This window comes from Natrarchaeobaculum sulfurireducens, assembly GCF_003430825.1.
GTDB classification, from domain to species: domain Archaea; phylum Halobacteriota; class Halobacteria; order Halobacteriales; family Natrialbaceae; genus Natrarchaeobaculum; species Natrarchaeobaculum sulfurireducens.
In genome coordinates this window covers 3,102,436-3,156,302 of sequence record NZ_CP024047.1, presented here as the reverse complement: position 1 = coordinate 3,156,302, position 53,867 = coordinate 3,102,436, and the positions used below count along the sequence as shown (strand labels likewise).

Annotated in this window: 61 protein-coding genes (2 of these 61 only partly in view); 34 read left to right on the top strand and 27 right to left on the bottom strand. The window is 64.0% G+C overall.

Annotated features, from left to right (window positions below; all coding sequences use genetic code 11):
* On the bottom strand, window positions 1-1,814 hold the 5' portion of the coding sequence (locus tag AArc1_RS16675; protein WP_117365429.1) for a DEAD/DEAH box helicase. It extends 253 nt beyond the left edge of the window; the window shows 1,814 of its 2,067 coding nt (coding positions 1-1,814); it begins with the start codon at window positions 1,812-1,814; its stop codon lies off the left edge, out of view.
* 257 nt (window positions 1,815-2,071) lie between these two features.
* Here AArc1_RS16675 and AArc1_RS16670 point away from each other — a divergent pair, with 257 nt between their 5' ends.
* Together AArc1_RS16670 and AArc1_RS16665 are read left to right on the top strand one after the other, a co-directional pair.
* Window positions 2,072-2,461 carry a CrcB family protein gene (locus tag AArc1_RS16670; RefSeq protein ID WP_117365428.1) on the top strand — a complete coding sequence of 130 codons (390 nt, stop codon included), beginning with the start codon at window positions 2,072-2,074 and terminating at the stop codon, window positions 2,459-2,461.
* 50 nt (window positions 2,462-2,511) lie between these two features.
* The gene (locus AArc1_RS16665; RefSeq protein ID WP_117365944.1) at window positions 2,512-2,934 is read left to right on the top strand and encodes a fluoride efflux transporter FluC; all 423 of its coding nucleotides are present in this window, start codon (window positions 2,512-2,514) and stop codon (window positions 2,932-2,934) included.
* A gap of 245 nt (window positions 2,935-3,179) precedes the next feature.
* On the opposite strand, the gene mgtE is transcribed toward AArc1_RS16665, so the two are convergent.
* On the bottom strand, window positions 3,180-4,226 hold the full coding sequence (gene mgtE, locus AArc1_RS16660; RefSeq protein ID WP_117365427.1) for a magnesium transporter: 1,047 nt from the start codon (window positions 4,224-4,226) through the stop codon (window positions 3,180-3,182).
* Complete coding sequence (locus AArc1_RS19170; protein WP_186336618.1) at window positions 4,213-4,380, bottom strand: hypothetical protein; 168 nt, start codon at window positions 4,378-4,380, stop codon at window positions 4,213-4,215. Before AArc1_RS19170 ends, mgtE begins: the two co-directional genes overlap by 14 nt.
* Window positions 4,381-4,656: 276 nt before the next feature.
* Between AArc1_RS19170 and AArc1_RS16655 the strand changes: the two genes are divergently transcribed.
* The 4 genes from AArc1_RS16655 to AArc1_RS19165 all read left to right on the top strand — a co-directional run bounded on the left by AArc1_RS16655 (window position 4,657) and on the right by AArc1_RS19165 (window position 6,535).
* On the top strand, window positions 4,657-5,226 hold the full coding sequence (locus AArc1_RS16655; RefSeq protein ID WP_117365426.1) for a magnesium transporter: 570 nt from the start codon (window positions 4,657-4,659) through the stop codon (window positions 5,224-5,226).
* A complete protein-coding gene (locus AArc1_RS16650; protein ID WP_117365425.1) occupies window positions 5,226-5,807 on the top strand; it encodes a magnesium transporter in 582 nt (193 codons plus the stop codon). The genes AArc1_RS16655 and AArc1_RS16650 overlap by 1 nt, the downstream gene beginning before the upstream one ends.
* Window positions 5,808-6,008: 201 nt before the next feature.
* Window positions 6,009-6,389, top strand: coding sequence for a HalOD1 output domain-containing protein (locus tag AArc1_RS18840; RefSeq protein WP_161958303.1), 381 nt, complete (start codon window positions 6,009-6,011; stop codon window positions 6,387-6,389).
* The gene (locus tag AArc1_RS19165) at window positions 6,386-6,535 is read left to right on the top strand and encodes a hypothetical protein (protein ID WP_186336617.1); all 150 of its coding nucleotides are present in this window, start codon (window positions 6,386-6,388) and stop codon (window positions 6,533-6,535) included. Before AArc1_RS18840 ends, AArc1_RS19165 begins: the two co-directional genes overlap by 4 nt.
* 134 nt (window positions 6,536-6,669) lie before the next feature.
* Here AArc1_RS19165 and AArc1_RS16640 read toward each other — a convergent pair whose 3' ends face one another.
* Window positions 6,670-7,878, bottom strand: coding sequence for a potassium channel family protein (locus tag AArc1_RS16640; RefSeq protein WP_117365424.1), 1,209 nt, complete (start codon window positions 7,876-7,878; stop codon window positions 6,670-6,672).
* A 338-nt stretch (window positions 7,879-8,216) separates the two neighbouring features.
* Here AArc1_RS16640 and serS point away from each other — a divergent pair, with 338 nt between their 5' ends.
* From serS to AArc1_RS16625, 3 genes are all read left to right on the top strand, one after another.
* Window positions 8,217-9,596 carry a serine--tRNA ligase gene (serS, locus tag AArc1_RS16635; protein WP_117365423.1) on the top strand — a complete coding sequence of 460 codons (1,380 nt, stop codon included), beginning with the start codon at window positions 8,217-8,219 and terminating at the stop codon, window positions 9,594-9,596.
* A gap of 210 nt (window positions 9,597-9,806) precedes the next feature.
* Window positions 9,807-10,787, top strand: a complete 981-nt coding sequence (locus tag AArc1_RS16630) for a S49 family peptidase (RefSeq protein ID WP_117365422.1) — start codon at window positions 9,807-9,809, stop codon at window positions 10,785-10,787.
* Window positions 10,784-11,866: a hypothetical protein gene (locus AArc1_RS16625; protein WP_186336616.1), complete on the top strand. Its 1,083-nt coding sequence runs from the start codon at window positions 10,784-10,786 to the stop codon at window positions 11,864-11,866. The genes AArc1_RS16630 and AArc1_RS16625 overlap by 4 nt, the downstream gene beginning before the upstream one ends.
* A 36-nt stretch (window positions 11,867-11,902) precedes the next feature.
* Here the strand turns inward: AArc1_RS16625 and AArc1_RS16620 are convergent, their stop codons facing one another.
* Together AArc1_RS16620 and cofG are read right to left on the bottom strand one after the other, a co-directional pair.
* Window positions 11,903-13,300, bottom strand: coding sequence for a PGF-pre-PGF domain-containing protein (locus AArc1_RS16620; RefSeq protein WP_117365421.1), 1,398 nt, complete (start codon window positions 13,298-13,300; stop codon window positions 11,903-11,905).
* Window positions 13,301-13,496: 196 nt separating this feature from the next.
* Window positions 13,497-14,666 (bottom strand): 7,8-didemethyl-8-hydroxy-5-deazariboflavin synthase subunit CofG, encoded by a 1,170-nt coding sequence (gene cofG, locus AArc1_RS16615; protein WP_117365420.1) that lies wholly within the window; start codon window positions 14,664-14,666, stop codon window positions 13,497-13,499.
* Between the two features lie 411 nt (window positions 14,667-15,077).
* On the opposite strand from cofG, the gene AArc1_RS16610 reads away from it, so the two are divergent.
* Window positions 15,078-16,118 carry a hypothetical protein gene (locus AArc1_RS16610; protein ID WP_117365419.1) on the top strand — a complete coding sequence of 347 codons (1,041 nt, stop codon included), beginning with the start codon at window positions 15,078-15,080 and terminating at the stop codon, window positions 16,116-16,118.
* A gap of 89 nt (window positions 16,119-16,207) precedes the next feature.
* Window positions 16,208-16,552, top strand: a complete 345-nt coding sequence (locus tag AArc1_RS16605) for a cupin domain-containing protein (RefSeq protein ID WP_117365418.1) — start codon at window positions 16,208-16,210, stop codon at window positions 16,550-16,552.
* A 36-nt stretch (window positions 16,553-16,588) separates the two neighbouring features.
* On the opposite strand, the gene AArc1_RS16600 is transcribed toward AArc1_RS16605, so the two are convergent.
* Window positions 16,589-17,608 carry a hypothetical protein gene (locus tag AArc1_RS16600; protein WP_117365417.1) on the bottom strand — a complete coding sequence of 340 codons (1,020 nt, stop codon included), beginning with the start codon at window positions 17,606-17,608 and terminating at the stop codon, window positions 16,589-16,591.
* A 93-nt stretch (window positions 17,609-17,701) separates the two neighbouring features.
* Window positions 17,702-18,772, bottom strand: a complete 1,071-nt coding sequence (locus tag AArc1_RS16595) for a hypothetical protein (protein ID WP_117365416.1) — start codon at window positions 18,770-18,772, stop codon at window positions 17,702-17,704.
* A gap of 180 nt (window positions 18,773-18,952) precedes the next feature.
* Here AArc1_RS16595 and AArc1_RS16590 point away from each other — a divergent pair, with 180 nt between their 5' ends.
* Window positions 18,953-19,480: an FxLYD domain-containing protein gene (locus tag AArc1_RS16590; protein ID WP_117365415.1), complete on the top strand. Its 528-nt coding sequence runs from the start codon at window positions 18,953-18,955 to the stop codon at window positions 19,478-19,480.
* A gap of 113 nt (window positions 19,481-19,593) precedes the next feature.
* Here AArc1_RS16590 and AArc1_RS16585 read toward each other — a convergent pair whose 3' ends face one another.
* The 3 genes from AArc1_RS16585 to AArc1_RS19565 all read right to left on the bottom strand — a co-directional run bounded on the left by AArc1_RS16585 (window position 19,594) and on the right by AArc1_RS19565 (window position 21,166).
* Window positions 19,594-19,941, bottom strand: a complete 348-nt coding sequence (locus AArc1_RS16585) for a hypothetical protein (protein WP_117365414.1) — start codon at window positions 19,939-19,941, stop codon at window positions 19,594-19,596.
* A gap of 230 nt (window positions 19,942-20,171) precedes the next feature.
* A complete protein-coding gene (locus tag AArc1_RS16580) occupies window positions 20,172-21,005 on the bottom strand; it encodes a PspA/IM30 family protein (RefSeq protein WP_117365413.1) in 834 nt (277 codons plus the stop codon).
* 38 nt (window positions 21,006-21,043) lie between these two features.
* Window positions 21,044-21,166, bottom strand: coding sequence for a hypothetical protein (locus AArc1_RS19565; RefSeq protein WP_267130076.1), 123 nt, complete (start codon window positions 21,164-21,166; stop codon window positions 21,044-21,046).
* Between AArc1_RS19565 and AArc1_RS16575 the strand changes: the two genes are divergently transcribed.
* Window positions 21,165-21,800 carry an alpha/beta hydrolase gene (locus AArc1_RS16575; protein ID WP_117365412.1) on the top strand — a complete coding sequence of 212 codons (636 nt, stop codon included), beginning with the start codon at window positions 21,165-21,167 and terminating at the stop codon, window positions 21,798-21,800. The two genes, AArc1_RS19565 and AArc1_RS16575, sit on opposite strands and share 2 nt — an antisense overlap.
* A 152-nt stretch (window positions 21,801-21,952) precedes the next feature.
* Complete coding sequence (locus AArc1_RS16570; RefSeq protein ID WP_117365411.1) at window positions 21,953-23,566, top strand: long-chain-fatty-acid--CoA ligase; 1,614 nt, start codon at window positions 21,953-21,955, stop codon at window positions 23,564-23,566.
* A gap of 88 nt (window positions 23,567-23,654) precedes the next feature.
* Here AArc1_RS16570 and AArc1_RS16565 read toward each other — a convergent pair whose 3' ends face one another.
* Entirely contained in the window at window positions 23,655-25,550 is a 1,896-nt protein-coding gene (locus AArc1_RS16565) for an ATP-binding protein (RefSeq protein WP_117365410.1), read from the bottom strand.
* 216 nt (window positions 25,551-25,766) lie between these two features.
* Window positions 25,767-26,381: a DUF7344 domain-containing protein gene (locus AArc1_RS16560; protein ID WP_323368558.1), complete on the bottom strand. Its 615-nt coding sequence runs from the start codon at window positions 26,379-26,381 to the stop codon at window positions 25,767-25,769.
* Window positions 26,382-26,608: 227 nt separating this feature from the next.
* On the opposite strand from AArc1_RS16560, the gene AArc1_RS16555 reads away from it, so the two are divergent.
* Window positions 26,609-26,953, top strand: a complete 345-nt coding sequence (locus tag AArc1_RS16555; protein ID WP_117365409.1) for a DUF7113 family protein — start codon at window positions 26,609-26,611, stop codon at window positions 26,951-26,953.
* Window positions 26,954-27,023: 70 nt separating this feature from the next.
* Here AArc1_RS16555 and AArc1_RS16550 read toward each other — a convergent pair whose 3' ends face one another.
* Entirely contained in the window at window positions 27,024-28,307 is a 1,284-nt protein-coding gene (locus tag AArc1_RS16550) for a DNA double-strand break repair nuclease NurA (RefSeq protein WP_117365942.1), read from the bottom strand.
* Between the two features lie 126 nt (window positions 28,308-28,433).
* Between AArc1_RS16550 and AArc1_RS16545 the strand changes: the two genes are divergently transcribed.
* The 6 genes from AArc1_RS16545 to AArc1_RS16520 all read left to right on the top strand — a co-directional run bounded on the left by AArc1_RS16545 (window position 28,434) and on the right by AArc1_RS16520 (window position 34,212).
* Window positions 28,434-28,685 (top strand): hypothetical protein, encoded by a 252-nt coding sequence (locus AArc1_RS16545; protein WP_117365941.1) that lies wholly within the window; start codon window positions 28,434-28,436, stop codon window positions 28,683-28,685.
* Window positions 28,686-28,988: 303 nt separating this feature from the next.
* Window positions 28,989-30,572, top strand: coding sequence for a 2,3-bisphosphoglycerate-independent phosphoglycerate mutase (gene gpmI / locus AArc1_RS16535; protein ID WP_117365407.1), 1,584 nt, complete (start codon window positions 28,989-28,991; stop codon window positions 30,570-30,572).
* Between the two features lie 81 nt (window positions 30,573-30,653).
* Window positions 30,654-30,821 (top strand): hypothetical protein, encoded by a 168-nt coding sequence (locus tag AArc1_RS18790; RefSeq protein WP_154670621.1) that lies wholly within the window; start codon window positions 30,654-30,656, stop codon window positions 30,819-30,821.
* A gap of 123 nt (window positions 30,822-30,944) precedes the next feature.
* Window positions 30,945-32,231 carry an O-acetylhomoserine aminocarboxypropyltransferase/cysteine synthase family protein gene (locus AArc1_RS16530; protein WP_117365406.1) on the top strand — a complete coding sequence of 429 codons (1,287 nt, stop codon included), beginning with the start codon at window positions 30,945-30,947 and terminating at the stop codon, window positions 32,229-32,231.
* A 707-nt stretch (window positions 32,232-32,938) separates the two neighbouring features.
* Window positions 32,939-33,763 carry a hypothetical protein gene (locus tag AArc1_RS16525; RefSeq protein ID WP_228442351.1) on the top strand — a complete coding sequence of 275 codons (825 nt, stop codon included), beginning with the start codon at window positions 32,939-32,941 and terminating at the stop codon, window positions 33,761-33,763.
* Between the two features lie 59 nt (window positions 33,764-33,822).
* Window positions 33,823-34,212, top strand: a complete 390-nt coding sequence (locus AArc1_RS16520) for a DUF7522 family protein (RefSeq protein WP_117365404.1) — start codon at window positions 33,823-33,825, stop codon at window positions 34,210-34,212.
* On the opposite strand, the gene AArc1_RS16515 is transcribed toward AArc1_RS16520, so the two are convergent.
* Entirely contained in the window at window positions 34,209-34,445 is a 237-nt protein-coding gene (locus AArc1_RS16515) for a hypothetical protein (RefSeq protein WP_117365403.1), read from the bottom strand. The two genes, AArc1_RS16520 and AArc1_RS16515, sit on opposite strands and share 4 nt — an antisense overlap.
* Window positions 34,446-34,603: 158 nt before the next feature.
* Between AArc1_RS16515 and AArc1_RS16510 the strand changes: the two genes are divergently transcribed.
* Window positions 34,604-35,134: a DUF5813 family protein gene (locus AArc1_RS16510; RefSeq protein WP_117365402.1), complete on the top strand. Its 531-nt coding sequence runs from the start codon at window positions 34,604-34,606 to the stop codon at window positions 35,132-35,134.
* Window positions 35,135-35,189: 55 nt separating this feature from the next.
* Here the strand turns inward: AArc1_RS16510 and AArc1_RS16505 are convergent, their stop codons facing one another.
* Window positions 35,190-35,420 (bottom strand): Lrp/AsnC ligand binding domain-containing protein, encoded by a 231-nt coding sequence (locus AArc1_RS16505; RefSeq protein WP_117365401.1) that lies wholly within the window; start codon window positions 35,418-35,420, stop codon window positions 35,190-35,192.
* 121 nt (window positions 35,421-35,541) lie between these two features.
* On the opposite strand from AArc1_RS16505, the gene AArc1_RS16500 reads away from it, so the two are divergent.
* A complete protein-coding gene (locus tag AArc1_RS16500) occupies window positions 35,542-36,243 on the top strand; it encodes a potassium channel family protein (protein ID WP_117365400.1) in 702 nt (233 codons plus the stop codon).
* On the top strand, window positions 36,243-36,473 hold the full coding sequence (locus AArc1_RS16495; RefSeq protein WP_117365399.1) for an Lrp/AsnC family transcriptional regulator: 231 nt from the start codon (window positions 36,243-36,245) through the stop codon (window positions 36,471-36,473). Before AArc1_RS16500 ends, AArc1_RS16495 begins: the two co-directional genes overlap by 1 nt.
* Before the next feature lie 61 nt (window positions 36,474-36,534).
* Here AArc1_RS16495 and tmk read toward each other — a convergent pair whose 3' ends face one another.
* A complete protein-coding gene (gene tmk / locus AArc1_RS16490; protein WP_117365398.1) occupies window positions 36,535-37,134 on the bottom strand; it encodes a dTMP kinase in 600 nt (199 codons plus the stop codon).
* 106 nt (window positions 37,135-37,240) lie between these two features.
* On the opposite strand from tmk, the gene AArc1_RS16485 reads away from it, so the two are divergent.
* The 4 genes from AArc1_RS16485 (at window position 37,241) to AArc1_RS16470 (ending at window position 41,258) form a co-directional block, all read left to right on the top strand.
* Window positions 37,241-38,161 carry a complex I NDUFA9 subunit family protein gene (locus AArc1_RS16485; protein ID WP_117365397.1) on the top strand — a complete coding sequence of 307 codons (921 nt, stop codon included), beginning with the start codon at window positions 37,241-37,243 and terminating at the stop codon, window positions 38,159-38,161.
* 244 nt (window positions 38,162-38,405) lie between these two features.
* Window positions 38,406-39,584: a tubulin/FtsZ family protein gene (locus AArc1_RS16480; RefSeq protein ID WP_117365396.1), complete on the top strand. Its 1,179-nt coding sequence runs from the start codon at window positions 38,406-38,408 to the stop codon at window positions 39,582-39,584.
* A 201-nt stretch (window positions 39,585-39,785) separates the two neighbouring features.
* Entirely contained in the window at window positions 39,786-40,445 is a 660-nt protein-coding gene (cofC, locus tag AArc1_RS16475) for a 2-phospho-L-lactate guanylyltransferase (RefSeq protein ID WP_117365395.1), read from the top strand.
* 84 nt (window positions 40,446-40,529) lie between these two features.
* The gene (locus tag AArc1_RS16470) at window positions 40,530-41,258 is read left to right on the top strand and encodes an SDR family NAD(P)-dependent oxidoreductase (RefSeq protein WP_117365394.1); all 729 of its coding nucleotides are present in this window, start codon (window positions 40,530-40,532) and stop codon (window positions 41,256-41,258) included.
* Window positions 41,259-41,271: 13 nt separating this feature from the next.
* Here AArc1_RS16470 and AArc1_RS16465 read toward each other — a convergent pair whose 3' ends face one another.
* The 5 genes from AArc1_RS16465 to AArc1_RS16445 all read right to left on the bottom strand — a co-directional run bounded on the left by AArc1_RS16465 (window position 41,272) and on the right by AArc1_RS16445 (window position 46,026).
* A complete protein-coding gene (locus AArc1_RS16465; RefSeq protein WP_117365393.1) occupies window positions 41,272-42,426 on the bottom strand; it encodes a pyridoxal phosphate-dependent aminotransferase in 1,155 nt (384 codons plus the stop codon).
* An 84-nt stretch (window positions 42,427-42,510) separates the two neighbouring features.
* Window positions 42,511-43,548, bottom strand: coding sequence for a dipeptide epimerase (locus tag AArc1_RS16460; protein WP_117365940.1), 1,038 nt, complete (start codon window positions 43,546-43,548; stop codon window positions 42,511-42,513).
* 14 nt (window positions 43,549-43,562) lie between these two features.
* Window positions 43,563-44,582 carry a DUF1611 domain-containing protein gene (locus tag AArc1_RS16455; protein WP_117365392.1) on the bottom strand — a complete coding sequence of 340 codons (1,020 nt, stop codon included), beginning with the start codon at window positions 44,580-44,582 and terminating at the stop codon, window positions 43,563-43,565.
* Between the two features lie 71 nt (window positions 44,583-44,653).
* The gene (locus tag AArc1_RS16450; RefSeq protein ID WP_117365391.1) at window positions 44,654-45,583 is read right to left on the bottom strand and encodes a Vms1/Ankzf1 family peptidyl-tRNA hydrolase; all 930 of its coding nucleotides are present in this window, start codon (window positions 45,581-45,583) and stop codon (window positions 44,654-44,656) included.
* 29 nt (window positions 45,584-45,612) lie between these two features.
* Window positions 45,613-46,026, bottom strand: a complete 414-nt coding sequence (locus AArc1_RS16445; protein WP_117365390.1) for a DUF5802 family protein — start codon at window positions 46,024-46,026, stop codon at window positions 45,613-45,615.
* Window positions 46,027-46,297: 271 nt separating this feature from the next.
* Here AArc1_RS16445 and AArc1_RS16440 point away from each other — a divergent pair, with 271 nt between their 5' ends.
* Window positions 46,298-47,140: a hypothetical protein gene (locus AArc1_RS16440; protein WP_133412293.1), complete on the top strand. Its 843-nt coding sequence runs from the start codon at window positions 46,298-46,300 to the stop codon at window positions 47,138-47,140.
* A gap of 119 nt (window positions 47,141-47,259) precedes the next feature.
* A complete protein-coding gene (locus tag AArc1_RS16435) occupies window positions 47,260-47,916 on the top strand; it encodes an ArsR/SmtB family transcription factor (RefSeq protein ID WP_117365388.1) in 657 nt (218 codons plus the stop codon).
* Between the two features lie 132 nt (window positions 47,917-48,048).
* On the opposite strand, the gene AArc1_RS16430 is transcribed toward AArc1_RS16435, so the two are convergent.
* Window positions 48,049-48,249, bottom strand: a complete 201-nt coding sequence (locus tag AArc1_RS16430; RefSeq protein ID WP_117365387.1) for a DUF7835 family putative zinc beta-ribbon protein — start codon at window positions 48,247-48,249, stop codon at window positions 48,049-48,051.
* Between the two features lie 271 nt (window positions 48,250-48,520).
* On the opposite strand from AArc1_RS16430, the gene AArc1_RS16425 reads away from it, so the two are divergent.
* Window positions 48,521-49,060 (top strand): HIT family protein, encoded by a 540-nt coding sequence (locus AArc1_RS16425; RefSeq protein ID WP_117365386.1) that lies wholly within the window; start codon window positions 48,521-48,523, stop codon window positions 49,058-49,060.
* 72 nt (window positions 49,061-49,132) lie between these two features.
* Window positions 49,133-49,537, top strand: a complete 405-nt coding sequence (locus tag AArc1_RS16420) for a cupin domain-containing protein (RefSeq protein WP_117365385.1) — start codon at window positions 49,133-49,135, stop codon at window positions 49,535-49,537.
* A 27-nt stretch (window positions 49,538-49,564) separates the two neighbouring features.
* On the opposite strand, the gene AArc1_RS16415 is transcribed toward AArc1_RS16420, so the two are convergent.
* A complete protein-coding gene (locus AArc1_RS16415; protein ID WP_117365384.1) occupies window positions 49,565-49,801 on the bottom strand; it encodes a glutaredoxin family protein in 237 nt (78 codons plus the stop codon).
* A gap of 104 nt (window positions 49,802-49,905) precedes the next feature.
* Between AArc1_RS16415 and AArc1_RS16410 the strand changes: the two genes are divergently transcribed.
* The gene (locus AArc1_RS16410; protein ID WP_117365383.1) at window positions 49,906-50,385 is read left to right on the top strand and encodes a redoxin domain-containing protein; all 480 of its coding nucleotides are present in this window, start codon (window positions 49,906-49,908) and stop codon (window positions 50,383-50,385) included.
* Between the two features lie 49 nt (window positions 50,386-50,434).
* Here the strand turns inward: AArc1_RS16410 and AArc1_RS16405 are convergent, their stop codons facing one another.
* The 3 genes from AArc1_RS16405 to AArc1_RS16395 form a co-directional block, all read right to left on the bottom strand.
* Window positions 50,435-51,688 (bottom strand): tRNA (N(6)-L-threonylcarbamoyladenosine(37)-C(2))-methylthiotransferase, encoded by a 1,254-nt coding sequence (locus AArc1_RS16405; protein WP_117365382.1) that lies wholly within the window; start codon window positions 51,686-51,688, stop codon window positions 50,435-50,437.
* Between the two features lie 81 nt (window positions 51,689-51,769).
* Window positions 51,770-52,186: a universal stress protein gene (locus AArc1_RS16400; RefSeq protein ID WP_117365381.1), complete on the bottom strand. Its 417-nt coding sequence runs from the start codon at window positions 52,184-52,186 to the stop codon at window positions 51,770-51,772.
* 97 nt (window positions 52,187-52,283) lie between these two features.
* Window positions 52,284-53,300, bottom strand: a complete 1,017-nt coding sequence (locus AArc1_RS16395) for an AI-2E family transporter (RefSeq protein ID WP_117365939.1) — start codon at window positions 53,298-53,300, stop codon at window positions 52,284-52,286.
* Window positions 53,301-53,427: 127 nt separating this feature from the next.
* Between AArc1_RS16395 and AArc1_RS16390 the strand changes: the two genes are divergently transcribed.
* Window positions 53,428-53,867: the 5' portion of a DUF547 domain-containing protein gene (locus tag AArc1_RS16390; protein WP_117365380.1), read on the top strand. It continues 298 nt past the right edge of the window; the window shows 440 of its 738 coding nt (coding positions 1-440); the start codon lies at window positions 53,428-53,430; its stop codon lies off the right edge, out of view.

The window sequence follows — 53,867 nt, the reverse complement described above, 5'->3', positions numbered from 1 at the left end:
TTCGCGAGGGTCTCTTCGATCGCCGCGGACTCGTCGTAGTGGGTCATCACCGCCTCCATCTCGCCTTTGAGGAGTTTGAACGCGACCTCGTCTTCGCTCATCTCCATCGAGTTGTGGTAGGCGCAGTCGGGCTCGACGAGGACGTACACGGTCCCCTCGTCGTGGTAGTCCGGTCGGCCCGCGCGACCGAGCATCTGGTGGAACTCCTGAACCGAGAGCCATTCGATGCCCATCGCCAGCGTATCGAAAATCACCTGCGAGGCCGGGAAGTCGACCCCCGCAGCCAGTGCGGCGGTCGTAACGACGGCCGCGAGGTCCTGCTCGCCGAACTGCCGTTCGACCGTCTTCCGGCGCTTGTAATCGAGCCCGGCGTGGTACGGCGCGGAGGCGTACTCGAGTTTGCGACTGATCTCGTGACATCGCCGTCGGGAGTTGGTGAAGATGATCGTCTGCCCGCGATATCCCTTCGAGGACTCGGTGTCGAATTCGCGTTTGACGAGTTTGTTCTCGATGCGGACCTTCTCCTGGCCGTCCGCAAACGTGACGTGGCGTTCGATCGGCACCGGTCGTTCCTCGAACTCGATGAGCGTCGCCTCGAGGGCGCCCGAGAGCTGTTCGGGGTTGCCGACGGTCGCCGAGAGGTAGACCCACTGGGCACCATCGTAGCCGTCCCGCCTCTCCGCACGTCGCTCGCACGTGTATTTGAGCCGTGAAATCAGTCCATCGAGGCGGTGGCCCCGGTCGTCCTCTTTGAGGGTATGGACCTCGTCGATGACGACGGTGCCGATATCACCCATCTCCTTGCCCGTCCGCAGCGCGTGGTCGATTCCCTCGTAGGTGCCGACGATGACGTCGGCGTTCGGGTCGAACCGGTTGCCGTCGTCGTTGATTCGGCTCGCGCCGACGCGGATCGAAACGTCGACGAGGTGGCCGTATTCATCCTGGAAGTCCTCGTACTTCTGGTTGGCCAGCGCCACGAGCGGGACGAGAAAGAGCATCTTCCCCTTGCCGTTCAGCACGCGGTCGATCCCAGCCATCTCGCCGACGAGGGTCTTCCCGGTCGCCGTCGCCGACACCACCAGCTGGTCGTCGCCCTCGAAGAGGCCGTTCTCCGCTGCGAGACTCTGGACCGGCAACAGGGTCTCGAACCGATCCTCGAGCAACCCCTGGAGTCCCGGATGCAGGCTCAACGAGTCCACCCGCACCGGGTCGACCTCGTCGGTCGTCGCCGAGATGGTATCGAACTTCGTGAGATCGGGATCGAGGCGGCCTTTCAGTAGGTTGACGATCCGCTGTAGATCCTGCACCTCGAGCATCAGGTCCTCGAGTCGGTCTTTGGCGTCGCCGGTGACCCGGCCGCCGCCGGAGTAAGATAGTTGACGCTCGAGTTCCTGTTGGGCACAGTCCCGGCAGATCCAGTCCTGGTCGTCTTTGACGGCAGTCTCGGTCGTAATCGGTGAGTAACGGCCCGCAGAGGCACAGTACCGACAGGTCCGGACGGCCTTTGCTTTCTCCTCGAGCTGGTAGCCCGCGAGCATCTCCATCAGCTCGTCGCGGGCCTCGCGAGAGGTCTGTTCGGAGATTCGGATGCGCTTCGTACGCCGGGCGAGTTCGACGAACTCGTCGGGCTGGCGAGGCTCTTCGCTCGAGCCCTGTTTGAGCCGGAACTTCGCCGGACGGGGACCGGCCGACGTCTCGGAGAGTCCGAGTTTTGCACGGAAGAGCCGCGTTCCGTCGCGTTCGACGACGACGAGGTAATCGTCGCCGGTCTCGTGACAGAAGAGCGTCTCTACGTCCTGGACCTGCTTCGACACGCTACGGAATAGACCGGTCGCGTACTTGAGCGATTCGGACTCGCTACGACAGTTGTTCCTGCGAAACGCAGCTGGCTGTGGGCCGATGCTCCGAGAGCGTTCGGCTCCCGTCTCGAGTGGACATGTCGACTTTCGCAACGCTCATGTCCGTTCTGTGAGAACCCCTGCCGTAACCGGGCGATGGGGCCCGCCTGATCCAACTGCCGATCCCTGCGATATCGTGGGCGGCTGACGGTCCCTGTCCTGACTCGACAGCCATGGCAGACCGACATCCGCTCGTCCGACTCGAGACGCTTGCACTGATCGCCATCGGTGGATTTGCCGGTGCGAACCTCCGGTTCTTTGCACTCGGAACCGTCCCCGACGATCTGGCGATCGCGCTCGTCAACATTGTCGGCAGCACGCTCCTCGGCGTCTTCGTCTACGAGGCCCAGTACACCGGAATCGTCGATCGTCAGTCGCGACTCGTCTTTACGACGGGGTTTCTCTCGTCGCTGACGACCTACAGCGGGTTCGCGATGGGGATCGCCGAGGCGGAGACCGTCTGGCTCGCGCTGGCTATCGTCGGCGTCAACTACGTGCTCGGATTTACGGGCGTACTCGTCGGCCGTGGAGTCGCCAGACGGATCGGGGGTGAGCGAGCGTGATCGCCACGACACTCGCCCTCGCTGCCGGTCTACTCGGGTCGATCCACGGTATGCTCTCGGTTGACGCCGTCGCTGTCGCCGTCGTCGCCGCTACCGCGGCCGTCGCCTCGTTCGATCCCGAACCGGCACACCTCGTCGGTACCGGCGCGGCGATCGGTGCCGTCTGTCGGCACCTGGTCTACCTCCAGCTTTCGTCGGATCGGTATCCGATCCCGACGCTCGTCGTCAACGTGGTTGGAAGCGTCGTTTTCGGATTGTTCGTCTTCGCCGGTGCGACGGAGTCGACGATTCAGTTGGTCGGGATCGGTGCCTGTGGGGCGTTCACCACGTTCTCGTCGTTTTCGGTCGAGACGGTCCAGCTCTGGGAGCGCGGTGATCGAGACCTTGCGGTGGTGGTCGCCGCGGCGAACCTCGTGCTCTCGCTGTTGGGAATCGGGCTCGCCTGGCTACTCGTCGCTGTGGGTCCGTTTTGACGGCTGATCCTTTCTCACTGGGTCGAGCGACCGTCACCGGGACCGCCCTTCGACGGACGTCCGTTTCCACAACGGTTTGGGGATCTCGAGGACGTGTTCGCGTTCGCGCTCGCCCGAGTGCTCGCGTTCGCTGAGATACCTCCGATAGGCGTGTCTACTGCGTGGTGGGCGAGCCGTCGGTCGAACGAGCAGAGACGTCGGCAAACGGGATCGATAGCGCGCGAAAAATAGGCGTCAGCGTGGGGCTACAGCAGTTCGGCGAGCAACACCGCGGCCAGGCCGAAGTAGATCAGCAGCGCCGTCACGTCTTTGACGGTCGTGATCAGCGGGTCCGAGGCTGCTGCGGGGTCGAACCCGAGTTTGTTCATCAGCCACGGGATGACGTAGCCGACGACGGATGCGACCACACAGACCGACACGAGGGCGATGAACACCACGACGGAGATCGTTCCGGCGTTCGGATCGCCAGCCCACGTCCGCCAGCCGTAGGCAGCCAGCGCGCCGATGCCACCGATGATGAGGCCGATGAGCAGGCCGATGACTCCCTCCCGGGCGAAGTGTCTCATCGCGTTTCGGTCGTCAATCTGTCCGAGCGCCAGTCCGCGAACGAAGATCGTCGACGCCTGCGTCCCGACGTTGCCGCCCATGTCCATGATCACCGGAACGAAGAAGGCCAGTGCAACCACTGCCTCGAGCGTATCCTCGAACTGTTCGATGACACCGCCAGCGAGGAGTCCGCCCGCGAGCGCGACGACCAGCCACGGCAGTCGCAGTCGGAGGATCCTCGGGATCGAGGACTCGAGGATCGCCGAACTTCGGGACCGTTCGACGTCGGCGAAGGAGAAGCCGGCGCTTTTGAGGATGTCTTCGGTTGCCTCCTCCTCGACGACTTCGATCATGTTGTCGGTTCGGAGGACGCCAACGAGCACGCCGTCGTCGTCGACGACCGGCATCGCGGGGAAGTCTCGCTCGGCGATCTCGTCGGCGGCCCACTCGGGGTCTGCGTCGGCGTTGATCGTCACCACGTCGGTGGCCATGTGAGCTTCGACGACGTCGTCTTCGGGCGCGTTCAGCAGCTCACGAAGTGACATGACACCGACGAGTCGGCCGGCGTTGTCGGTGACGTACAGGTAGTAGACCGTCGTTTCGTCAGAAACTGGCTCGAAGTCGCGGAACTCCTCGATGGCGGGCCCGACGAACGTCTCCTGAGTGACGGCGACGTACTCTTCGTCGGTGATCTCGTCGACGCGGTCCGCGTGGAAGTCGACGTCGCGGCCGCTAGTAGCCCCCATACACCTCACCCCGGCTGTGCGAGCGCATGACGCCCGCGAACTCACCTTCGAGCAAGTCGAGAATCAGTTCCTCGAGCGAGCGGCCGCGCTCGCGTTCACCGTCGTTGATCGCAGAATCGGTGCCGTATCCGCTGCTGTGATTAGTGTCCAGCATGCGCGAGGACGTTTTTAGTGGCCTCTAAAAAACGTTCTCATCTAGTACATATAATGTGTTCGGCTATCATGGGACCGACCGACATTGCCCCTGTCGGACAGTTATAGCGGTTTTATCCTGCGGTGTGACTACTCCACAAACGAATACGTTTGCCGCCCGTCCTCGTCGATCAACGCCCGGCCGCCGGCCTGATCACTCACTCGTATCCACTCGATCCACCGCATTCCGAACCGTTCTCTCCGGCAGTATTAACAGGCGACGTAGTGAGACCCAGATATGAGCTTTCGGCGTGATTTTTGGTCGATCTATCGCGAAGCACTCCCGATCCTGTTTGTCGCCCTCGGCGGGGGCCTCTTCGCCGGTATCGTCCTCGAAGGAATTCTCGAGAGCGTCGAGCGGTTCCCCGGCTTGCTCGTGATGGTTCCCGTTTTCCTCGCGACCCGTGGGAACGTCTACGGCGCACTCGGCGGTCGGATCTCGAGCGGGCTCCACCAGGGGCTGATCGAACCACGCTTCGAGCGGAACGAGCGGCTGGTCAACGCCGTGCTCGCCTCGTTCGTCAACGGCATCGGAATTTCGATCGTTATCGGTGTCGTCACCTGGCTCGCGTTGCTCCTCATCGGCTGGAACGTCGCCGCCGTCTACGAACTCGTCGGGATCATGCTCGTTGCCGGCGTGCTGACCTCGGTCGTCATGATCGTCGGCCTGCTCGCGCTGATCTTCGCCGGCTACCGCTATGGCTACGACCCCGACAACCTCGTCGGTCCGATCGTTACGACCCTCGGTGATATCTTCGGGATGCTCTTTATGCTGTTCGCGATCGGCTTCGTGGAGGTGCTCGTCTGATGGTCGTCCCGCAGGACTCACTCGGTACCTGGAACTGGAAGTCGATCGTCGGCAACATGTTCCCGCTGCTGGTCGTTCTCTCGATCATCGTCCTCTGGGCAGGGATCACCCTCGAGAGCGCAGAAGCGATGTTAGAGGAGTTCGCCATCCTGGCGGTGATGGTGCCGACGATGGTCGACATGGGTGGTAACCTCGGTGCGATCTTGAGTTCGCGGCTGTCGACGCGTTTTCATCTGGGGACGACGGAACTCGACCCGACCGACCGGGTGCTGTGGGCGAACGTCGGTGCAATCCTCGCGCTCGCGGTGACGATCTTCACCGCACTCGGCGTGGGGGCGTACCTGATCGGCGCGTTGTTGTTCGGCGGTGCAATCGGCCTCGGAACGCTCCTGTTCATCTCGCTTGTCAGCGGTATGTCCGTCGCCGTCATCGCCATTGTTTTCAGTTTCGCGGCGACGTACGGCTCGTATCGACTGGGAATCGATCCCGACGACACGACGATCCCGATCGTCACCAACGTCGTCGACGTCTTCGGAATGGTCATCTTCATCGGCGTCTCGGCGGTCGTCCTCGGGTTCTGAACGGGTGTCTCGTAATCACCCAGCGGTATCCGTGGCCACGCACCCCTCTCGCCTCCCGGTTCGCGTCTGGAAGCTGTACGACCCTTCGATACCTCTTCTGAACCTCGCCTTACGTTTCGTCTGTCGACTGTCTGACGCGTGTCGGCCTGTCTGTCGAGCGTCTGACTGAATTTCAAGTGCAATGGTGTGGCCGTCCGTTCTATGGACGACGAGCCACTCGAACTCACGATCGCCCGAGAGATCGCTGCCCGCGAGGAGACCGATCCGATTCACCTTGAGCCGCCGCTGTACGAGGTTGTCGACGTCGAAGCCCTCGAGACGCTACTCGGTGCTCGAGAACTCGGATCCGCGGGATTCGAGGGTCGGATCTCCTTCGACTACCGGGAGTACATCGTAACGGTCGAGCACACGGGCGAGGTATCGGTGACGGCGGCCGCCGAGGCCCCGTCGGAACGACCGGGGACTGGACGGTCGTCGACGGCCGAACGGTCTCCTATCGTAACTCGCGCCCACACCGGGGACTCGAGTCGACCTCGAGCGCAGCGAATTGACCGTCCCACAACCGCCCACGATAGCCCATGACGCGTCCCCTTCTCCCGTTCGCAGTCGCGAGCATCGTTCTCGTTGCTAGCGTGCTCGTCTACTTCGAACTCGTGTTAGTCCTCCTCGAGGCGACCGCCGCGACCGATCACGGCTCGATCGATCCGATCTGGCGGTTGGGCGGCTGATCGGACCTCAGTCGAAGCGACGGATATGTTGTTCGCTCAGGGGATCAACACGGGCCAAACCGGGTGTCGATACGTGATACGGTGTATAGTGGCACTCAGCGGCGCTCATTGCACTCGACACAAGACGGTGACAGTCAGTCGGCAGCGAGCGACTCGAACGCCTCCGCGGCCGTTCGAGTCCCCTTCGAGATGAGGACGTCGCCAGTCTGTAGTTCGACGTCGGTGTCACCGACGAGAATCCAGCCCTCGCCGGGTCGTCGGATGGCGATCACCGACATGGTCGACTCGACGTCGGGAACCCCGGAGGTGACTCGGACCCCGTCGAGGTCGCTGTCGGCCTCGATCTCTAGCCGGCTGATTATCTCGTCGCTCTCTTCGACGGCCATCCGGACGACGGGATGGACCTCGAGGTCACGCAGTACGCCTTCGCTGATGTCGATGGCGGCGTCGCTGATGACTTCCGTGGCACTCCCCAGCCGGATCAGGCCACGGAGGGTGACCGGCTCTTCGGCGTCTGCGGCCGCTCGGAGCGTCCAGGCTTCGAAGCGCGACTCCATCGCATCGACTTCGATCTCGAGGTTGCGGACCTCCTCGGCGAGTCCCTCGCTCCCGAAGAGAACGCTGCTGTAGGCCAGGTCGACTGCGAGTTCCGAGAGGTTCTTCATGTGAACGATCGTGTCGACGGCGCGCTCTAGGTCTGCGATCCCTTCAACCTCGATGTCCGGCGACTCGTAGCCCTCGCCGGTCAGCGACTCGTAGACCTCGTCGATGGCAGTCTCCGGCCCGCGAAGCAGTGCCACGTCGTCGGTCTCGATAGTCGTCGACGGACCGGGATTGAGCAGCCACTCGTCGCCCCGGCGAAGCGCGATCACGCGTACACCTGTCCCGGACTCGAGGTCGATATCGGCGAGTGTCCGATTGGCGTACGGAGAGTCGCGCCCGACGACGCCGCGGACGAGCGTCTCGGCGGCTTCGGGAAGCGCGGCTCGCATCGCATCCGGCAGCCCCATCTCCTCTAAGACGATCTTCGCGATGTCGCCGGCGGCGTCGCTGATGTCTCCAGCGGCGGCGACGATCCCGAGTACGGGTGCGAGCTGTTCTGCATCTCCGGGATTGCGGACGGCCATCATCAGACTCATCCGCGCTTTGAGCTCGAGGACGTCCATCCGTTCTTCCAGGCGCAACACTTCACGCGCGAGCGCCTCGTTGCTGTGCAACACCGCCGAGTACGAGAGGTCGATCAACAGCTCTGCGGTGTCTTTCATCTCGACGAGCACGTCTTTGACACTCACCGGCTCGTACTCAACTGCTCCCGACGACGCCTCTCCCTCGAGCGGGTCCATGGTGAACCACGCGGTGCCCGGTGAAAAAAGCGTTTCCCGCCCGACATCGGACGACCCGACTGCGGCGACAGCCGGCGAAGACGATCCGCAGAGTGTGTGTTCGGCCAGTCGAATCGGTGACTGAGAGTCCCCCGGAACCAGCTCTCACCGCCGTGACGTTCGCCGATTCACTCACAGAGCGCCAGCCGACGATCACCGCGTGTCGACGTGTCTGATCGTGGCTTCGTCGCTCGAGCGACCGACGGTCGTCGATCGATCCGGCGGTATCGCGAGTCGAGAGCGCGCTTTGACGGTGCCTTCCGATACGGTTTTGGACGGCCGCAAAGAAGCCACGGTCAATGATCGACCGGAGCTACTTACAGGAGGATCCCGACGAGGTGCGCGACGCTGTCGAGAACCGAGGCGCGGACGTCGACGTCGACGAACTCGTCGAACTCGACGAGCGCTGGCGGGAGCTGAAAGCCCGCGGCGACGAACTGCGCCACGAGCGAAACCAGATCACCCAGAAGATCGGCAAGCTAGTTTCCGAGGGGAAAGTCGACGAGCGCGAGCAGGCCATCGAGGAGTCCAAAGAGCTCAAAGCACAGATCGAGGACATCGAGGCCGAAGCGACCGAGCTCAAGACGGAACTCGACCAGCGAATCCTCGAGATTCCGAACATTCCCGACGAGAGCGTGCCGCTGGGGATCGACGAACGCCACAACGTCGAGGACCGACGCTGGGGATTCGACGACCTCCCCGTCGACGCCGACGAAGTCACGCCCCACTACGAACTCGGCGAGGACTTAGACATCATCGACGAGGCTCGCGCCGCGAAGACGACGGGATCGGGGTTTTACTTCCTCAAAGGCGACGGCGCACGGCTCGAGCACGCGCTGATCCAGTTCATGATGGACGTCCACCGCGAGCAGGGCTACGTCGATCTCTTCCCGCCGATCCCGATCAAGAGCACGTCGATGCGCGGGACGGGACAGCTTCCGAAGTTCGCCGACGACGCCTACCGACTCGGCGGAGCCAACACCGACGCCTACGACGACGAGGACCTCTGGCTCTGTCCGACCGCGGAGGTGCCCGTCACCAACATGTACGCCGACGAGATCCTGCTCGCTGACGACCTGCCGCTGAAACACCAGGCCTACACCCCCAACTTCCGCCGTGAGGCCGGAGAACACGGCACCGAAACCCGCGGCATCGTCCGCGTCCATCAGTTCAACAAGGTCGAACTGGTCAACTTCGTCGACCCCGAGACCAGCTACGACCGTCTCGAGGAACTCGTCGACGAGGCCGAGGAGGTCCTCAGACGCCTCGAGCTTCCCTACCGAATCCTCGAACTCTGTACGGGCGACCTCACGTTCGCGAGCGCGAAGACCTACGACATCGAAGTCTGGGCACCCGCCGATGACATGGACGACGGTCCCGAGGAGGGCGGCCGCTGGCTCGAGGTCTCTTCGGCGTCGAATTTCGAGGACTTTCAGGCCCGACGGGCTGGCCTGCGCTACCGCCCCGAACGCCACGAGTCCGCGGAATACCTCCACACCCTGAACGCCTCCGGACTCGCGCTCCCACGGGTGATGGTTGCCATCCTCGAGTGCTACCAGAACGACGACGGCACCGTGACGATTCCCGAGGCGCTCCGGCCGTACATGGACGGCCAGGAAGTCATCGAGGGGCACGAGAAAGTCGGCGAGAGCGCTCTCGGTGCGGGCGAACGAGAGTAAGCGCCGTCACGCAGTTTCTCATCCGGAAAACGCCCGGTCGGCTCTTTTAGGTCGGTGTTCGTATCGCTCGAACGAGGAACACCGCCACCGTCCCCGCGGATCGATCGTCGCGGCTCTTTCCTCGAGTAGCTCCTTCTGTCTGCCAATTATTGTCAACCACTATAGAATAATATTTATATCAACAATTCTGACTATATTGTGGAACTGAATATGAGCGATACATTAGCCCTCGTCCGAGATCTACTCGGGGCGGTCGCACGGTCGTACGTGACGATCGCCGTGGTTGCCCTCCTCGTCGGAGCCGCACTGGCTCCGATGGCGTGGGGGGCAGCGAGCGGACCCGACGGCACGGTTGCCGTCATCGAGATGGACAGTTCGATCACCGAACCGACCGCCCAAGCGGTCACCGACGACCTACGCGAGGCTCGAGAGAACGAGTCGATCGATGCGGTCGTCCTGAAAGTCGACAGCCCCGGCGGCGGTGTTACGGCAAGTGAGAGTCTCTACCTCGCGGTTGATCGTACCGCCGAGGAGATGCCCGTCGTTACGAGCGTCCAGTCGATGGGTGCCTCAGGCGGCTACTATATGAGCGCACCGAGCGATGAAATCTACGTCAACCCTGCGTCGACGGTCGGAAGCATCGGTGTGCGAGCGACGCACGTCGACCAGCCGCCGGTCGACTCCGAGATCACGACCGGGCCGGACAAATCGGGACAGACCGAAGCCCACGTTACGGCTCAAGTCGAGGAGATGAAACAGGCGTTTCTCGGCTCGGTGGTCGAACACCGCGGTGACGAGTTGACGCTCTCCGAGGACGAACTCGCGTACGCAAACGTCTACACCGGCACGCAAGCCGTCGAGAACGGCCTCGCCGACGAAATCGGTGATTCTGACGTTGCAGTCGGTGCAGCCGCCGAAAAGGCCGGACTCAGCGATTATGACGTCGTCGAGCTGGGCGACGACCAGCCGATGGATATGCCCATCCTCTTCGAGGACGGTGGCGAGGGCGAACCGACCGCCGAGCCACACGCCCATCCGCAGACGTTCGGTGATTACGGCGACGTCGAGACGACCGCCTTCCTCGCCGTCTGGGGATCGGTCGAAGGTGAAACGATTGCGGATACGGCCACCGACGACTCCGTCGAGCCAGATCCCACCGATGAAGCCGATGACGGAGGTGACCGATCATGAACGCCGACGAGATCCAGTCGAGACTCCTCCTGTTCGTCGCGGTCGTCGGCGTCGTCGTCGTCGGCGTCGCTGGCGCTGGCGTCATCACTGACCAGGGCACGACCGAACGACCGACCGTCGACCACGCCCACCTTCAGCCGGACGGCATCGAGACGTCCGAACTCGAGCGTGGCGGCGAGATCGACTTCGACTCGCCAGCCGGCCCACAGACCGTCGCGATCGACGCCGCACACGCCAACGACGTCTCGAAAGCAGACCTCCAGCCGGTCGTCTCGGCGCTGACTGCCGAGGGCCACTCGGTCGAGTACGTCGAGTACGATCAGAACATGCCTCCCGAAGAACGTGCAGAACACCTCGCTGACGCCCTCGAGAACGTCGACGCGTTCGTCGTCGTCGAACCACAAGCCCGATACACCACGGGTGAAACCGAGGTCGTCTCCGACTTCGCGGCCAGTGACGGTCGACTCCTGTTCGCCGCTGGACCCGACACCGGTGGCGATATGCTGGGTGGACTGCTCGGTCTGCCAGCCGCGGATACCGGCGGCGACGGCGAGTTCGCCTCGGTGAGCTCCCAGTTCGGTATCGCCTACGACACCGGCTACCTCTACGACATGGAGTCCGAACACAACTACCGCACGCTCGAGGTAACTCCCGAGGCGGGTGGCCAGCTCACCGACGGTGTCGACCGCGTCGTCTTCGACGGCCCGACGCAGGTGAGCACCTCCGGTCAGACGCTGCTTGCGACGAGCGAGACGACCGAACACTCAGAGAGCCGTGAAGCCGGTTCCCACTCCGTTGCCGTCGAGGGCGACAACGCCGTCGCGGTCGGCGACGCTGGGTTCATGACCAGCGAGCGGTACAACGTCGCGGACAACGAGGTCTTCATCGGAAACGTCCTCGAGTTCCTCGTAAGCGGGACCGGGACACCAGGTGGCCTAGACGCACCTGCCGACAGCGATAGTTCCTCCGGAGCCGCCGGGGAGCCCCCGGCGCTGCCGGAAGACACTGCGGACCTTCCCGACGACCCCGAGGAAATCCCGGAAGACGACACGCCTGATTCTGCGAACTCGAGCGAGTAACGAACGGCACGCCCGGATAGGCTCCGGAACCGTTTTTCAGTGCCGCCAGCCGACATGTACCAACAGGACCACACCGAGGGCGAGCACGACGACGACTCCGAGTGCGAACAGCGGGAGTGACGCCTCGAAGGTCCCTGTCTCGCTCTCCGAATCGGTACCTGACTCGCCGTCTCGGTCAGCGTCGGTTTCGTTCGACCGGTCTTCCCCGTCGCCTCCGCTTTCGCCGTCCGTCCGGTCGTTTCCGCTCGAGCCGTCGTCCTGTGGTATAGTTACGATCAGTCCCTCGAGCGACGTCACCGTCGCCTCGAACTGGTACCGACCGTCCGACGCCGAACGGATTTCGGTGTCGGCGTCGCTCCACTCGTCACCGTCGGCTTCGTGGAGGCCGACCTCTTCGGCGTCGACCCCCTCGTCCTCGAGCCAGTCGGCGTCGAGGCTGAACGTGACGGTTGCCGCGCCATCGGTTCGATCACCTGCGAACGCGAGTTCCGAGAGCACCTCACGGTGGTCCGGCGTCGGTGGACGGTCGGTGTCCCGCTCGAGGACGAACGGGCCGTCGGCGGGGTCGACGTCAGCCACCGTGACCGAGTCGAATCGGACGGGCTCGCTCGAGGTCGTCGACGACTGTACCGCGTCGGTGACGTCGACGGTGGCGACGATGCCGTCGTCGGCTCGATTGTAGGTCGTAGATGGTGTCTCGCAGGTCCCGGTTCGGATCGTCACCGGCTCCGAGAGTGAGAGCGACGTTCGGTCGGGGTCGGTGAGGTCGCCGGAGAGGACCTGCCAGTCGTCGATCCGGCCGTCACCGTGCCAGTCGGGATCGTGGAGGGTCTCGTCGCCGTAGAACGGCGAGTCCTCGTTGAACGCCGGGTAGATCGTTAGCGCGAACTCGTCGTCGAGGCCGCCGTTGATCGCCCCGCCGTCGGTGCGGCCGTCCGCCCAGATCCAGTCAGCACCGAGCCAGCCGTCGCCAGCGCGCCACTCGGCCATGTTCGTCGGCGCATCGTACTCGTCGTCTCTGACGACCCAGTCTGCCTCCGGCGGTGTGCCGACGACATCGAACGTGACGACGCCGCCCGCGCTGGTACCCTCGAGTCGGTCGTGGACGACGACGAGACTCGTCCCGTCGGCCCCTTCGTGAAGCATCAGAATGCTCGTGTCGTCTTCTTGCAGGTGCTGTGTACCGTACGAGCTGTAGAGGTTGTCGTCGGTGTCGGGATGGGTCTCGTGGTTGCGGTAGTCATAAAACGAGTGGACGGTTCCGTCGCTCTCGAGCGGCTCGATCTCCTGGCAGACGTCGCCCTGCTCGAGGACGTACCTGTCGGTGTCCGCAACCGACTGTGACGCTGGCGTCGCTGTGCCGCCGGGGACGACGCCAGCGATGCTCGCGATGACGAGAACTACCGCGACCGCTAGCACGCGGTTCGCCGTCACGACACAGCACCTCGCCATCGAAGCGACGATCCCAGCGCGTCCGCGATGGGGTGGGTACTCCCCTGGAGGGCAATTCGGAGCGGCTCGCTGTTCACGGCCCACTGTCAGCTGACTAACTCGATAGTAAATGAGCGCGTTACGAGTGGTAGGGCCTGCGGAACCCCTCGAGGCCGTTGCCCCTTCGTCGAGACCGCCGTTATCGCGTGTTCGACTCGAGCACCTGTCGGTACCGCTGGCCGGCCTCGTCGTCGGCGGTGAGCGCCTCGCGGATCGTCCGCGAGAGCCACTCGCGTTCGGTGTCGCCGTCGGCTGTGGACGTCGTTCCGGCGGCCGGTACGCCGTCGAATCCGTCGGTTCGAAGATCGGCAGGAAGGAATCGTTCGTAGACCGGGAGTCGCTCGCCGAGTGGCAGGTCGACCGCGTCGGCGATCGCCTCGAGTTCGCGCAGTGCGGGCCAGGCGTAGTCGGGGTTGACGTGGTCGTCGGTGACGGGCGAGACGCCGCCCAGATCGTCGACCCCGCAATCGATCAGGTCGCGGGCGGAGACGAGATTGGGTGGCACCTGTACCGACACGTCTTCGGGCAATGCGGCGCGAGCCATCGCCGTCACCCGACGCATCGTCTCGAGGTCGGGCGAGCCGCCTGCCCAGCGGTCGTTCTCGCGGACCGGCTGGACGATCACTTCCTGGACGTGGTCGTACCGGTCGTGCAACTCGGCGATCGCCAGCAGACTTTCGGCGCGGTCGCGCCAGCGTTCGCCGATGCCGACGAGAATGCCCGTGGTAAAAGCGACGTCGAGTTCGCCCGCGTTCTGGATCGTGCGCAGGCGCTGGCCGGGCTCTTTCCGTCGCGGGCCCGCATGGGCGTCCACCTCGGCTGTCGTCTCGAGCATCGTTCCCATGCTGGCGTTGAGGTCTGCGACTTCGGCCATCTCCTCGAGCGTCTGATCGCCCGGATTCGAGTGCGGGAGCAGTCCCTCCTCTATGGCGACCGCACAGGCGTCGCGCAGGTAGGTGTGGATCGAGTCGTGGCCCCACTCGTCGAGTTGGGCGTGGATGTCGGTGTAGCGGTCGTCGGGATCGTCGCCGAACGTGAACAGCGCCTCCGTACAGCCCGCTTCGGCTCCGCGCCGGCAGATCTCGCGGACTTCCTCGAGGCTCAACAGCGAGGCCTGTCCCGGCGGATCGAAGTAGGTGCAGTAGGTGCAGGTGTACCGGCAAGCCGTCGTCAGCGGCACGAACACGTTCCGGGCGAACGTGAGCCGGTTCGGGGGCGAGACGTCCTCGGGACGGACCGAGAGGAGGTCCTCGACGGATTCGTCCGCAATCTCGAGGTCCACGCCGTACGTCGTCGCCCCCGGAAACATTACCTCGGTCTGACGTCGCGTCGCACATAAGCCCTTCACTTACTGCCGATCTCTCCTGTGGGAACCCAGGCCGAGACGCCGTTACCACCGTATAAACCCCTTTCATTCCCACTGGTGTCGGCTGGTGGGACTACTCACCGCCGGGTGGGACTGAAAGGGGCTGGCGCGCTCGATGACGGACGGTGACGTAAGCACGCGAGCGGAGCGAGCGCGCGCAGCGAACCGCCCGACTCGAGCGGGTCAGGGGCTTTCGTGGTGTTCTCCTCGACTCTGGATTCGTCCTGTGAACCGGACACGGCTCGACTCTATCTCTGCACTAAAACCGAACGCGACTCGAACGATCACGAGCGCGGACTGTCGGAGTGATCGCCAACAGTCGTTAAAGGCCTCCTCGGTGTGGATTGGTCCGAAATGCCAGGGGAAGACGACACGTCATCACTCTCCAGACGGCGGGTACTTCAGGCGGCCGGAACGACGATCACGATTTCGGCGGTCGCCACGGGATCGGCAGCTGCACAGCCCGACGACCTCGAGCGCGCCTCGTTTCTGGACGGGCGGTGTCCAGAGGCGACGATCGAACCGAGCATGGGACCGTGCGAGGGGGCGAGCATGGGTGCCTGTGCGGACGACCACCCAGCGACGGTCGAACTGCGAGCGGCCGTCGAAGAGACGCTCGAGGAGCGCTACCCTGACGCCGGCGCGCTGGCGGACGCGGGGTTCAAACCCTACTTCGACACGCTCGACCATGACGACGACGGCTGGTCACACTGGCTCAGTCCCGAGTACATCGGCGACGACGTGATGCTCGACCCCGAACGGCCGGAGTCGGTGCTCGTGGACAACGAGTCGTGGCGCTCGATCGGTGTGATGTTCATCGCCACGCTCGAGGGTGAGGCCGTCGAAGCGCCGACGGTGTTCGAGGCCGGCGACGACGGCTTCCCGGGACCGGTATACGAGGCAGAGCCGCTGGACCTCGAGGCGGGTGGCGAGCATCACGCGCCCCACGACGATCACCGACACGAAGAGGCGGACGACCACCACGACGATCACGACCACCACGAGGCGGACGACCACGGCTCGGACCACGACGACCACGCTCACCACCCCGATGGGGACCCCGACCACTGTGCGCCCTGGCACGCCCACACCGGGCTCCCCGGCCGGTTTTCCTGGTGGTTCTACCGGCAGGCATACGAGCAAGATTTCGCCGACGGCGATCTGCGCCTTCCCTGTCGAACGCCGTGTATGATGCACGTCTGGACCGTCGACCATCCCGAGGGAGTCTACGCCCACGACGGACCGCCAGCCGAATACCGAGACGTAGCGCCCGCAGACGACCCTGACCTCGAGACCGACGCGGAACCCGGCGAAGACGACCTCGGGTGGGACGTCCTCCCCGACGACCTCGTTCCCGACCAGCGACCCGACGACTTCTCGCCGTTCGACTGGTGAACAGGGGAGGTGGTCGGTCCCGAGACCGGATCGCTCGCTCGCCTGCCGGTTCCCACATCGATTTTGAGCCGGCGGTCGACGACTCGTGTATGGGCTACGACACCGCACACAAGACCGACCCCGACTCCGTCGTCCCCGAAGAGTGGGGCGGCATGTGGTTTTTGAAAGACGAACTCGAGACCAACGAACTCGGATTCACGATCCTCGAACTCGAGCCCGACGGGAAGGGGAAAGAACACGACGAGACGGCAACCGGCCAGGAGGAACTTTATTACGTCGTTTCGGGAGAAATCGAGGTCGACCTCACCGACCGCGAGGAAACCGTTACGCTGGCCGAAGACGACGTGCTTCGGCTCGATCCCGACGAACCCCGCCAGATCCACAACCGTGGTGACGAGCGGGCGAAACTCGTGCTCGTCGGGGCGCCGCTGTAAGGGAATCGTCTAGCGATCCGGGCGACTCGAGGCCGTTCAGCCGAGGTCCTCGTCGCGTTCCGACTCGCGGAGGATGAACGGCCCCATCGCGAGCGTTCGCTTCGCGATCGTCGCGATTCGCAGGATGTAGACGATGAAGACGACGAACGGCGAGATGCCGACGACGAAACCCGCGCTCGTGAGCCAGACGAGGTTGTCGACGCCGAGTGTCGTTCCGGGCACTGCCGCGCCGTCGATGTACATGATCAACAGCGCCATCACGGTGAGTGCGGGCACCGAGATGTACAGCAGCGCCCGCGAGAGGTTGATCAGTTCCCACTGGAAGTACAACGTTTTGAAGTGTTCTCGCGCCGGGCCGAACAGCTGCAGCGTCTCGATCATGTGGTCGATCTTCTCGGCCGCTTCCTCGGAGAGCGAATCACCGTGGTCGGCCCGGATCTTGCGGGCGTCGTAGATCTTCCGCGAGTAGTTGAAATTCAGTGCGGCCCAGATGACGTCGAACGTCCCGAACTGGGCGTCTTCGAGCCTGTCTTTGACGGACCGTGCGTTCGCGGTCGTATCCTCGACGTAGTCGGCAATCTTCTCACGGAGTTCCTCGTCGCGTTCGTCGTCCAGCTCCGACTCGAGTTCGTTCGCTCGCGCCTGGACGCCGTCGACGAGTTCGTAGAGGAAGGCAGCGGGTTCGGGCGGACTCGTGTCCTCGTCGATCGTGCTTTCGACGTCCCGTCGGAACTCCATCGACTGTTGCATTCGCGAGCGTTGCTGGCCGACCGCGCCGAGTTCCTGTGAGAGGACGAGCTGGTTGATCGTGACGACGATCGAGGTCCCCGTGATGATCGCCCCGATAAACGCCGAAAAGAGGAACTCGAGGCCGTCCTGGTTCTCGACGATCTCCCGCAACGGCGTCAGCCCGAGCCCGCTTGCGGCCACGAGGATCACGAAGACGAGCCCCAGAAGTACACCCGTCAGTGCCCAGCGGTTCACCACGAGCAAGAGCCACAGGCGCACGCCACCGAGTCGCTCGTTCGAATCGTCGCTCGAGTCCGAATCGCTCATCGACTGGGAGGTTCGACTACGGCGGCGGGTAAAATACCACGCCCGGGAATCGAGGGGTGAGGCGGGGCGCTTCGATGGGCGAACATTCGCGGGTCAGTCCGACGGCGTTCCAGCGCTCCCTTCGTCGCCGTAGGTGACGTCGAACGGCCCTTCGTCGGGGGATTTCTGGGGGAGCATCGGGCCGACTGAGGCCGTCCGCCGGGTTACCGTTGCGGTCCGGAGGATGAACGACGTCAGCAGCGCCAGCGGTGAGACAACGACTGCGACGAGGGCACTGACGACCCACGGCAGCGTGTCGATGCTGATCGCTGGTCCGGCGAGGTCCGCATAGATGAACCCGATGAGCATCGCCGCGAGGATCGCCGGCACGCCACAGTAGATCGTTAGCTGGGAAAAGCGCGTGAGTTCGCGCTGGAGGTACGTCGTCTTGAAGTGCTCGCGGGCGATGCCGAAGAGTTCGAGGGCGTCGATCAACTCCTCGAGTGACTCCTCGCCCTCACGAGAGAGCCGCTCACCGTACCGGCCCTGGATGTGTCTGGCGGCGTATAGCTGCCAGGCGTCGTTGTAGCCGACCGCTGCCGAAACGGCGCGAAACGTCCCGAACTTCGTGTGCTCGAGCGTCTCGTCGATCCGTCTCGAACGCTTCTGGACGCTGTTTGCGTACCGGGTCACGGGCGTCGCGAACTCGTCGTCGTGACCGTCGACTGCGGCCTCGAGGGTCTCGGCCCGATCGTAGATCCCTTGGACGAGCAACTCGAGGAGTCGCGTCGGCGACGCTGGACTCGCCGGAACCTCGGCGAGGTCGGCGGCGTCTTGGCGAAACGAGGCCACGGCCTCGAGCTGGGATTCGGACTCGCCAGCGGCGGCGAACTCCCGTGAGAGAATAAGCTGGTTGATCGAGACGACCAGCGTGACGAGCGAGAACGTCCCGGCGACCATGCCGCCTGCCAGCCGGGTGATCGAGTCGTCGTTGACGAACGAGACGATCCCGAGTTCGTTCAAACCGAGCAGTCCGACGAACACGCCCAGAGAGATGAGCGCAGCGACGAACAGCCGATCCGCCTCGACGAGGAGCCACTCGCGAAACCGGGTCCACGAACGTGTCCGTTTCCCGATGTCCGCACCGAACGACTCGAGCGTCTCGTCGCTCTCGGAGGACCCCATAACAACGGCTTCGACGGTCCCGAGGATAAGCCCCTGCGTTGCATATCCTGCCCTCGACGACCGGCACCGTCTGCAGTCGGCTCGGCGGCCCGACTCGTGACTCGTCTCTCGGCGTCTTCGGCTGATCGGCCACGCAGTGCAAGGTCCGGACTGAAATGCGCCCGTCCCCTCGCGTCGTCCATGAGCCGTACCCGAAGAAGCGCCGACGCGACCGCGGGTCGCGACGACCGGTGGAATCGACGTCGCGTACTCGCGGGAGTCGGTGTCGGCGCTTCGGTCGCGCTCGCCGGCTGCAACGGTGTTCTCGGACAGAATGCGCCGAGCTACGAGGAGGGGACTGTCGACGTCGACGGCGAACCCCGATCGGCCGACGAGATGGCCGCCGCCGAAGCGCTTGCCGACCAGGAGATCGACGACGGCATGACGCCGCTCAACTCGCTCTCGCTCGAGGACCACGAGTTCGTCTTCGAGGACGACTTTCGCGGCGCGACAGTACAGGGCACCATCGCAAACGACGGCGACGATCGAATCCAGTCCGCCGAAGTCCGCACCCGCATCTACGACCCCGACGGTGACCAGCTCGGCCGGTATCTCGATTTCACCGGCGACCTCGAGTCCGGCTCGACGTGGGCGTTCGAGGTCGTCCTGCTCGAATCTCCGGACGAGATCGGCGGCTACGACGTGGCGGCACTCGGGACGCCGTCTTAGGTCCTCGAAACACCGCTCTAGCGTCGTTCTCGATCACGTGTGACGCCCGCGACTGACGTCGGCTATCGCTCAGTTGCCGGTCTCTCGTGCCGTCACCGACGATCTAGGTGGCGTTACTCGAGGACGGACTCGACGAGCGCGTCGTCGACCGCCTCGAGGATCGTCTCGGGTTGTTCGGCGAGCGCGTAGGCGGGCCGTCCCTTCCCAGTCGGCGACGTTCGGCTGGTTTCGATCTCCTCGACGATGTCCTCGGCCTCGAGGCGGTAGAGCGTACGCATCACGTCCGCTTCGGTGAGCGAGCCGACGACTTCCGTGTCGGCATCTTCGACGCAGTTCATACACGTCCGACGGAGTTCGTGGGTTTGCACCGGCGTTTCGTCTTCCCGATCCACTACCGTGACACCGAGTAAGACCACCTGCTCGGCGAGCGACAGTGAGTTGACTGTCGTTTCGATTGCCATACATTCAGTTGCCCACGACCACGGTAATTGGTGTTCCGGTGCACACAGGTTCGCTGGGACCGCCACTCGAGTCGTCCCACTCGCTCTCGGTTCGGCGCTCCAGTGACGGACAAAAGAACGTGGGCGGACGGTTCCGTTCCTCTCGGTGACTTTCGACGGCGTCGGTCTTTCGGCAGTGGCTCACCACTCTCTCGGCTCAGCCTCGGGGCCAGCCTCCGGACCGGTCTCGGTTACGAACTCTCTTCGTCTTTGAGTTCGGCGAGTTCCGCGTCGATCTCGCCCTCGTCGACGTCCGCCTCGAGCGCTTCGAGGTCGGCCTCGTCGACGTCGCCTTCGACCTCCGGCTCGGATTCGGCCTCGGTGTCAGCCGTTCCGACGTCGGATTTGAGCGTCTCGAGTTCGGCCTCGACGCCGCTGCCGGCCGACAGCTGCTCGAGTTCGCGGTCGATGTTGTCTTTGTCGGAGAGGACGTCGTCGAACGCCCCGGACTCGTGGAGTTCGTCGAGAGCGGCCGCGCGCGCTTCCATGTCTTCGGTTTTCTCCTCGGCGCGTTCGATGGCCCGGCCGACGTCCTCGAACTCCTCGCCAGTCGCTGTCATCGCCTCTGAGACCGTCGAACTCGCCTCTGCGGCCTCGTAGCGGGCTTTCATCGTCTCCTTTTTCGTCCGGAACTCCTCGATGCGCGTCTGGAGTTCGTTTTTCTGCTCGATCAGCTGGTCTTGTTGACCCTGCAGATCGGAGATCTGCCGCTCGAGATCCTCGATCTGGTTCATTTTCGTCTTCTTCTTTTCTAAAGCGCGTCGCGCCAGGTCCTCGCGGTCCTGTTTGACCGCCGTCCGGGCCTGATCGTTGTGTTTCTCGACGTTGTCCTCGAGCCGGCGTTTTTGCATCTCGAGGCGTTTTTTCTGTGTCGTGAGGTCGGCGATGCCGCGTTTGACCTCCTGGAGTTGGTCGCGCATCTGCTCGTACGAGTAATCGAGCGTCTGCGTCGGGTCCTCGGCTCGGTTGAGCAGCGAGTTGATCTTCGACCGAATGACGTAGGAGGTCCGAGAGAGGATGCCCATACTCGTACGTATCGCTCGCGACCCTTAAAAACATCACATCAGCGACAGACCATGACGACGGCGTCCAGTTCGGATGGGAACGGCCATCGGCGCTCGACGCTTTCCGACGCTGCCTGCCGAACGCGGGCCTTGATTACCGACGCGACGTAACGGGCAGCCATGACCGACGTCCTGATTCCCGGCGGCCGCGACGTCCGCGGGACGCTCGAGGTGCCCGACGATCCCGATGCCGTCGTCGTCGCCTGTCCACCTCACCCACAACACGGGGGATCGCGAACCGACCAGCGACTCGTCGCAGTGTCGACGGCCCTCCAGGATGCGGGAATCGCCTGTCTCCGATTCGACTACGGCCCGTGGGACGAGGGCCACGGTGAACGCGAGGACGTCCGCAACGCCGTTCGCTGGGCACGCGAGGCCGACCGATGGGACGGAGACCCCCCGGTCGGCGTCTTCGGCTACAGCTTCGGTGCAAGCCAGGCGTTGCTCGCCGCTGCCGGCCTCGAGAACGGGGCGATCGACGCCGTCTCCGTTCTCGCACCCACGGTGCGTCTGGGGGACGAACTGGACGCACTCGAGGCCTACGGGCGGCTCTCCGTTCCCGTACAGGTGTGCTACGGCGAGCGTGACACGACGGTCGAGTGGGAGCCGCTCGTCGAGCGCGCTCGGGACCGCAGCGACGACGTCACGTCGCTCCCCGCCGACCACTTTTTCCTGGGCACGCGACCCGAAATCGCGAGCGTTGTCCGTGAGTTCTTCGAGCGAACGCTCCTTGAGCCTGCTGGCCTCGAGGGCTGATACAGCGGTGGTCGTCGGTTCGTTCGATCCAGTGGTAATGGGGGCCGACGGCTTCTCGGTTGCGAAACGTATCAATCGAACGTATAGTACGGCCGTCGAATCTAGGAAAAATCCAGAAAGAATATTATAAACAATGTTCGAGAACGACACACATGGAAGTCCCACTGCTGGTTACTGATTTCCTCGATCGGGCACGCAAGTACTACGGCGATCAGGAAGCGATCGTCGCGACGACCGGGGAGCGATTTACCTACGACGAGTTCGGCGACCGCGCCGACCGGTTCTCTGCTGTTCTTCAGGCGCGCGGTATCGAGAAGGGTGACCGCGTGGCCGTGCTCGACCCGAACACGCACTACCACCTCGAGGCGGCTTACGGGATCATGCAACTGGGGGCGATCCACGCGCCGCTGAACTACCGGTTGACGCCCGATGACTACGACTACCTGCTCAACGACGCGGGCGTGAAGGCGATCTTCGCCGACTACGAGTACGCCGAGAAGATCGAAGCGGTGCGCGACGACGTGCCGACGGAACTGTTCATCACGAACGACCCGGATGCCGTGGAGGGCGAGTGGGAGGACGTCGACGCGCTGCTCGAGGAGACCGACCCCGAGTACGACCGGCCGGAGATGAGCGAGGACGACATCATCACGATCAACTACACCTCGGGAACCACGGGTGACCCGAAAGGCGTCTGTCGAACTCACCGAACCGAGTCGCTGCACGCCCAGCTCGTGACGATCCACCACGAGATCACGGACGACGACGTCTACCTCTGGACGCTGCCGATGTTCCACGTCAACGGCTGGGGGCACATCTACGCGGTCACCGGTATCGGCGCGAAACACGTCTGTACGCGCGGCGTCGACGCCGGACAGATCTTCGAGGACATCGCCGAGGAGGACGTCTCGTTCCTCTGTTGTGCACCGACGGTGCTCAGCATGCTCGGTGACTACGCCGACGCGAACGACGTCGCCACCGAAGGCGAGAATCCGATGCGCGTCACCGCCGCGGGCGCGGCCGCCCCCGAGAGCGTCATCGAGATGGTCGAAGAGGAGTTCGGCTGGCACTTCCGCCAGCTCTACGGCGCGACCGAGACGGGCCCGCTGATCAGTACCTCCGCGACCCGCCGACTCATCGACGAGGACAGCGAGGAACGGTTCGCCCTCAAGAAACGCCAGGGGATCGCGCCGCTTGCCACCGAAGTCGACGTCGTCGACGAGGACGGCGACGTCGTCCCGTGGGACGACGAGACCATCGGCGAAATCGTCGTCAAGGGCAACCAGGTCATGGACGGCTACTGGGAGAAACCCGAGGCGACCGAGGAGGCGTTCAACGATCGACGTGAGGGGTGGTTCCACACCGGCGACCTCGCCGTCGTCAACGAACACGGCATGATCTCGATCCAGGACCGCGATAAGGACATCATCATCTCCGGCGGCGAGAACATCTCGAGCATCGAACTCGAGGACACGTTGTTCGACCACGAGGCCGTCGCCGACGTGGCCGTTATTCCCTCGCCCAGCGAGAAGTGGGGCGAGACGCCGAAGGCGTTCGTCGTGCCGTCGAACGAGGACCCCGAGAACCCGCCGATCTCCGCGGACGAACTCACCGAGTTCACGAAAGCGCGACTCGCCGGCTACAAAGTCATCCACCGGATCGAGTTCGTCGACGAACTACCAAAAACGGCAACCGGGAAGATCCAGAAGTTCGAACTCCGCGAACAGGAGTGGGAAGACGAAGACGCGATGGTCGGCGAAGGGTAACGCCTGCCGCTGGCTGACGCGGAACCGCTCGCCAGACATCGATTTTCCGTCCTCGAGTCGGTCTCGGACGTCTTGGCGTCGACCTGCGTCAGTCTCTGCCGTGTCGCGTCAGACAGTTCGGGAGGCCGATCAACTCGACGGGTTCGGAGTTATCGGGCGAGTAGACGACCATCTGGCCTTTCTCCATGTAGGGGACTTTCGACTCGAGGTTCGAGGGGATGTTGACGCTCTTGATGGCGTCTTCGTCGCCTAAGTTCAGGACGATGGTCGTGTTGATCTGCTTGAACACGGCATCGTCGATGTCCTGGGGATCCTGTGTGATCAGGAAGAGCCCGAGGCGTTCCTTTCGGCCCTGCTTTGCGGCCTCGGTGAACTTTTTGATGACCTTCCCCGCCTGGACGCTGTCGGCGTCGGTGAGGAAGTTGTGGGCCTCGTCCATCCCCAGGATGAGCGGCGTCTCCTTGATCCGGTCGTAGGTCGGGTCGTTCGAGAGCTTCTCGTCGATCAACAGACTCGAGAGCGCGAGTACGATTGCCTCGGTTGCCCGCGAGTCGGTGATGTGGTAGGTCGGGACGACCGAGAGGCCGCCAGGACGGACGAACTCGCTGATCAGGTCGGTGATCGGACGGGCGTCCTGGTCGAAGACGTGACTGAAGCCGAACACGCGCCGACGGACGGCGTCGAACGTCGCCTCGTGGACGCGGCCGGACTCGTCGAGTTCCTCCCGCAGTGCCGGATCGTCGAGAAACGTCGTGAACTCGTCGTAGGTTCCATTGGGACCGTAATCGCGCCGGAATCGCGGTAACAGGACGCTCACCAGCGCCCCGTACTGGTTGTCGTTCAGCCCGCTGCCGGCGACCAGCCAGGGGTTGTCGTGAACCATCGAAAACGGAATCGTGAACTCGACCTGTTCGGCGCGGTGGTGACTCGCCGCGTAGCTCGCCGAGCCGACTTTCGGGACGAACGCCGTCGTCTCTTCGACGCCGCCGTAGGCGACGCCCTCGCGCTCTAAGCGGCGAGCGAACGCGTCGTCCAGGTCGGGGTTGTCGTCGTGCATCTGGGCGTACTCGTCCTGGGGGTCGAACTGGACGACGGCGGGCTGGACCGATCGGCCGTCTTCCATCGGATACGTCCGCTCGTCGGCGAGGTACTGTCGCAGGACGTTCTTCGCGCCGTGGGTCTTCCCCGATCCCGTTCCGCCGGCGACGAGGGTGTGTCGGAAGACGAGTGGATCGCCGGCCTCGTAGTCGTCTTTCAGTCGATAGTCGATCGTCGGCGGCGAGGCGGCCGTCCTGACTTTCTCGCCGCCGACGGAGAGGTGTCCGAGAAAGACGCCTTCGTCGGGGATCTTCAGCCCGGTTTTGATCTCCTCCGTGTCGTCGGCCTGTTTGATCACCGTCTGGGGCGTTGGCACCCGGTCGGTCATCCGTCGTTTCAGCTCACCGTCGTCGTCGTAGAGGATGGCAACCGGCTCGAGACTGGCGACGAACTTGTAGTCGGCCTCCTCGATGCCGTCGGTGCGCATCGCCCGCCGGGCGTGGATCTCGGTCGCGTCGTCGGCGTGGTACTGCTGGGCGTACTCCAGTCCCGTAATCCGACAGAACAGCGTCTCGCCGCTCGTAGACCTACTGGCCTGCGTCTGGCTGGCGGCCGTCGCCGTCCTGTCGGGGTACGGTGCGAGGAGGTAGCCGCCGATGCGAACTGACGAGCGGTTTTCGCGGGTGACGTACGCCTTGAGCGTCGTGTCCTCTTCGTCCTCGGCGACGCGCAGTCCCTGGGAGACACAGAGCGCGCCGATGCCGACGTCCTCGCCGCGGGGCTCGACAGCCGTCTCCTCGAACGCACTCTCGCCAGCCCCGGCGGCCGATTCGCGTACATCACCTGCGGCCAGCGACTGCCCGTCGTCGCCGGCCGTCGTATCGTCCCCGGACGCAGACGCGTCAGCGCCACCGTCGTACTCGCTGAAATCGCCCAGATCGGTCATATACACTGCATCAGAGCGGGCGCTAAAACGCGTTTCCCTCCTGTGGAGTGTCACTCGCTTGGAGCGGTGTTCCCTCGAGACGGGTTCGAGCCGTGCGCCTGGGTCGTTCGAGTCGACGGCTACCGCTGTCTCGCTCGAGTCGACACCGTAGAGAATCAGCGAAAGTGTGGGGAGTCAGCGAAGGCCTGGCGAGTCAGTGTTCCATTGGACGGCCGGTTATCTGGCGGAATCGTCGGCGACCGCAACCTGCCTGGAGTCACGATCGTAGGTGAGGAGGTCGACGCCCTCGAGGGCGGGCAGGTGGGAGTGGTGGAGGACGATCTTGGCGCGCTCGGGGTCGGCGGGAGCGGCGGATTCGCAGGCAGCGAGCGTGGACGCGAGTTCTTCGAGCGAGCGGGGCTGGTCGTCGTCGACGAGTTCGAGCAGTCGGAGTCGGACCGGATCGACGACCTCGCTGACCAGTTCTTCGACATCGTGGTCGGCCTCGAGCAACGTCGAAAAGATCGCGGGGGTTGCCGGTGGTTCGACGACCAGTTCGGCACCCGTCTCGAGGTCCCAGTCGACGAGGCCGGCGGCATCGAGTTTCGGCAGGTGGGCGTGTACCAGGTCGATCCGGACCTCGTGACGTCGTTGGCCGTTCGACGGGTCGGCTCCCGCTCTCTCGAGCAGTTCGGTCGTCAGGTCCGCGAGCGACTGTCGGCCGTTGTCGTCGAGGAACTCGAGGAGATAGAGCCGTTGGGGGTGGCGAAACACCTCGTATCGTTCTCTGGGAACGTCGCTTAGTGGGGCTGACTCGCCAGTGGTGTCGAGGGGAGCGTCCAGGCTCATCATCAAAACCCACCGGAGCGACCCGGATAAGCACGTTCCCAAAACAGTTTGGGTCATCTGGCGACACGTCTCATCGGGCACTATCGCCGGCCAGGTAGTGCGGACTGGTCGCTCGCAAGTCACGATCACGGCCGTCCGTCGCGCAGCTCCGAGGGTGAATTGAACGACCCGTTTCGCGGCTCCTGGCAGTCCCCGCCGGGTTTTTGCGGCTCCGCGCCGTAGCTCAGTTTATGCTCATGGTACGCGGCCGTGCGGGGGGGACCGAACTCACTGGCACGCTGTACGAACGCGGTGAACGGGCCCCGTCCTTTCGTGGCGCGCCCGACGAAGACGCCGCGTACGTCTGGGTCTGTGATGAATTCTACGAGGTCGACAGCGGCGGGACCACACAGCGCGTCGACGACCGCGAGGTTAATCTCGCGTTCGAGTCCCCGATGCCCCGCGGATTCGACACTCGTGACCAGGCGGTCGAACAGGCCAAAGAACACATCAGGACCCAGTTCGCCAGAATCGGCGTCGATCCCGCGGCCGTCGACCTCGAGGTCGAACGCGAGGACGTTGCCGCCGAGTGGTAACGCGCCGTCGGTGGACAAGCGTCAGCGATATGTTCGAGCGACGGCGCGGCGGCGATGAGCGACGAGCGGCTCAGAACTCGTCGCCGTCCCAGCGGTGATCGTCGTAGGTCCGTTTCTGGGTCGTCTCGAATCCTTCCTCGAGTCGCTTGCTGAGCGATCGCTTCTCCGGGTTGCTGATCCGGGCGAGTTCGTCGGCTTTCTCGACGATCGTCGGCGGCCCGTGAGAGACGGCGACGTCCTGTAACACCTGTAACGCGAGTCGTTCGCGCGTCTCGGGGTCACGAGTGAACGCGTACGGGGCTTCCACGCGATAGATCAGGTCGTCTCTGGGGTCGTAGATGACGAAGAACGTCACCTCATAGCTCTCGGGTGGGAGCTTTCGGTCGACGCCGAGTGCGTCGCCGTCGACCGAAAGCGGCTCGTCGACGCCCCCGCGCGATCGGAACCAGTTCGTATACGATAGCGCCGACCGATCGCGTTCCCAGCGGTCGCCCTCGACGTCGTCGACGTACTCGCCGCGCTCGAGCAATCGGGTAAAGAGCGCCGCGTCGTCGCTCCAGGGAACGGCCACGTCGACGTCCCGGTTGCCCTTCAGCGTCCGGGTGATAAGTCGCGTCGTCGGGTTCTTCACGAAGCCGACCAGCGGAACGTCCCGGTCGACGAAGTCCTCGACGAGTCGGACGTAGTTCTCGAGCACCGTCGTCGGCCGCGGGTCCTCGAGCAAGAAGTCAGCGAGGTCGGGATGCTGGTCGGCCCAGCGCAGCAGGCCACGGGGATAGAGCGGTCCGTCGAGGACGAGCAGATCCGTCACTCCGTCGGCGTGTGCGAGGGCGTGTTTACTCTCGGCGAGATACAGTGCCAGTGCGTGGACGACGCCCTCGGCGAACCGCGGCAGCGGCGGGATCTTTACGGCTCGCCGACGGCTGAACCCGCCATCGAACTTCCCCCAGGACTCCTCGACGGTCATCGTTTCGTCGTTCGAGTGGACGGTCATGACGACGGTGCGCGAGCGATGAAGGTCGAGGTCGCTCGGCGTTGCGCTCATCGCCGCCTGGGCGACGTCGATCACGAGCCCGTTTTTGAACGTCGTCGGATTGATCGTCCCCGCGTCGAGGCCGTGAACGGTCGGAAACGCCGGCTCCTGAAGGGCAACGTCCTCGCAGTCGACCAGCCGGCGCACCTGCTCGTCCACCGGCTCGAGGATCGCCCGGTCGCGTCGTCGGTCCCAGAGCGGGTCCAGAAACTCCTCCCAGACCGTCTCGGCGAACGCCCGACGGTCGCGCTCGTCGGCCCCATGGTCGATCCGCCCTGCAAGTCCCGCAATGCCGTCGAAATGGACCGGGTCCAGGGTCATGCCAGTTCGCTCCCGTCGCACCGGCAAAAATCCAGTGATCGTGACTGTTCCGAGCCTTCACTCGAGGCCGTGTAAGTTACCATCAGAAAGATTATGTTTGCGGGCGAGGTGCGTCCGGATACCTCGATGGCATCCAGACGGACGACCGCCGACGGCGAGGCGGCGATCAACTGGCGACAGACCGGCACCGCCGTGACACTTTATGACGAGAAAAACCCCGACGCCTGGGTTCGAATGGAGTTCGAGGCGGGCGTCCCGCCGGAACATCGACTCTACATGATCTGTTCCGACTGCGGGGCCGTCTTTGCCCAGCGATCCGTTCCCGGAACCGGATCGGTCTGTGGCGACTGCGGCACGGCGTTCGACCACGATCGGTGACCGTCGGACCCGTTCGTGAAGTGTCCAGCCAGTCCAGTCACGATTTTGAGCGACCGACGTTCGAACGGTACACGAGGTAGATGAGGCCGAGGATAATCACCGGATAGCCAAGCGCAGCGACGTACCAGCCGAGGTCCATATCGAACGCTGGTCGTTCTCGGACCCTGATCGTTTCGCTCGTTCTCACTCTCTGGGCAGGCACCTCACGCTCGAGGCCCTGCGACGGCAGCCGCTGACCACTGAGCTGTCGGCCGATCACCCGACAACGACAGCTAGTTAGGCGAGGCTGGGTATCCATCCTCCATGGACGGTGCGTTGATTATTCTCGACGGTTGGGGCCTCGGCAACGGCGGTAGAGACGCCGTCGCGGCCGCCGATACACCCGCGTTCGATCGACTCGCCGACGCTGGCGCGTACGGCACGCTCGAGGTCGCGGGCCGCCGTGTCGGCCTTCCCGAGGGACAGATGGGAAACAGCGAGGTCGGTCACCTGAACATCGGGGCCGGCAGGGTCGTCTACCAGGAGTACACCCGGATCTCGGATTCGATCGACGACGGCTCGTTCCGCGAGAACGACGCGATCACCACTGCTTTCGACAACGCAATCGAAAACGACGGCCGGATTCACTTCGTCGGCCTCGTCAGCGACGGCGGCGTCCACTCCGATCACGAACACCTCCACGCGCTGATCGAACTCGCCGGCGACCGCGACGTCTCCGCTGTCACTCACGCCGTCACCGACGGCCGTGACACCTCGCCGACCGGCGGCCAGGCGTACCTCGAGGCGCTCGAGGACGTGGTTGCCGAGCACGGCACGGGCCACGTCGCGACCGTTACGGGCCGCTACTACGCGATGGACCGCGACCAGAACTGGGATCGGACGAAACGCGCCTACGACGCCATCGTCAATCGCGAAGCCGACCACGAGACCGCGTCGGCACTCGAGGCCGTCGAAGCGTCCTACGACCGCGACGTGACCGACGAGTTCGTCGAGCCGACGATCGTCTCGGACCAGCCGGCACTCGCCGACGGCGATTCGGTCGTCTGGTTCAACTTCCGGTCGGACCGCGCACGACAGCTCACGCGGATGCTCGCCGATATCCGTCCCGACGCGTGGGCCGACGAGTTCGAGACCACGCCGCCGGACGCCGAGGTCGTGATGTTGACCCAGTACGACAAGACGTTCGACCTCCCGATCGCGTACCCGCCGACCCAACCCGAGAACGTCCTCGGCGAGGTGCTCGCGGCTCACGGCAAAACGCAACTGCGGATCGCCGAATCGGAGAAGTACGCCCACGTCACCTACTTCTTAAACGGCGGCCGCGAGGTCGAGTTCGACGGCGAGATCCGCGAAATCGTCGAGAGCCCCGACGTCCCGACCTACGACCGGCAACCCGAGATGAGCGCAGCCGAGGTGACCGATACCGCGATCGACGTCCTCGAGGGCGAGGCGCGACCGGAGGGGGAGCCTCGAAACGATGAGCGGGGAGGAACGACTCGCGAACAGGCCCAGACCCCCGATACGCTCGTCCTCAACTACGCCAATCCCGACATGGTCGGACACACAGGCGATTACGAGGCTACAATCGCAGCCGTCGAGGCCGTCGACGAACAGCTCGGGCGGCTGGTGACGGCTCTCGAGTCCCATGCCGCACACGTCCTGATCACCGCCGATCACGGTAACGCAGACGACATGGGCACCGAAGACGATCCCCACACGGCGCACACGTACAACGAGGTGCCCCTGGTCTATCTCGCCCCTGACGGCACAGCGGGGAGACGGACGGTCCGCGAAGGCGGCACGCTCGCCGACGTCGCCCCGACACTGCTCGAGCTGATCGACGTCGACCAGCCTCCCGAGATGACCGGCGAGTCGCTGCTCGAGTGACTCCGGACTCGTCCCGACCAGCCGCAGGAACTGCGCGCTCGAGGGGGTAGAATTATGTCCGTAGCGGCGGAACGTCCGCTAATGAGCACTAACGAGGCCGTTCAGGGTGGCGAGCGCAAAGAAGAGATCAAACGAGCGATGTACATCATGATCGTCTGGACGACGCTTGTGGTTCTCGCTGGAATCTTGCTCGTCTTCCTCAGCGATGCGTTCGCGGCAGTCTTCTCGATGGCCGGTCCAGTCTTCTGAGCACGGCGGGCGCTCGCTTTCCCGTCGGCTGTCCGATTCGGAGAGGTTCGGATCGTCGTCGACGTCGGCGTCTTTTGCGACAACTCGCGGTTTTAGGTTGCCTGGCTGCGAGTGTCGGCACGTATGAGCGACGACCCCGACGAGCGAGCGTTCGCGACAGAGAGCGTCCACGCTGGCCAGCAATCTGACCCGACGACTGGAGCCAGAGCACCGCCGATCTATCAGACGACTTCCTACGAGTTCGAGGATACGGACCACGCCGCTTCCCTCTTTGGCTTACAGGAGTTCGGCAACATCTACTCGCGGATTATGAACCCGACGAACGCGATGTTAGAAGAGCGCATCGCCACGCTCGAGGGCGGCGTCGGCGCGCTCGCGACCTCCTCGGGGATGGCGGCGTTCGACCTGGCGACGTTCATCCTCGCCGACGTCGGCGACAACATCGTCTCCTCGTCGTCGCTGTACGGCGGCACCTACACCTACCTCACGCACACCGTCGCCAAACGCGGCGTCGAGACGACGTTCGTCGACACGCTCGATTACGACGCCTACGCGGAGGCGATCGACGACGACACCGCGTTCGTCCACCTCGAGACGATCGGCAACCCCGCGCTCGTGACGCCGGATATCGAACGAATTGCCGATATCGCGCACGAGAACGACGTCCCGTTGTTCGTCGACAACACGTTCGCGACGCCGTATCTCTGCCGCCCGCTCGACCACGGCGCGGACCTCGTCTGGAACTCGACGACGAAGTGGATCCACGGCGCTGGTTCGACCGTCGGCGGCATTCTCGTCGACGGCGGTTCGTTCCCGTGGGACGAGGGCGACTACCCCGAAATCGCCGAACCGAACCCTGCCTATCACGGCGTCAACTTCTACGAGACGTTCGGCGAACAGGCGTTCTCGATCGTGGCTCGTACCCGCGGGCTGCGTGACCTGGGGAACCAGCAGGCACCGTTCGACGCCTGGGTCACCCTCCAGAAACTCGAGTCGCTGCCCCTGCGCATGGAAAAACACTGCGAGAACGCGATGGCCGTCGCCGAGTTCCTCGAGGACCACCCGAACGTCGACTGGGTCACCTACCCCGGCCTCGAGAGCCACGAAACCCACGAGAACGCGAGCAAATACCTCGACGGTGGCTACGGCGGCATGATTACTTTCGGACTCGAGGGTGGCTACGACGCGGCCGAAACTGTCTGCAACGAGGTCGACCTCGCGAGCCTGCTCGCAAACGTCGGCGACGCGAAGACGTTGATCATCCACCCCGCGAGCACGACTCACCAGCAGCTCACGGAGGAGGAGAAACTGGCAAGCGGCGTCACCGACGACCTCATCCGCCTCTCGGTTGGGATCGAGGACGTCGACGACGTGATCGCCGATCTCGATCGGGCGATCGAAAAGGCCTGACTTCGATTCGAGAACCGTCTACTCATCGTGTCGGACAGAACGTATCGAATATCGGTCACGCTACTGCGGTCGTCGCCATCGGTGAGGGTCCCGAATTCGCGACCGACAGCTCACTGACTGCTGTCCGACAGTCTCACTTGGCGAGCAGTCGACTGGTTCTGTTGGTGGCTGCCGAAGTGGTTTCCGACAATCCGTAGTTCGAGCGTTCGACGTACCCGAAACTGGTGAAACATCTCAAAGCTGACCCTCGGTCGCGTGGATGGCAACGCATTCGACCTGAGCGCGGTTCTATTCGATCAGGGGAAGAGTTATATTCTGTACTTGGAAACGAACAACGAAGTGGTGCGCCAATGACCTCGATGAAGCGAACGGATCGGTGGACGACCGTGACTGTAGAATGCTCTCACGCCATCAGTACTGGCTCGGTGCTTGAGGACACCATTTCGTACGGTGTCTCGGCCACTTCTGAGCCGAGTCTAGGGGCAACTGATCAGCAAAACAGGCACGAGGGAGTTCGACAGGACGAAACCGGAGACGTACGAACGGACGTTAGCCAGCTACCTGACGAGCAGAGAGAAGCCGTTGCGCTCCGAAACGAGCTTCGAGTGCGTCTCGGCCAGGTTACCATCTCGGAAGAATGTGGGAATCTCGTCGCCAAAGCTGGCCGGACAGCAAATCACGATCGACTGGTGTTCGATCCGTCACCAGTGGTCGAGTGTCCACCTGAAAGCGTCGACCGGTTGCTCACTCTCGAGTTCGATCCCGAAGACGGAACGACCGGTCGACTGTACGAACGCGACGGGGAATCAACGGCGCTCCTCGAGTCATATCACGGTCGTCCGAAACATCACGCAACGGATGTCATCGCCGACGTTTACCGGGACTATGGCTTCAAAGGTGGTATCCGTTCCAACATCGATATGGCCATTCGCCGAGCAGATGTTGCCCAACTCGTTCGAACGGGAGACGAAGGTGTGCGTCTCCGTGCAGCCAAAGACTGCTGGGAGAAACACACGTACAACGTCATCGAAAATCCGTCGACCAGAACAGCACGAAACGTCGTTTCTAATCCATTCGACGCAGACGAGCGGGCATCTCTCTTCGAGGCAGTTACGGACTCGATGGAACCGACCGTAGTGCGGGGGCGGGCGCTCAAGGCGCTGGCCGGTCACGTTCTCAATCCGTTTCTTGCTACTACCGGGTCGGAAATGACCGACGAGGCGGTCGAGCAGGCTATCGCCGCCCATACCGGACCGTTCGCCGCATCGTTCGATCTCGGGATCGACCCCGACCAGGCCGAAACTGTCCTCGAGATCATTGACACGTGGCTCGAAGCAGATACGCGGGACGACCGTGACGACGCTCGAACAAGAGACGCGACCGAGGCGCTCTGGTTGTCGCCTCACTGGGACCTGTATGCGACTCCTGAAACGAGAACCAGTATCTGGGAACACCTCGACCAACTGGGCGTTCGTGACCTCGTCATGAACAGTGCTTGGGATGGCACGCTGTTCGCCTGGCCCTACCAGTAACGTCGTTCTCACGCGGCTTCGCCCCGGTTATTAAGGCACCGCGGTTCGATCCCTCAGATATGGCGACAGGGTTACTTACGAACGAAGCGGCGGAGCAGATCGTTGCGACCTGCCGGACGGCGGTCGGTGACAGCTTACGGTCGGTCACCTACTTCACCCGCGACGACTACGAACAGGTCTACCTGCGGAGCGACCTCGAGCGCGACGCTGACCTCTCGACGTTTATCGGCCACGAGTGGCGCGGGTTCAAGACGGCCCGAACCGCTTACGAGGGATCAGAACTCGGTGAGTACAACTACACGATCCGAGTGTTCGACAACGGCTTTCTGATCCGCGTGACCAGCGAGAGCGAGGGCGTCTTCGTGACGACCGACGGCCTCACGATCAAGGACTTCGAGGAGGTCGCGACGGCCGTCGATTCGTTCCTTCAGGACCGAGCGGTCGTCTAGGCGCGGTCGCATTCGGCGTCTGTTTGCGAGTCCTCGTGATCACGTATTTGATCACCGCCAGCTCGCCGTTCGTTCTCCGTGAGGCTCTCCTTTCGTCGGCGTTTTTCCGGGCGGTGCTCCGTTCGACGACGCCTCGAGACGGTTCCGATCGGGAGGCCTGAGCCGAGCGTTCCGTCGACGCCGAGTAGCCGAGCGAACCGACGCCGTTCGGCGGCGTGTCTGTCGAGAGTCATGCCGACGGGCAACGTCGATATCGGTTGTAGTAATGGACGACGTTTTCGCTGGAAAGGATCGACTACTGCCGTGAAACGATGCCGTCTGCCCCGCCCCGAGGTGTGCTCGCTCGGCGAGCCCGAAACGCCCTTCTCTCTTAGGCCCTTCTGCTCGAGTAATGCCCGATTCTTCACTCCCCGCGGCCATCGAACGCGAACTCGAGTCTCACGAGGCGTTCGAACCGACAGACGAGGCGTACGAACTCACCACGACAGTCTTCGACGCGACCGTCACGGCCACTGACGCCGAGGGGCCCCGGGACGGTCACATCAGCGTAACTGTTTCACTGCCCACCCTCGGGGCTGCCGTCGTCGGCGATGCCGTCGCGGACATCATCGAACGCGACTGGTTCGAGACTCTCGAGCGACGCCTCGCGGACGTCTTCACCGTTGCTCACACGGACACCCACGACGAGCCAGCCGTCGACCGCACGGCCGATCAGGTTCTGGTCGTCCTCGAGTACACCGCCTGGGACGCCCGCGAGGGAGTCGAAGACGCCAAGGCACTCGTCGAGTTCGTCGAGGGCACGTTCGCCGAGGGGATCGTCCCTGGCTACGAGTACGTTGGTCCGGCCGCGACGCTGCTCGAGAACGCTCAGAGTCGCGGACAGGAGGCAGCCGATGGTGAACGCGGCGGAATGCCGCTGTGAACCGAACGTCTCTCGAGGGTGTACCAGCAGTGCATCATAGCCTACCACGGCGTCGTTAGTCCATCGCGATGTAGGTCTTCGTGTCGGTCACGCCCTCGAGCCCCTGAATGCTCGAGGAGACGGCCTTGAGGACGTCGTAGACCTCGGGTGCGTCGACCTCCGCGATGATGTCGTAGTTGCCCGCGACGATGTGGGCGGTCGAGACCGACTCGAGGTCTCTGATCGAGGCGAGCAGCCCCTCGGACTTACCAGCAGCCGTCTTGATCATGATGAACGCGTGTACCATCGGTCGACCGTGTGGTATTCTCTGACACGACTAAAGCCTTTGCCCGACTCAGTCGTCGTGTTTCACGACTGTGTGTAACACTGGCACAACCTTATTGATGGGTGGTGCCGTACCCCTTTCCATGCGGTTCGTGATTATCGGGGCTGGACGGGTTGGACTGCGCACTGCGCGTGTCCTTCGCGAGGAAGGCCACGATTTGACGCTGATCGAGCGGGACGAGGCGATGGTCAGGCGCGCTCAGCGCGAATCGTTCACCGTCGTGACGGGTGACGGCTCACGCGAGTCGATCCTCGAGGACGCCGGCGTCGAGTCGGCGGACGCAGTCGGGGCGTTGACGAGCGATCTGAACGTCAACTTCACCGCCTGCATGATCGCCACTCACTATGGCTGTCGGACGGTCATGCGCATCGACGAGGCCTATCGCGAGGAGATCTATCGGAAGTACGCCGACGAGGTCGACGAGGTCGTCTACCCCGAACGGCTGGGTGCGATCGGCGCCAAGAACGCCCTGCTGGGCGGGACGATCCGCGCCATCGCCGACGTCGCCCCGAACCTCCAGATCGTCGAACTCACGGTCACTGACGAGGCCCCGACCAACGGGTATACGATGGGCGAACTGGAGCTTCCCGCCGACGCAACCATCCTCGCACACGGCAAACGCGACCGCTCGCTCGAGATCCCGTCCCCGGACGAGTCACTCGAGATCGGCGACCGGTTGGTCGTCCTGGCTGACTTCGACGTCTTGAGCGACGTCAGACAGCTAGTGGTCGGCGAGCGTCCGACACAGGCAGCCGCGAACGCGGGCACCGGAGGTATCAACTGATGGTCACAGCATTCGTCATGGTCAAAGCGAACACGGGAGAGGCGGACCGGCTCAGAACCGAGATGGAAGCGATCGATGGCGTCGACTCGGCGCACATCGTCGCGGGCGACATCGACATTATCGCGAAGGCGCAGGTCGATACCCCCGCGGCGGTCAAAGAGATCGCCGCGACGCAGATCCAGGATATCGACGGCGTCGAGGGAACCCAGACGTACATCGCGATGGATTAGCGGCCAGCGGTTTCGCTGTGGTCGGCCGAACTGACGGGAGCGTCGCTCCCGGCCATCGTGTTCAGTCGCCGATCGCGTCGGCCAGTACGCCGTCGACTTTCTCGAACACTGCGTCTGGTTCCTGAGTCGCGTCGACGCGGACGAACCGGTCGGGGTCGCACTCGAGCAGGCGCTCGTAGTTTGCGTGGACCGACTCGAGGTAGGCGGCGCGTTCGAACTTGTTCGTCGTACCGGCGCGGTCCGCGGCCGTTTCGGGGTCGAGCTCGAGGTAAACGGTCAGATCGGGTTCGATGGTGAACGGGTCGTGAACGTCGACGACGTACTCGAGGGGATCGTCGACGGCGAGTCGGTCGTAGCCTTCGAGCGTCGCGCCCTGATAGGCAAACCGCGAGTCGGCGTAGCGATCGGAGATCACGAGGTCGCCGCGCTCGAGGGCGGGTTCGATCACCCGTGAGAGGTGGTCGGCGTGGTCGGCGGTGTACAGAAAGAGTTCGGCAAGCGGGTCGGCGTCGTCGTCGTCGATCGACCGATAGACGGCATCGCCGTACCAGGAGTCGTTCGTTGGTTCGCGGGTGAACGTCGCGTTGGGATAGCGCTCTCTGAGTGCCTCCCAGACCGTCGTTTTCCCGCTGCCGTCCAGTCCCTCGAGCGTGACCAGCATGCTCACATCTCGTGGCGAGAACTACTTAGGAGACACCATCCGAGCTGGCCGGTCACGACATTGTAAGGCGATCAGGTATATACCGCTTCGAGCACACGGTTTGGCTATGAAGATCCTCGTTGCCGGCGGCACCGGCTTCATCGGAACGAATCTGTGTGCGGAACTGGCGAGGCGCGATCACGAGGTGACGGCGCTGGCCCGATCACCGGATGCCGACGCCGTTCCAGACGGTGTCGAGACGGCAATGGGTGACGTGAGCGCGTACGACTCGATCGCCGAGACGGTCGCGGCCCACGACGCCGTCGTCAACCTCGTCTCGCTCTCACCGCTGTACCAGCCGACGGGTGCGGCCGACCACGACGCGGTCCACCTCGGCGGCACCGAGAACCTCGTTCGTGCCGCCGAAGATGGCGACGTCGACCGGTTCGTACAGATGAGCGCACTCGATGCCGATCCCGGTGGGGACACGGCATACATCCGGGCGAAAGGTCGTGCAGAACGCGTCGTCAGGAACTCGAGTCTCGAGTGGACGATCTTTCGCCCCTCCGTCGTCTTCGGTGACGGCGGCGAGTTCGTCGGTTTCACGAAGCAGTTGACGACCCCCTACGTCACTGGACTTCCCGGCGGCGGCCGAACGCGCTTTCAGCCGATCTGGGTCGGTGACCTCGTCCCGATGGTGGCCGACGCGCTCGAGGCCGACGCTCACGTCGGGGAAATCTACGAAATCGGCGGTCCGGACGTGTTCACCCTCGCGGACGTAACGCGACTCGCCTACGAAGCCGAGGGACGGTCGGTTACCGTCCTTCCCGTCCCGATGGCGCTCGCGAAGGTCGGGCTGACCGCGATCGAACCGGTTCCGTTCGTCCCGTTCGGTGGCGACCAGGCCCGATCGCTCGAGATGGACAACACCGTCTCGGATAACGACGTCACGGCGTTCGGCCGCGAGGAGTCTACCCTGCGGACGCTCGAGTCGTATCTCGGCCTCACACCGGACGGGGCGGACACGCGACAGCCCGAACGCGTCTGATCGAGCTGCGCCTCGGCGGTTGGGATCGCCTCACTCGTTTCACAGGGCCCGTGCGTCGCTCCCGCGGCCTAAAAACGTCGTTTCAACTCGTTATAAATATCGTTTATAGGTGTGGTTCGCTCAGCGGAACGTGGCGCTGTCATTCTATTTCTTCGTACATTCATTTATGAGAGAAATTCACATCATCACAAGGTTTATAACCTTGATCGCTCTGTTCCAACCCAACGGAGCCCCCTGACTAACAATGAAGCTGGCGATGATCGGATTTGGACAGGCCGGTGGGAAGATCGTCGATCGATTCCTCGATTACGACGACCGGACGAACAGCGGAATCGTCCGCGCGGCGCTCGCGGTGAACTCCGCGAAAGCAGACCTCATGGGTCTCGAGCGCATCCCACAGGAGAATCGTGTACTCATCGGCCAGGCCCGAGTAAAGGGCCATGGCGTGGGTGCAGACAACGAGCTCGGCGCGGAAATCGCCGAAGAGGACATCGACGAAGTGCAGAACGCGATCGACGCGATCCCGACCCACGAGGTCGACGCGTTCTTGATCGTCGCCGGTATGGGCGGCGGCACCGGCTCCGGTGGCGCGCCCGTTCTCGCGAAACACCTCAAGCGAATCTACACGATCCCGGTGTACGGACTCGGCGTCCTGCCGGGGACCGACGAGGGTGGCATCTACACCCTCAACGCGGCGCGATCGTTCCAGACGTTCGTCCGTGAGGTCGACAACCTGCTCGTCTTCGACAACGACTCCTGGCGACAGACCGGCGAGTCCGTCGAGAGCGGCTACGGTCAGATCAACGAGGAGATCGTCCGGCGATTCGGCATCCTCTTCGGTGCCGGTGAGGTCACCGGCAACCAGGACGTTGCAGAGAGCGTCGTCGACTCCTCTGAGATCATCAACACGCTCTCCGGTGGCGGCGTCTCGACGGTTGGCTTTGCCAGCGAGGGCGTCGAGCTCAATTCGAGCGGTGGGCTCCTCTCGCGGTTCACCGGCGACGACGGCGGCGCCGACGATCTCGACGCCGCGAACACGACGAACCGAATCACGAGCCTCGTTCGCAAGGCCGCCCTCGGACGGCTTACGCTCCCGTGTGAGATCGAAGGCACCGAGCGCGCCCTGCTCGTTGTCTCCGGACCGCCGGAGTACCTGAACCGAAAAGGCATCGAACGCGGCCGCAAGTGGCTCGAGGAGGAAACCGGCAGTATGGAGGTTCGGGGTGGCGACTATCCCCAGAAGGTGCCGGAGGTCTCGTCGGCCATCTTGCTCTCGGGCGTAACGAACGTCCCACGGATCAAGCGGCTTCAGCAGGTCGCGATCGAGGCTCAGGACAACATGGACGACATCCAGGCCGAAAGCGAAGAGAACTTAGAGGAACTCGTCGAGGACGACGAGGACGAACTCGAACCGCTGTTCTGACCACGCCCGTCGGTCGACGGGACGACCGCACGCGTGTCGGGGGGCACGAACGGTCGTGGTGGGGCCGGCCGTGACCTGGTCGGTTTACACCGGTTGCTGTCCGAGCGTCGTCTGAGACGCAGTGGACTGCACTCGGTGACTCCGCCCGGTTTGTGGCGAAGTTCGACGTATTTTTCAGCGCGTAAGGAGTTCCCACGCTAGATGCAGGTCGTCGTTCCCTTTGCCGCCGAGACACCCAAAACCCGGCTCGAGTCGGTGCTCTCGCCTGTCGAGCGATCGACGGTTGCCCGGGCGATGCTTACGGACGTCGTCTCGGCGCTCGTCGAGACGGGCCACGAGCCCACGGTGCTTTCGACTGCGTCGCTCGCCGACGCGAACGGACCGGGGCTCTCGAGCCTCCCGGCGGCGGTGACGGTCGACGACCGGCCGCTGACCGAGGCGGTCAACGCACGGCTTCCGACGTCGGCTGGCGAGACGGTTGCGGTCGTCATGGCCGACCTCGCACTGGCGACGCCGACCGCACTCGAGCGGCTGTTTTCCGCCGACGCGGACGTGGTGATCGCGCCGGGACGCGGCGGCGGGACGAACGCGCTCGTGGTTCGCCACCCCTCGTTTCGAGTCGACTACCACGGCGCGTCCTACCTCGATCACGTCCGGATCGCCCGCGAGGTCGGCGCGAGTTGTGTGTCGATCGACTCGTTCCGGCTGAGTACCGATATCGACGAACCCGGCGACCTCGTCGAGGTCTTGCTCCACGGCGACGGGCAGGCGGCTGCGACGCTCGAGGAGCTTGGGTTCGGCCTCGAGATCGACGAAGGACGGGTGGCCGTCTCTCGGTCCGGGGGAGTACGAAGGCAATAACTGTCCGGGCCGGTTCCGGGGATCGATCGATTGTGGAGTTCCTCGACCCAAACGACGAAGTCGGCCCTCGCCCGTTGTCACGGTATGCCAGCCGCAGTCGTCACCGGATCGTCGAGAGGAATTGGCAAGGCGATCGCGCTCCGATTCGCCGACGATGGATACGACGTCGCCGTGAACTATCGCTCGAGTGCTGATGCCGCAGACGCGGTCGTCGACGAGATTCGCGACCGTGGGCAAGCGGCGGTCGCCGTCGGGGCGGACGTCTCGAACGCCGACGCTGCCGCCCGACTGGTCGACGCGGCCGCCGACGCGTTCGGTGGTGTCGATCACGTCGTCAACAACGCCGGCGTCGATCAGCACGTCGTTACCGAGGATCTCGAGCCATCGGACTTCGATCGGATCATGGACGTAAATGTCAACTCCGCGTTTGCCGTCACCAAAGCGGCACTCCCCTTTCTTCACGCGTCGACGGCCGACCCGTCGGTGACGAACGTCTCGTCGATTCTCGCTCACACCGGCGCGGCAATCGAGTGTCACTACGCCGCCTCGAAGGGGGCGCTGCTCTCGCTCACCCGGAGTCACGCACGGGATTTCGCGCCCGGCATTCGAGTGAATGCGGTCGCGCCGGGGCACGTCGAGACGGACATGACCGGCGATCGGTCACCAGCCGAAAAACGCGAGGAACTGGCAGTGATTCCGGTCGACCGCTATGGTCGGCCGGACGAGATCGCCGACGCGGTGGCGTACCTGCGGGATGCGACGTTCGTCACGGGCGAGACACTGAACGTCAACGGCGGCGAACTGATGTGTTGACTCCACGATCGAATTAGTACTGTGCCAATCCGGCTTCGATCCGGTCGAACCCCTCCTCGAGGCGGTCGATAGAGTTCGCAAACGAGAGTCGGAGCCGTCCCGGAGTCGCGTCGCCGAAGCCATCGCCCGGCGCGAGCACGACGCCGTGTTCTGTGAGCAGGTATTTCGCAAGCGGGAGGCTTTCGCCGTCGATTCCCGGGTCGAGATAGGCGTAGAACGCTCCCTCGGGTCGTGGACACGAGAGCCCGTCGATCGCCTCGACGCGATCGACGACGAGGTCACGACGCCGCCTGAACTCCCGGCGCATCTCCTCGAACGGCTCCTGTGGGCCGGTGAGTGCGGCGATGGCCGCGTGCTGGGCGACGCTCGAGGCACAGGCCGTCGTCGACTCACGAACCGCGAGCACGCACTCGAGGAGGTGACGGTCGCCCGCGAGCCAGCCCAGTCGCCAGCCGGTCATCGCGTAGGCTTTCGAACAGGAGCCGACCGTGAGGACGTGGTCGGGATGGTCGGTATAGGCGGCGATCCCCGTTGGCTCGCGGTCGTAGGTGAGTCCGAGATAGACTTCGTCGGCGATCACGTACGCCCCGTGGTCGGCGGCGGCCTCGACGACGGCACGACACTCCTCGGGATCGAAGACGCGCCCGGTCGGATTCGACGGCGTCGTGAGTACGACTGCACCGGTCTCGTCGCTCATCGCGTCGATAACGCGGTCGGCCTCGAGGTCGAAATCTGATGCGGCCGGCATCGGCACTTCACGGAGCGAGCCCCCCGCGAGTATCGCCTGCGTCTCGTAGTTCGGCCAGGTCGGTCCCGGAACGAGCAGTTCCTCGCCGGGGCCGACCGTCGACAGCACCGCGAGGTGGAGCGCTTCCATCCCACCGACGGTGACGACGATCTCGTCGGGATCGTACTGGACGTCGTACTCGGTAGCCAGGACGTCACTGATCGCGCGCCGACACGCCGGCAACCCGGCGTTCGAGGTGTAGTGGGTTTCGCCGGCCCGAGCGGCGCGTGCGGCCGCGTCGACGACGTGCTCGGGCGTGTCGAAGTCGGGCTCGCCGACCTCGAGTCTGACGAGGTCGCCGTCGTGTCGCTCTGCGAGATCGAACATGACGCGGATGCTCGAGTGTTCGGCTCGAGTGACTCGCGCTGTCGGTGTGGGCATATCCCAGCATCGCAGATTCGGCGCAAAAGCGATCGGGTGGCGGAAATCGGTGCAGCCGATGCGGTCGCTGTCCCTGCCGATCGATTACCGTCTGGCGCCGGTGCCGGCTCGCTCGAGTCCCGCGAGATCGATCTCGCCGCCGGGCATGGGAACGCCCTCGTACGGGTCCTCCGCGAGCAACAACGCCCCGTCGAGGTCGACGTAGTCGAGCAACGGCGCGAGGTGACAGGCGGCGGCGATCGAGGCGTTCGACTCGGTCATACAGCCACACATCACCTGGAGGCCGTGGGCGCGGGCGGCGTGGATCATCCGTTTCGCCTCGCGTAGGCCGCCACACTTCATCAGCTTGAGGTTTGCGACGTCACAGCGGTCTGCGATCTGTGGAATATCCTCGAGCGTGATGCACGATTCGTCGGCAGCGATCGGGAGCGCCGAGCGCTCGTAGACGTACCGAAGCCCTTCGGGATCTTCGGCGGGGACGGGCTGTTCGACGAACTCGAGGTCGTACTCGGCGAGCTGGTCGATTCGTGAGACGGCCTCTCGCGGGGTCCAGGCTTCGTTTGCGTCGACGTAGAGGCGAACGTCCGGGGCGACCGACCGGATCGTCTCGACGATCTCGATGTCTCGGTCGGTACCCAGTTTGACCTTGAGCGTGTTGTAGCCGCGCTCGAGTGCGGTCTCGGTCTTTTCGCGCATCGTCTCCGTGTCGTCGAGGCCGATCGTATACGACGTCTCGAGCGTGTCGGTCGGGTCGAGTCCCCAGTAGCGGTAGAGCGGGACGTCGAGTCGTTTGGTGACCAGGTCGTGGAGTGCGATGCTGACCGCGGTGCGTGCTGCTGGGTTCCGGTTGACGGTCTCACGAATCCGGCGTTCGATCCGTCCGAGCTGGTGTGGATCGCCGATCTCCTCGACGACCGAGAGCAACTCCGGCAGCACGGCTTCGACGGTAGCTGCGGTTTCACCGTAGTGAGCCGACGGCCCGGCCCCGCCGACGCCGACGGTGCCATCCCCGTCCTCGATACGGACGGTCACGATCTCGGCGTCGGTCTGCGTCCCTCGAGTGATCGTAAAGGGGTACTCGAGCGCCAACGAGTGGCGTCTGAAACTGGATTCGAGCGTCATCGTCGTCTCACCACTCATCGCAGTGCCTCGATGATATCGTCGGTTTCGAAGCGGATGACGTCCGTCGCGGGCGCACCCAGCGTCTCGGCGTACGCATCGACGGCGTCGCGGGCGGCCACGTCGTCCTCGAGTCCGGCGGTGTTCAACGCGCCGGCGACGACTTCGGCCTCCGAGACGGGCGCAGAGAGATTCTCATAGAGGTCGACGTACGTCGGGATCGACGGCAGAGAGAACGACTCGTAGCCGTGGATCGCCTCGCGGCCGGCCTCGTGACAGAGGACGAGTTTGTCGGGCATCGAGCCGTGAAGGATGCCACAGGTGACGGCGGAGTAGGCCGGATGGACGATGCTTCCCTGGCCCTCGACGAAGAGGTAGTCGTGTTCGTCGCCGAGTTCGACGAGCATCTCTTCGACGGCACCAGCGGTGAAGTCACTGACTACGCGGTCGACCGGGTTGCCCCAGCCTTCGATCATGATTCCCGTCTGGCCGGTGGGGACGACGGCGGCGTCGAGACCGGCCTCGCGGGCGTCACGGACGAGTTCCATCGAGACGGTCATCTTCCCGACCGAACAGTCGGTGCCGACGGTCAGGATGACCTCGGCGTCGATATCGCCGGCGACGCCCTCCGCGACGGTCAGATCATCGTGGGGCTTGCGAACGTCCTGGAGTTCACAGCCGTTTTCCTCGGCCAGTCGGACGAACTCCTCGTCTTCGCTGAGGAAGTAGTGCAGGCCCGAGACGACGTCACAGCCGTACTCGAGGGCCGTGCGGACGTCTTCGCGCCAGCTCTCGTCGAAGCCGCCGCCGATAGGCGCGATGCCGATCAGCAGCGTGTCGACGGCGTCTGCATCGAGGTCGTCCATCCCGGCGACGATCGGTGCGTCCTGGACGTCCGGGACGTAATCGTTCACTCGACGGCCGTCGTTCTCACGGTCTACGACGGCGACGGCCTCGTAGTCGGCGTATCGGAGAACGCCGAGTGCGGTCTTCGCACGGCCCGGAAACTTCTCGTGGGCGAGAATTGCGACGTGCATACCCACGACATGGCTGACCGGGGACTTAAACTACTGTAGTTCGAGCCCCCTGGTAGCCCGTTACATCCCCCTCATAACACACGGAGGTCCGTCGTCCAGAACGCGTGGTGGGCGTCCTCGAGAGCCGGTTTCGGGTTCCCGGTTGCGTCGACGGCGGCCGTCGCGGCTGGCTCGAGCCCCGATTCGTCGGTGAGCGTTTCGAGGACCCCGCGCTGGCCGGCGAGGTATAGCGGCGTCGACGGCTCGTCGTCGAGGGACTCTTCGAGTGCGTCGGCACACCGATCGAGGTGGTCGTCGATCTGATCGTCGCGAATGCGCTCGAAGCGGGCCTGTGAGAACCCGCCTTTCGAGTGGCTGCCTTTGACGTCGCTTTCGAACCCGCGGTAGTCGACTCGGTCGCCACCCTCGTAGACGCCGACGGCGAACAGGTCGGCTCGGACCAGCGCGAGGACGTACCGACCGGTGGGGAGGAACCACTCGCGCTCGAGCGCGAACCGGTCGTCCCAGATGGGTTCGAGCCCGGGACGGACCGGCGGATCGAGCGCGACGGCGATCAGTCCGGCGTCGTCGACACAGCAGACACACGGTGCGGCGTCCTCGAGCAGGGCCACGCGCTCGCCCAGTACGCCTTCGAGGTCCACGCCGAGCGCGTCGACACCGGCGTCGTCGACGACTGCGGTGAGTGCGCCCTCGGCTCCCGTTCTGACCGACGCCAGTCGATCGACGATGTCGGCGAGCTCGCCGCCCCGAATTCGTTCGCGCCGTCGATACTCGAGGCCGGTTTCGTCCTCTCGACGGCGCTCGAGTTCTCCCTCGAGCTGGGCGATGCGATCCTCGAGGCGATTGATCCGCCGTTCGGCCTCCTGTCTGGCCGTCGTGGCGTCCGCTCGTCGGTCAGATTCGGCCTCATAGCGGGCTTGCAGCCGCTCGTTTTCTTCTTCGAGTTCCTCGATGCGGTCTTTGAGCGACGCACGGCCGAGCAACGCGTCGACGTCGAACATCCTGGCGAAAACGCGAAGCGAGGCTACTTTTAGGTTCCGGCGTTCGGATAGCCGTCGCCCGGGTCAGCGTCGAACCGACCGCCCGTTTCGTCTCTGGACGGCTGCCAACCACTGGCGTACTCGAGCAGCTGTCGTGCCCGCTCCCGGCGGGCGAGAAACACTTCGCGAAGCGACGGCGGATTCCGGACATCGGTTCCCTCGAGCAGCGACTCGGGGACGGCGAGCGTATTCGCCGGCACCCCTTCGTCACCGTGGACCGGGAAGTGACCGGACTCGAGTTTCATCACCAGCGGTGCGTCTAGGCGTTCGACCCCCTCGCCTGTCGCGTACACTGCTTCGTTGATGTGTTCGTGTTGATCACGGTGCATGAGTGCACGGTCGTCGTCGACCGGCATCACGTAGAGACGCCCGAGATAGTAGCTTTGCGAGAAAAGCTCGAACATGCTACCAAATACCATAGGGTGAAGACGTATAACTATTTGCAGACAGATTCATATCGTATCGCTATCAGCGTCCTCCTCGAGCGACGTGTTTCGACCGTGTCCTCGTCTGGACGGATCGCAGACGGAACGTTCGTACATCGCTCGAATCACGGAACGAAACGAAGAGAACGATTTGTAAACGCTTTCGAATTCGCTCGGTAGCTGAGACGGGTCGATGAACGATGCGAACGGAAGTTCGACTTTTTATGACGTTCGGGCTAACGACCGGATGATGACCTCGACTCGGGCCGTCGCTCTCCTCGTGATACTCGCCGTTGCCGGCGTGGCGTTCGCCCCGGCGGCGAGCGGTGCCGTCGCAACCGGAATCGGCGACGCTGACCAACCGGCCGTTGCGGACGGTGCCGCCACGAGTGAAGACGAGTCGCCGAGCGAGAACGGCTCGTCCAACGCGAGCGTCTCCGCGTTCATGCAATCGAACGCGGCCCAGGCGGAGTACACGGTCGAATCGGGGATGTTCGATGCAGCGTTCGAGAACGCAGCAAACGAGAGCCGGGCTGACGTCGTCGTCGACCGGACCGCCATTCTCGAGGATCGCGTCGACGCACTCGAGGCCGAACGTGACGAACTGCAGACCGACGGGAACCTCTCAGAACCGGAACACCAGGCCAGGCTGACCAGGTTGACGGTCGAGCTCGCATCGCTCAACCAGTCGATCGACCGGGCTGAACACCGGGCGAACGAGTCCGGCGTCGACGGGGAGCGCCTCGGTGCGTTGCGGTCGAACGCTTCCGCCCTCGCCGGACCAGACGTTGCCGAAACCGCACGTGGGCTAGCGGGTGTCGACGGCCATCCGGGTGCCAGCCCGCCAGCCGACGAGCGGTCGTCGTCCGGGCAGTCGGCCGCCCAATCCGGGGCTAACGACGACGACTCAGGTCCACCGGAGGAGCGACCGTCGGACCGTGACGTCCCGAACGAAGAGCGTGAGGGCTCGCCGACCGACGACGCCGACGAGACCGACGGAGCGGATGCTGACGAAGAGTCAAGCGCCGAACAGGCTGGCAACTCGAGTACCGATGTCGGTGGTGGCCCGCCGGACGACGCACCTGGCCAGTGATCTGGCGGTCGTCTTCCGTCGCGGTCGTCTTTCCTCGAAACCAGTCGACGACGGTCGGCAGGGAGCCGGTTGCCTGTGAGCAGACACGCTTTTCAGCGGTGAGGCTCTAGTTTCGCCCGATGGACTCCGCCGCGTTGTTGGATTTGCTGGGGAACGAGAATCGGCGGCGCATCCTCCGATTGCTCGCCCGGAAGCCCTGTTACGTTACGGAAATCTCAGAGTATCTCGGTGTGAGTCCCAAGGCTGTCATCGAGCACCTGCGAAAGCTCGAGAAGGCGGGCCTGATCGAGAGTCGAGTCGACGACCAGCGTCGCAAGTATTTCCACATCGCTCGGAACGTTCGACTCGAGGTGAACGTCTCTCCGTACGGCTATGCGAGCAAGAGCGCCTACCCGTCGAACAACAGTTTCGACATTACGACCTGTCGACACCTCTCGCTCGACGTTGCCTGGGACGAGACCGACGAACTCGACGATCTCCTTTCGACTCTCGAGGATCTGGAGCAGCTCGAAAACGAACTCTCGCTCGCCCAACGGTGGGTACAGGGACGGCTCTGTGACGTACTCGATCGCGTCTCAGAGACCGTCGGTGCCGGCCCCGAAAGCCGGATTTATGCCGACGTCCTGGCGAGTGTTCGTTCCGAACCGAAGTCGATCAGTGACCTCGGCCGGGACGTCGACGCCCCACGGGAGGTCGTCGCCGAGCTACTCGAGGTGATGGCCGACGAGGGGATCGTCCAGCGGACGGAACGTGGCTGGGAGCTGACGACCGGGTAACGTCGCTCGGTGGTCAGGCGCGTATCGCCGACCGGGACCACGATAGTGGGCCCGCATCGACGAGAAGTAGGGGGTGATTGTTGGGTTGTTATCGGTCAACCGATCGTTTCGAGTGTCTCGTTTCGATGCCGGTCAGGCGTTGTTCATCCGCTGACTCGTCCGGTGACCGCAGCGCTGGCACTCACTCACGCGGTAGGGTTCACGCGAGAACTGAGCGTTCTCTTTTTTCGTACTTTCGGTTCGAATCTGAACCGACACTTCGTGGAGCGTATCCAGCTCACACTCATCACAGTACTCAGTCAAGCCGTTAAAGGAGTCATCTGTCGTTGCCATTACCCGTCCACTTTCGATACTGTTGTCTTAAAGCCATGCTTTATTACGAGCGGTGAGTCGTCCCGGATGGTCGACAGTAAAACGCGCTAAAACCGTTCTTTATCGTTTAAAACGACTGCTCAGGACGCCACTCTTCGGGCAGAGACACCCACCCTTGCTAGCAGGGTACTATCGCCCGAGCGTGGACCGACAGCGCTCGAGCGCACCGCCCCGGACCGACCGGTTCGGTTGTTACACAATCCGTTTAGCGTCGGCTCGAGTACGCACGCGTATGGAACAGGTGTTTGCCCCGTGGCGGATCGAGTGGATCAAGCGCGCGGACAAAAACCCCGACGTCGTCGACTGCGTGTTCTGTGAACTTCCCGAACAGGACGACGATCGGGAGAACCTGATCGTCGCACGGTCCGAGCGGGCGTTCGTCATGTTGAACAACTACCCGTACAACCCGGGCCACGCGATGGTGATTCCCCGCGTTCACACGGGCGAGTATGGCGACCTCACCGACGAGCAACTGCTCGAGCACGCGCGGCTGAAACAGCGGACCTTCGATGCGCTCGAGGTCGCACTCGAACCCGACGGCTTCAACGCTGGGTTGAATCTCGGCGACGGTGCCGGCGGCTCCATCGGCGACCACCTCCACACCCACGTCGTCCCTCGCTGGCGGGGTGACACTAACTTCATGCCCGTGCTGAGCGACACCTCGGTGATCGTCGAGGCGCTGTCGGAGACCTACGAGCGCGTTCACGCGGCGTTCGCCGACCAGGAGGGCGCGACTGTTCCCGACACAGAGAGTGCGGTCGTCTTCGACTGATCGACCGGCTATCAGCAAGCCGAGCCGGCGGTCCGTACGCTTTTGTCATATTGTGTCGTGTTCACTACACGCATGGGATACGAAGTAGTTCAGACCGACGACGTGCCGACCACCGACCTCTCGAAGATCGATGAGGTGCCCCCCGACCTCGAGATCACGGCCCTCGACGAGGCTCTCGGTGCCGATCAGGTCAACTGCAAGCTCTGGTATTTCGAACCGGGTGAGGAGATCCGGTACCACGCTCACAGCCAACAGGAAGAGCTGTACTACGTACTCGAGGGCGAGTTCTCGCTGAAACTCGGCCGCTCCGGCGAGGAAGAATACGTCGAGGTCGGCCCCGGAGCGGCCTGGCTCGCCAAACCCGAGATCGGTCACGGCCACCGGAACGTCGGCGACGAGCGAGGGGTCGTGCTCGCCGTCGGTGCGCCTGCAGTCGAGGATCCCGGTCTCGATCCACACAGTCTGCGCGACGAGTGACGGAAAACGGCGCTCGTCAGACCGACGTTAGGCGTACGACCGCTCGAGGAACTCGAGTATCCGTTCGGACTCGGCCATCGTGACGCCGACGTCGTCGTCGACGATCACGGGCACCTGGCGTTGGCCGGAGACGCGTCTGACCGCGTCGCGTTTCGAGTGCAGCCCTTCGACCCAGACGCTCTCGTAGTCGACGCCGAGTTCCTCGAGTCGGTCGACGACGATCTCGCAGTACGGACAGCCCTCGAGGCGGTAGAGCGTGAGCATGTGCTGGCGTTCGACTCGCGGTGGCAAAAGGCTGGGTGGTCGGCCGTTCGACACCGAACTGCCGCCGAACGGAACTTTTTGGTTCCGGGAGACGAGGTCGGGGTATGCCACCGACGGTCGGAGAGACGGTTCCGGATTTCGAGGCGCTGTGCTGTGACGGCGAAACGTTCCGTTCGACCAGCCTCTCTGGAGTGGTCGACGACCGCGGTGCCGTCCTCATCTTCACGGGCTTTGCGTTCAGCGCGATCGCACAGAACTGGTGGAAACGGTTCGTTCGCGCCGGCTGGGACGAGTTCGACGAGGTGTCCGTCCTCGGCGTCAGCCGTGACGGCCCGTACGCCCAGAACGAGTTTCTCCGCTGGCTCGACGCTCCGGACTTTCGCTTTTTCGCCGACGTGGACGGCGTCGTGGGCGAGTCTCTCGAGTTGCTGGCCGACCGCGAGCACATGGCGGGCGTCTCGACCCCGTGGCGCTCGGCGTTCGTGATCGATCCGGACCTCGAGGTCCAGTATGCGTTCGTCGCCGACGACTGGATCTCGCCGTTACCGCAGGTCGAGATCGAAGCCGCCGTTGACCGGCTCTGAACCCGGTTGTAACACCGCTCGAGCGACGTTCGACTGGTTGCCGTCGCGTTCAGACCGGCTCGGCGAACGCGTACATCGTCTCGTGGGCGGTCACCTCGAGGTCGACGAAGTCGCCTGGTTCGAGGCCGTGATCGCTCGCGTGCTGGACGATGAGCTGTCGGTACGCGGAGTCACGACACTTCACGGAGTCGCCGACGCCCTCCTCGACGACGAGACAGTTCGGACGGGTCTCGCCGACCATCGACTCGTAGGCCTCGCCGACGAGTTCGCGCTTGAGTTTGCTCATCTCCTTCGAGCGTTCTTTCTTCAGCGTGCCGCCGAGCCCTTTCATGTCGGCAGCGTCGGTGCCCGGTCGCTTCGAGAAGCGGGTGACGTTCACCTTCTCGGGGCGCGTCTCACGGAGTAACTCGAGGGATTTTCGGTGGTCGTCGTCGGTCTCCGTCGGAAAGCCGACGATGAAGTCCGTCGACAGAGTCCAGTACTCGAGGCGTTCGTCGAAGGTGTCGACGACCTCGAGGTACTCGCCGACCTGGTGCTGGCGGCGCATGTCGCCTAAGACGTCGTTCGAACCCGACTGGACGGGGGCGTGGAGGAAGTCGTAGAGTTCGTCGTTCTCGACGAAGACGTCGGCGAGGTCCTCACGGATGCCGTGGACGCCTTTCGGGTTCGCCATGCCTACGCGCACCCGAAACTCGCCGTCGATGGCACAGATGCGCTCGAGCAGTTCGTGGAGCGTTCGTTTGCCCTGGTCCCAGCCGTAGACGCCGGTGTCCTGACCGGTGATTCGGATCTCCTTTGCGCCGGCGTGAATCAACGCTCGAGCCTTGCGGACGTTCTCTTCGATCGGCGGTGACTCGATCTTGCCGGTGGCGTGTTTGGTGATGCAGTACGAACAGTCGGACATGCACCCTCGCGCGATGGGGAGGATGCCGACGACGCCGTCGAGAACGGGCTCGGCGTCGGGCGTCGTCGTCGGACACTCCCCGTTGGTGACTGCCTGTGGGACCTCGTCCCAGTGGAGGACCTCGCCGTCGACCTCGGCGTCGGCGAACTCCTCGCCCTGCGCGAGGGCCATACAGCCAGTGATGTAGAGGTCTGCCGTCTCCGTCGCGAGTTCCTCCGCCCGCCGGAGCATGTTTCGTTCGGTCTTCTCGACGACCGTACAGGTGTTGAGGATGGCCACGTCGGCCTCGTCGGGGCCGCCGACGCGGTGGTGACCGGCGTCGCGGAGCCGCCGCTCGATCTCGCGGCTCTCGCCACGATTCGAGGTGCAGCCGTAGGTCTCGATGTGGTATCGGGCCATCCGTCTTATCACACCGTCGGGGACGGGCGGTCAAAAGCGCGACGGATCGGCGCTCGACACCGATGGCTCACCAGGGGGTCGTTATCGGACGATCGTCACCGGCACCGGCGCGCGGCGAGCGACGTTCTCAGCAACGCTGCCCAGCAACACTCGAGAGGCGCCGGACCGACCGCGACTGCCGATGATGATCCGGTCGACGTCGTTCTCGTCAGTGTACTCGACGATCTCTCGTGCCGCCTGCCCGACGACCGTCTCCGTCTCGAGGTCGACGCCGTGGTCGGCGGCCAGCGCTTCGGCGTCCTCGAGCAGCGTCTTTGCGGCCTCCCGTCGGCTCTCGATGAGCGCATCGTAGGCGTAGATCCCGCCCTCGCCGTAGACGGCGGTGCTCGGGTCGATGACGTGTACCGCGGTAATCTGCGCGTCGGGTTGTTCTTCCACCGCGTGCTCGAGTGCGGCTCGGGCCGGCTCCGAATCGTCCAGGGGTACCAACACGTGCATACTGCCCTCTTGAACCGCGAGAGGTATAAGCGCGGGGCAGATTCCCACGACTAAATGGGTCCTCGCGACCGTCGCGTCCGTCGACGCGTTTTGGGAGCTACGTTTGCTCGGTGTCGGCGAGTCGCTCGTAGTGTTCGTCGAAGACATCGACCGTCGCGAGCAGGGCACCAAGCACGACGGGGCCGAAGAACAGTCCCATGATGCCGAAGGCGTAGATGCCCCCGAGGACGCCGAGGATGATGATCGCGGGGCTGAGTTCGGCGTATCGGTCGACGACGACCGGCCGCAGGTAGTCGTCTGCGATGCCGACGACGATGGCGCTGTAGACCGCGAGGCCGACTGCGAGAATCGGTTCGCCGGTCACGACGAGATACGCAACGGCGGGTCCCCAGACGAGGAAGGCCCCGATCAGCGGCACGAGCGAGAGGATGACCATTACGAACGTCCAGAACGCGGGGTTTGGGATGCCGGTCGCGAACAGGCCGAGGCCGGCGATGACGCCTTCGACGATCGCAATGAGTACGTGGCCGGCGAGCACCGCCCACATCACTTCGTCGAGTTCGCCATAGAGGTCGTCCTGTACGTCTTCGGGCAGCGGCGTCCGCTCGCGAAGCCACGCCATCAGCGTCTCACCCTCCTTGAGCAGGTAGTAGAGGACGAACAGCGACAGTCCGAGCCCGATCAGCGTGTGCGTGAGCACGCTGAACCAGGCGGTCGTCTGCTCGATCAGGATCGTGCCGATCTGTTCGGCCGAGTCGACGACCGCCGCCGTGACGTCGACCTCGAGCCCGAGTTCTGCCTCGATCCACGCCTCGAGGTCGGCGACAGCGAGGTCGTCGGGATCGACGTCGCGGACGAGGTCGGCGGCATCTTCGGCGACGACGAGGGCGACGAGGACGAACGGGATGACACCGCCCACCGTGGCCAGTATCACCAGCGAGAACGCGGCGATGCCGGCCGGTAAGACGCGCTCGAGACGTCGCTGGAGCGGAGTAAGGACGAACGCGATGAGGATCGCCGCGAGGACGAAGCCGAGAAACGGCGTGACGAGTTGCCAGGAGAGGTAAGCGGAAATCGCAACGAGAACGAGGAGGTAACCCGTACTGCGGTTCACGTCAGCGCAGACGACGCTCGTCCCGATAAGCGTGGGGCCGACATATTCGCCAACATATCCACCTGTCGGACTGTCGGCGGGAGTCACAACACGAGTTGAAGGAACTGGTCCGCGTCTAGTCGATCGAATGGCTACGCAGCTCGATCCGGTCTCCCTCTCAGCGGATCTCCTCTACACTGTCAAGACCGAGGGTGACGCCGACTGGCTTCAGCGACAGCTAGCGACCCTCGAGCGACCGCGCCTCGAGCGCGCGCTGTCGACCCGGACCCGGAAGCTCTCGTTCTGGCTCAACTGCTACAACGCCTACGGCCACGTCCTGATGGAGGCCGACGACCGATCCCTGCTCGAGGGGAACGTCCTCGACCGCTGGACGTTCTTCGCCCGCGACCGAATTCCAGTCGGCGGCGTCTGGCTGAGCCTCAACGACCTCGAACACGGCCTCCTGCGGCGCTCGAAACATCGGTGGGGCTTTGGCTATCTCCCGCGACCGTTTCCTTCGTCTTTCGAACGGCAGTTTCGACTCCCCGAGTGTGATCCGCGCATCCACTTCGGGTTGTCTCGTGGGGG

Bases quoted from the DNA above. Each gene is read 5' to 3' on its own strand.
- AArc1_RS19170 (WP_186336618.1), bottom strand. From the start codon at position 4,380: ATGCTGGACACTAATCACAGCAGCGGATACGGCACCGATTCTGCGATC.
- AArc1_RS16440 (WP_133412293.1), top strand. From the start codon at position 46,298: ATGACCTCGACTCGGGCCGTCGCTCTCCTCGTGATACTCGCCGTTGCC.
- AArc1_RS16520 (WP_117365404.1), top strand. From the start codon at position 33,823: ATGGCGACAGGGTTACTTACGAACGAAGCGGCGGAGCAGATCGTTGCG.
- AArc1_RS16530 (WP_117365406.1), top strand. From the start codon at position 30,945: ATGAGCGACGACCCCGACGAGCGAGCGTTCGCGACAGAGAGCGTCCAC.
- AArc1_RS16650 (WP_117365425.1), top strand. From the start codon at position 5,226: ATGGTCGTCCCGCAGGACTCACTCGGTACCTGGAACTGGAAGTCGATC.
- AArc1_RS16415 (WP_117365384.1), bottom strand. From the start codon at position 49,801: ATGCTCACGCTCTACCGCCTCGAGGGCTGTCCGTACTGCGAGATCGTC.
- AArc1_RS16595 (WP_117365416.1), bottom strand. From the start codon at position 18,772: ATGGGGTCCTCCGAGAGCGACGAGACGCTCGAGTCGTTCGGTGCGGAC.
- AArc1_RS16630 (WP_117365422.1), top strand. From the start codon at position 9,807: ATGAGCGATACATTAGCCCTCGTCCGAGATCTACTCGGGGCGGTCGCA.
- AArc1_RS16405 (WP_117365382.1), bottom strand. From the start codon at position 51,688: ATGGCCCGATACCACATCGAGACCTACGGCTGCACCTCGAATCGTGGC.
- AArc1_RS16640 (WP_117365424.1), bottom strand. From the start codon at position 7,878: ATGGACCCGCTCGAGGGAGAGGCGTCGTCGGGAGCAGTTGAGTACGAG.
- AArc1_RS16655 (WP_117365426.1), top strand. From the start codon at position 4,657: ATGAGCTTTCGGCGTGATTTTTGGTCGATCTATCGCGAAGCACTCCCG.
- AArc1_RS16455 (WP_117365392.1), bottom strand. From the start codon at position 44,582: ATGCACGTCGCAATTCTCGCCCACGAGAAGTTTCCGGGCCGTGCGAAG.
- AArc1_RS16605 (WP_117365418.1), top strand. From the start codon at position 16,208: ATGGGCTACGACACCGCACACAAGACCGACCCCGACTCCGTCGTCCCC.
- AArc1_RS16560 (WP_323368558.1), bottom strand. From the start codon at position 26,381: ATGATGAGCCTGGACGCTCCCCTCGACACCACTGGCGAGTCAGCCCCA.
- serS (WP_117365423.1), top strand. From the start codon at position 8,217: ATGATCGACCGGAGCTACTTACAGGAGGATCCCGACGAGGTGCGCGAC.
- gpmI (WP_117365407.1), top strand. From the start codon at position 28,989: ATGGACGGTGCGTTGATTATTCTCGACGGTTGGGGCCTCGGCAACGGC.
- AArc1_RS16425 (WP_117365386.1), top strand. From the start codon at position 48,521: ATGGAACAGGTGTTTGCCCCGTGGCGGATCGAGTGGATCAAGCGCGCG.
- AArc1_RS16665 (WP_117365944.1), top strand. From the start codon at position 2,512: ATGCTCTCGGTTGACGCCGTCGCTGTCGCCGTCGTCGCCGCTACCGCG.
- tmk (WP_117365398.1), bottom strand. From the start codon at position 37,134: ATGCTGGTCACGCTCGAGGGACTGGACGGCAGCGGGAAAACGACGGTC.
- AArc1_RS16430 (WP_117365387.1), bottom strand. From the start codon at position 48,249: ATGGCAACGACAGATGACTCCTTTAACGGCTTGACTGAGTACTGTGAT.
- AArc1_RS16470 (WP_117365394.1), top strand. From the start codon at position 40,530: ATGCCAGCCGCAGTCGTCACCGGATCGTCGAGAGGAATTGGCAAGGCG.
- AArc1_RS16580 (WP_117365413.1), bottom strand. From the start codon at position 21,005: ATGGGCATCCTCTCTCGGACCTCCTACGTCATTCGGTCGAAGATCAAC.
- AArc1_RS16600 (WP_117365417.1), bottom strand. From the start codon at position 17,608: ATGAGCGATTCGGACTCGAGCGACGATTCGAACGAGCGACTCGGTGGC.
- AArc1_RS16465 (WP_117365393.1), bottom strand. From the start codon at position 42,426: ATGCCCACACCGACAGCGCGAGTCACTCGAGCCGAACACTCGAGCATC.
- AArc1_RS16510 (WP_117365402.1), top strand. From the start codon at position 34,604: ATGCCCGATTCTTCACTCCCCGCGGCCATCGAACGCGAACTCGAGTCT.
- AArc1_RS16460 (WP_117365940.1), bottom strand. From the start codon at position 43,548: ATGACGCTCGAATCCAGTTTCAGACGCCACTCGTTGGCGCTCGAGTAC.
- cofG (WP_117365420.1), bottom strand. From the start codon at position 14,666: ATGTTTCCGGGGGCGACGACGTACGGCGTGGACCTCGAGATTGCGGAC.
- AArc1_RS16480 (WP_117365396.1), top strand. From the start codon at position 38,406: ATGAAGCTGGCGATGATCGGATTTGGACAGGCCGGTGGGAAGATCGTC.
- AArc1_RS16420 (WP_117365385.1), top strand. From the start codon at position 49,133: ATGGGATACGAAGTAGTTCAGACCGACGACGTGCCGACCACCGACCTC.
- AArc1_RS16410 (WP_117365383.1), top strand. From the start codon at position 49,906: ATGCCACCGACGGTCGGAGAGACGGTTCCGGATTTCGAGGCGCTGTGC.
- AArc1_RS16585 (WP_117365414.1), bottom strand. From the start codon at position 19,941: ATGGCAATCGAAACGACAGTCAACTCACTGTCGCTCGCCGAGCAGGTG.
- AArc1_RS19165 (WP_186336617.1), top strand. From the start codon at position 6,386: ATGACGCGTCCCCTTCTCCCGTTCGCAGTCGCGAGCATCGTTCTCGTT.
- AArc1_RS18840 (WP_161958303.1), top strand. From the start codon at position 6,009: ATGGACGACGAGCCACTCGAACTCACGATCGCCCGAGAGATCGCTGCC.
- AArc1_RS16500 (WP_117365400.1), top strand. From the start codon at position 35,542: ATGCGGTTCGTGATTATCGGGGCTGGACGGGTTGGACTGCGCACTGCG.
- AArc1_RS16590 (WP_117365415.1), top strand. From the start codon at position 18,953: ATGAGCCGTACCCGAAGAAGCGCCGACGCGACCGCGGGTCGCGACGAC.
- AArc1_RS16400 (WP_117365381.1), bottom strand. From the start codon at position 52,186: ATGCACGTGTTGGTACCCCTGGACGATTCGGAGCCGGCCCGAGCCGCA.
- AArc1_RS16445 (WP_117365390.1), bottom strand. From the start codon at position 46,026: ATGTTCGAGCTTTTCTCGCAAAGCTACTATCTCGGGCGTCTCTACGTG.
- AArc1_RS16545 (WP_117365941.1), top strand. From the start codon at position 28,434: ATGGCATCCAGACGGACGACCGCCGACGGCGAGGCGGCGATCAACTGG.
- AArc1_RS16495 (WP_117365399.1), top strand. From the start codon at position 36,243: ATGGTCACAGCATTCGTCATGGTCAAAGCGAACACGGGAGAGGCGGAC.
- AArc1_RS18790 (WP_154670621.1), top strand. From the start codon at position 30,654: ATGAGCACTAACGAGGCCGTTCAGGGTGGCGAGCGCAAAGAAGAGATC.
- AArc1_RS16625 (WP_186336616.1), top strand. From the start codon at position 10,784: ATGAACGCCGACGAGATCCAGTCGAGACTCCTCCTGTTCGTCGCGGTC.
- mgtE (WP_117365427.1), bottom strand. From the start codon at position 4,226: ATGGGGGCTACTAGCGGCCGCGACGTCGACTTCCACGCGGACCGCGTC.
- cofC (WP_117365395.1), top strand. From the start codon at position 39,786: ATGCAGGTCGTCGTTCCCTTTGCCGCCGAGACACCCAAAACCCGGCTC.
- AArc1_RS16670 (WP_117365428.1), top strand. From the start codon at position 2,072: ATGGCAGACCGACATCCGCTCGTCCGACTCGAGACGCTTGCACTGATC.
- AArc1_RS16610 (WP_117365419.1), top strand. From the start codon at position 15,078: ATGCCAGGGGAAGACGACACGTCATCACTCTCCAGACGGCGGGTACTT.
- AArc1_RS16435 (WP_117365388.1), top strand. From the start codon at position 47,260: ATGGACTCCGCCGCGTTGTTGGATTTGCTGGGGAACGAGAATCGGCGG.
- AArc1_RS16555 (WP_117365409.1), top strand. From the start codon at position 26,609: ATGCTCATGGTACGCGGCCGTGCGGGGGGGACCGAACTCACTGGCACG.
- AArc1_RS16505 (WP_117365401.1), bottom strand. From the start codon at position 35,420: ATGGTACACGCGTTCATCATGATCAAGACGGCTGCTGGTAAGTCCGAG.
- AArc1_RS16575 (WP_117365412.1), top strand. From the start codon at position 21,165: ATGACCGACGTCCTGATTCCCGGCGGCCGCGACGTCCGCGGGACGCTC.
- AArc1_RS16550 (WP_117365942.1), bottom strand. From the start codon at position 28,307: ATGACCCTGGACCCGGTCCATTTCGACGGCATTGCGGGACTTGCAGGG.
- AArc1_RS16565 (WP_117365410.1), bottom strand. From the start codon at position 25,550: ATGACCGATCTGGGCGATTTCAGCGAGTACGACGGTGGCGCTGACGCG.
- AArc1_RS19565 (WP_267130076.1), bottom strand. From the start codon at position 21,166: ATGGCTGCCCGTTACGTCGCGTCGGTAATCAAGGCCCGCGTTCGGCAG.
- AArc1_RS16570 (WP_117365411.1), top strand. From the start codon at position 21,953: ATGGAAGTCCCACTGCTGGTTACTGATTTCCTCGATCGGGCACGCAAG.
- AArc1_RS16485 (WP_117365397.1), top strand. From the start codon at position 37,241: ATGAAGATCCTCGTTGCCGGCGGCACCGGCTTCATCGGAACGAATCTG.
- AArc1_RS16515 (WP_117365403.1), bottom strand. From the start codon at position 34,445: ATGACTCTCGACAGACACGCCGCCGAACGGCGTCGGTTCGCTCGGCTA.
- AArc1_RS16450 (WP_117365391.1), bottom strand. From the start codon at position 45,583: ATGTTCGACGTCGACGCGTTGCTCGGCCGTGCGTCGCTCAAAGACCGC.